General features: G+C 71.9%; 50 protein-coding genes (1 of these 50 only partly in view). 17 read left to right on the forward strand and 33 right to left on the reverse strand.

Annotated features, from left to right (window positions below; genetic code table 11):
- The first annotated feature begins 477 nt into the window (after positions 1-477).
- The gene (locus J3S20_RS21360; RefSeq protein WP_216838587.1) at positions 478-1638 is read left to right on the forward strand and encodes a M23 family metallopeptidase; all 1161 of its coding nucleotides are present in this window, start codon (positions 478-480) and stop codon (positions 1636-1638) included.
- 148 nt (positions 1639-1786) lie between these two features.
- Here J3S20_RS21360 and J3S20_RS21365 read toward each other — a convergent pair whose 3' ends face one another.
- Entirely contained in the window at positions 1787-3490 is a 1704-nt protein-coding gene (locus J3S20_RS21365) for a Na/Pi cotransporter family protein (protein WP_216838588.1), read from the reverse strand.
- 146 nt (positions 3491-3636) lie between these two features.
- Here J3S20_RS21365 and J3S20_RS21370 point away from each other — a divergent pair, with 146 nt between their 5' ends.
- Positions 3637-4155: a TspO/MBR family protein gene (locus J3S20_RS21370; RefSeq protein WP_216838589.1), complete on the forward strand. Its 519-nt coding sequence runs from the start codon at positions 3637-3639 to the stop codon at positions 4153-4155.
- 141 nt (positions 4156-4296) lie between these two features.
- The gene (locus tag J3S20_RS21375) at positions 4297-5268 is read left to right on the forward strand and encodes a collagen-binding domain-containing protein (protein WP_216838590.1); all 972 of its coding nucleotides are present in this window, start codon (positions 4297-4299) and stop codon (positions 5266-5268) included.
- 2 nt (positions 5269-5270) lie between these two features.
- Here the strand turns inward: J3S20_RS21375 and J3S20_RS21380 are convergent, their stop codons facing one another.
- The 15 genes from J3S20_RS21380 to J3S20_RS21450 all read right to left on the reverse strand — a co-directional run bounded on the left by J3S20_RS21380 (position 5271) and on the right by J3S20_RS21450 (position 21816).
- Positions 5271-5873 carry a septal ring lytic transglycosylase RlpA family protein gene (locus tag J3S20_RS21380; RefSeq protein WP_246603137.1) on the reverse strand — a complete coding sequence of 201 codons (603 nt, stop codon included), beginning with the start codon at positions 5871-5873 and terminating at the stop codon, positions 5271-5273.
- A gap of 57 nt (positions 5874-5930) precedes the next feature.
- Positions 5931-6809, reverse strand: a complete 879-nt coding sequence (locus tag J3S20_RS21385; RefSeq protein WP_216838591.1) for an amidohydrolase family protein — start codon at positions 6807-6809, stop codon at positions 5931-5933.
- The gene (locus J3S20_RS21390; protein WP_216838592.1) at positions 6806-7780 is read right to left on the reverse strand and encodes a Bug family tripartite tricarboxylate transporter substrate binding protein; all 975 of its coding nucleotides are present in this window, start codon (positions 7778-7780) and stop codon (positions 6806-6808) included. The genes J3S20_RS21385 and J3S20_RS21390 overlap by 4 nt, the downstream gene beginning before the upstream one ends.
- A gap of 7 nt (positions 7781-7787) precedes the next feature.
- Entirely contained in the window at positions 7788-8768 is a 981-nt protein-coding gene (locus J3S20_RS21395) for a Bug family tripartite tricarboxylate transporter substrate binding protein (protein WP_216838593.1), read from the reverse strand.
- Positions 8765-9973 (reverse strand): CaiB/BaiF CoA transferase family protein, encoded by a 1209-nt coding sequence (locus J3S20_RS21400; protein ID WP_216838594.1) that lies wholly within the window; start codon positions 9971-9973, stop codon positions 8765-8767. Before J3S20_RS21400 ends, J3S20_RS21395 begins: the two co-directional genes overlap by 4 nt.
- A gap of 2 nt (positions 9974-9975) precedes the next feature.
- Positions 9976-10692, reverse strand: coding sequence for a PIG-L deacetylase family protein (locus J3S20_RS21405; protein ID WP_216838595.1), 717 nt, complete (start codon positions 10690-10692; stop codon positions 9976-9978).
- A 211-nt stretch (positions 10693-10903) separates the two neighbouring features.
- On the reverse strand, positions 10904-11824 hold the full coding sequence (locus J3S20_RS21410; RefSeq protein WP_216838596.1) for a LysR family transcriptional regulator: 921 nt from the start codon (positions 11822-11824) through the stop codon (positions 10904-10906).
- A gap of 1 nt (position 11825) precedes the next feature.
- Positions 11826-12143 carry a non-heme iron oxygenase ferredoxin subunit gene (locus J3S20_RS21415; protein ID WP_216838597.1) on the reverse strand — a complete coding sequence of 106 codons (318 nt, stop codon included), beginning with the start codon at positions 12141-12143 and terminating at the stop codon, positions 11826-11828.
- A gap of 16 nt (positions 12144-12159) precedes the next feature.
- Positions 12160-13185 carry a hypothetical protein gene (locus J3S20_RS21420; protein WP_216838598.1) on the reverse strand — a complete coding sequence of 342 codons (1026 nt, stop codon included), beginning with the start codon at positions 13183-13185 and terminating at the stop codon, positions 12160-12162.
- 84 nt (positions 13186-13269) lie between these two features.
- Positions 13270-13764: a Pvc16 family protein gene (locus J3S20_RS21425; RefSeq protein ID WP_216838599.1), complete on the reverse strand. Its 495-nt coding sequence runs from the start codon at positions 13762-13764 to the stop codon at positions 13270-13272.
- A 107-nt stretch (positions 13765-13871) separates the two neighbouring features.
- The gene (locus tag J3S20_RS21430) at positions 13872-15800 is read right to left on the reverse strand and encodes a phage tail sheath C-terminal domain-containing protein (protein WP_216838600.1); all 1929 of its coding nucleotides are present in this window, start codon (positions 15798-15800) and stop codon (positions 13872-13874) included.
- Between the two features lie 155 nt (positions 15801-15955).
- On the reverse strand, positions 15956-17536 hold the full coding sequence (locus J3S20_RS21435; RefSeq protein ID WP_216838601.1) for an ABC transporter substrate-binding protein: 1581 nt from the start codon (positions 17534-17536) through the stop codon (positions 15956-15958).
- Between the two features lie 89 nt (positions 17537-17625).
- Complete coding sequence (locus J3S20_RS21440; RefSeq protein ID WP_216838602.1) at positions 17626-19452, reverse strand: CocE/NonD family hydrolase; 1827 nt, start codon at positions 19450-19452, stop codon at positions 17626-17628.
- Positions 19452-21008 (reverse strand): ABC transporter substrate-binding protein, encoded by a 1557-nt coding sequence (locus J3S20_RS21445; RefSeq protein ID WP_216838603.1) that lies wholly within the window; start codon positions 21006-21008, stop codon positions 19452-19454. Before J3S20_RS21445 ends, J3S20_RS21440 begins: the two co-directional genes overlap by 1 nt.
- A 28-nt stretch (positions 21009-21036) precedes the next feature.
- The gene (locus tag J3S20_RS21450; RefSeq protein WP_216838604.1) at positions 21037-21816 is read right to left on the reverse strand and encodes an enoyl-CoA hydratase/isomerase family protein; all 780 of its coding nucleotides are present in this window, start codon (positions 21814-21816) and stop codon (positions 21037-21039) included.
- A gap of 60 nt (positions 21817-21876) precedes the next feature.
- On the opposite strand from J3S20_RS21450, the gene J3S20_RS21455 reads away from it, so the two are divergent.
- Positions 21877-23322 carry a class I adenylate-forming enzyme family protein gene (locus tag J3S20_RS21455; protein ID WP_343215273.1) on the forward strand — a complete coding sequence of 482 codons (1446 nt, stop codon included), beginning with the start codon at positions 21877-21879 and terminating at the stop codon, positions 23320-23322.
- Here J3S20_RS21455 and J3S20_RS21460 read toward each other — a convergent pair.
- The 3 genes from J3S20_RS21460 to J3S20_RS21470 are packed head-to-tail and all read right to left on the reverse strand — an operon-like array spanning position 23319 to position 26366.
- Positions 23319-24347: a membrane dipeptidase gene (locus J3S20_RS21460; protein ID WP_246603138.1), complete on the reverse strand. Its 1029-nt coding sequence runs from the start codon at positions 24345-24347 to the stop codon at positions 23319-23321. The two genes, J3S20_RS21455 and J3S20_RS21460, sit on opposite strands and share 4 nt — an antisense overlap.
- Positions 24344-24943, reverse strand: a complete 600-nt coding sequence (locus J3S20_RS21465) for a 2-hydroxychromene-2-carboxylate isomerase (RefSeq protein WP_216838605.1) — start codon at positions 24941-24943, stop codon at positions 24344-24346. Before J3S20_RS21465 ends, J3S20_RS21460 begins: the two co-directional genes overlap by 4 nt.
- Positions 24927-26366 carry an NAD(P)-binding domain-containing protein gene (locus J3S20_RS21470; protein ID WP_216838606.1) on the reverse strand — a complete coding sequence of 480 codons (1440 nt, stop codon included), beginning with the start codon at positions 26364-26366 and terminating at the stop codon, positions 24927-24929. The genes J3S20_RS21465 and J3S20_RS21470 overlap by 17 nt, the downstream gene beginning before the upstream one ends.
- Before the next feature lie 189 nt (positions 26367-26555).
- Here J3S20_RS21470 and J3S20_RS21475 point away from each other — a divergent pair, with 189 nt between their 5' ends.
- The 5 genes from J3S20_RS21475 to J3S20_RS21495 all read left to right on the forward strand — a co-directional run bounded on the left by J3S20_RS21475 (position 26556) and on the right by J3S20_RS21495 (position 31001).
- A complete protein-coding gene (locus tag J3S20_RS21475; protein WP_216838607.1) occupies positions 26556-27953 on the forward strand; it encodes a xylulokinase in 1398 nt (465 codons plus the stop codon).
- A 46-nt stretch (positions 27954-27999) separates the two neighbouring features.
- Positions 28000-28965: an ABC transporter permease gene (locus J3S20_RS21480; RefSeq protein WP_216838608.1), complete on the forward strand. Its 966-nt coding sequence runs from the start codon at positions 28000-28002 to the stop codon at positions 28963-28965.
- 2 nt (positions 28966-28967) lie between these two features.
- Complete coding sequence (locus tag J3S20_RS21485; RefSeq protein WP_216838609.1) at positions 28968-29915, forward strand: sugar ABC transporter substrate-binding protein; 948 nt, start codon at positions 28968-28970, stop codon at positions 29913-29915.
- Positions 29916-29919: 4 nt separating this feature from the next.
- Complete coding sequence (locus J3S20_RS21490; protein WP_216838610.1) at positions 29920-30663, forward strand: ATP-binding cassette domain-containing protein; 744 nt, start codon at positions 29920-29922, stop codon at positions 30661-30663.
- A gap of 161 nt (positions 30664-30824) precedes the next feature.
- Positions 30825-31001 carry a peptide chain release factor 1 gene (locus J3S20_RS21495; RefSeq protein WP_216838611.1) on the forward strand — a complete coding sequence of 59 codons (177 nt, stop codon included), beginning with the start codon at positions 30825-30827 and terminating at the stop codon, positions 30999-31001.
- 24 nt (positions 31002-31025) lie between these two features.
- Here the strand turns inward: J3S20_RS21495 and J3S20_RS21500 are convergent, their stop codons facing one another.
- From J3S20_RS21500 to J3S20_RS21530, 7 genes are read right to left on the reverse strand one after another with little or no spacing between them, the layout of a single operon-like run.
- Positions 31026-31772 (reverse strand): TlyA family RNA methyltransferase, encoded by a 747-nt coding sequence (locus J3S20_RS21500; protein ID WP_216838612.1) that lies wholly within the window; start codon positions 31770-31772, stop codon positions 31026-31028.
- Positions 31772-32911, reverse strand: coding sequence for a mandelate racemase/muconate lactonizing enzyme family protein (locus J3S20_RS21505; RefSeq protein WP_216838613.1), 1140 nt, complete (start codon positions 32909-32911; stop codon positions 31772-31774). The genes J3S20_RS21500 and J3S20_RS21505 overlap by 1 nt, the downstream gene beginning before the upstream one ends.
- Positions 32911-34833: a 1-deoxy-D-xylulose-5-phosphate synthase gene (gene dxs / locus J3S20_RS21510; protein ID WP_216838614.1), complete on the reverse strand. Its 1923-nt coding sequence runs from the start codon at positions 34831-34833 to the stop codon at positions 32911-32913. Before dxs ends, J3S20_RS21505 begins: the two co-directional genes overlap by 1 nt.
- 5 nt (positions 34834-34838) lie before the next feature.
- Positions 34839-35750, reverse strand: a complete 912-nt coding sequence (locus J3S20_RS21515) for a polyprenyl synthetase family protein (RefSeq protein ID WP_216838615.1) — start codon at positions 35748-35750, stop codon at positions 34839-34841.
- Between the two features lie 10 nt (positions 35751-35760).
- Positions 35761-36012 (reverse strand): exodeoxyribonuclease VII small subunit, encoded by a 252-nt coding sequence (locus tag J3S20_RS21520; protein ID WP_216838616.1) that lies wholly within the window; start codon positions 36010-36012, stop codon positions 35761-35763.
- 57 nt (positions 36013-36069) lie between these two features.
- Complete coding sequence (locus J3S20_RS21525; RefSeq protein WP_216838617.1) at positions 36070-36999, reverse strand: histone deacetylase family protein; 930 nt, start codon at positions 36997-36999, stop codon at positions 36070-36072.
- The gene (locus J3S20_RS21530) at positions 36996-37247 is read right to left on the reverse strand and encodes a sulfurtransferase TusA family protein (RefSeq protein WP_216838618.1); all 252 of its coding nucleotides are present in this window, start codon (positions 37245-37247) and stop codon (positions 36996-36998) included. The genes J3S20_RS21525 and J3S20_RS21530 overlap by 4 nt, the downstream gene beginning before the upstream one ends.
- A 109-nt stretch (positions 37248-37356) precedes the next feature.
- Between J3S20_RS21530 and J3S20_RS21535 the strand changes: the two genes are divergently transcribed.
- The 4 genes from J3S20_RS21535 (at position 37357) to J3S20_RS21550 (ending at position 42788) form a co-directional block, all read left to right on the forward strand.
- Complete coding sequence (locus J3S20_RS21535) at positions 37357-38232, forward strand: ROK family protein (RefSeq protein WP_216838619.1); 876 nt, start codon at positions 37357-37359, stop codon at positions 38230-38232.
- A 19-nt stretch (positions 38233-38251) separates the two neighbouring features.
- Positions 38252-39520 (forward strand): DNA polymerase IV, encoded by a 1269-nt coding sequence (locus tag J3S20_RS21540; RefSeq protein WP_216838620.1) that lies wholly within the window; start codon positions 38252-38254, stop codon positions 39518-39520.
- Positions 39521-39821: 301 nt separating this feature from the next.
- Positions 39822-41711 carry a hypothetical protein gene (locus J3S20_RS21545; RefSeq protein WP_216838621.1) on the forward strand — a complete coding sequence of 630 codons (1890 nt, stop codon included), beginning with the start codon at positions 39822-39824 and terminating at the stop codon, positions 41709-41711.
- Positions 41712-41795: 84 nt separating this feature from the next.
- Positions 41796-42788, forward strand: a complete 993-nt coding sequence (locus J3S20_RS21550) for a TAXI family TRAP transporter solute-binding subunit (RefSeq protein ID WP_216838622.1) — start codon at positions 41796-41798, stop codon at positions 42786-42788.
- Between the two features lie 7 nt (positions 42789-42795).
- Here the strand turns inward: J3S20_RS21550 and mmsB are convergent, their stop codons facing one another.
- Positions 42796-43671 (reverse strand): 3-hydroxyisobutyrate dehydrogenase, encoded by an 876-nt coding sequence (gene mmsB, locus J3S20_RS21555; RefSeq protein ID WP_216838623.1) that lies wholly within the window; start codon positions 43669-43671, stop codon positions 42796-42798.
- A gap of 53 nt (positions 43672-43724) precedes the next feature.
- Positions 43725-45296, reverse strand: coding sequence for an alkaline phosphatase D family protein (locus tag J3S20_RS21560; RefSeq protein ID WP_216838624.1), 1572 nt, complete (start codon positions 45294-45296; stop codon positions 43725-43727).
- Between the two features lie 137 nt (positions 45297-45433).
- Here J3S20_RS21560 and J3S20_RS21565 point away from each other — a divergent pair, with 137 nt between their 5' ends.
- Together J3S20_RS21565 and J3S20_RS21570 are read left to right on the forward strand one after the other, a co-directional pair.
- Complete coding sequence (locus J3S20_RS21565; protein ID WP_216838625.1) at positions 45434-46111, forward strand: hypothetical protein; 678 nt, start codon at positions 45434-45436, stop codon at positions 46109-46111.
- A 36-nt stretch (positions 46112-46147) separates the two neighbouring features.
- Positions 46148-46912 carry a lytic transglycosylase domain-containing protein gene (locus J3S20_RS21570; protein ID WP_216838626.1) on the forward strand — a complete coding sequence of 255 codons (765 nt, stop codon included), beginning with the start codon at positions 46148-46150 and terminating at the stop codon, positions 46910-46912.
- 58 nt (positions 46913-46970) lie between these two features.
- On the opposite strand, the gene clpB is transcribed toward J3S20_RS21570, so the two are convergent.
- Entirely contained in the window at positions 46971-49577 is a 2607-nt protein-coding gene (gene clpB, locus J3S20_RS21575; RefSeq protein ID WP_216838627.1) for an ATP-dependent chaperone ClpB, read from the reverse strand.
- Positions 49578-49693: 116 nt separating this feature from the next.
- Here clpB and J3S20_RS21580 point away from each other — a divergent pair, with 116 nt between their 5' ends.
- Positions 49694-50470, forward strand: a complete 777-nt coding sequence (locus tag J3S20_RS21580) for an MOSC domain-containing protein (protein ID WP_216838628.1) — start codon at positions 49694-49696, stop codon at positions 50468-50470.
- Positions 50471-50520: 50 nt separating this feature from the next.
- On the opposite strand, the gene J3S20_RS21585 is transcribed toward J3S20_RS21580, so the two are convergent.
- The 4 genes from J3S20_RS21585 to hemC all read right to left on the reverse strand — a co-directional run bounded on the left by J3S20_RS21585 (position 50521) and on the right by hemC (position 54833).
- Positions 50521-51792 (reverse strand): heme biosynthesis HemY N-terminal domain-containing protein, encoded by a 1272-nt coding sequence (locus J3S20_RS21585; RefSeq protein ID WP_216838629.1) that lies wholly within the window; start codon positions 51790-51792, stop codon positions 50521-50523.
- Between the two features lie 10 nt (positions 51793-51802).
- On the reverse strand, positions 51803-52987 hold the full coding sequence (locus J3S20_RS21590; RefSeq protein WP_216838630.1) for a hypothetical protein: 1185 nt from the start codon (positions 52985-52987) through the stop codon (positions 51803-51805).
- Between the two features lie 64 nt (positions 52988-53051).
- Positions 53052-53804: a uroporphyrinogen-III synthase gene (locus J3S20_RS21595; protein WP_216838631.1), complete on the reverse strand. Its 753-nt coding sequence runs from the start codon at positions 53802-53804 to the stop codon at positions 53052-53054.
- The gene (gene hemC, locus J3S20_RS21600) at positions 53805-54833 is read right to left on the reverse strand and encodes a hydroxymethylbilane synthase (RefSeq protein WP_216838632.1); all 1029 of its coding nucleotides are present in this window, start codon (positions 54831-54833) and stop codon (positions 53805-53807) included.
- A 94-nt stretch (positions 54834-54927) separates the two neighbouring features.
- Between hemC and tsaD the strand changes: the two genes are divergently transcribed.
- Positions 54928-55791, forward strand: the 5' portion of a protein-coding gene (tsaD, locus tag J3S20_RS21605) for a tRNA (adenosine(37)-N6)-threonylcarbamoyltransferase complex transferase subunit TsaD (protein ID WP_216838633.1). Its footprint extends 237 nt past the window's final position; the window shows 864 of its 1101 coding nt (coding positions 1-864); its start codon is at positions 54928-54930; its stop codon lies beyond the right edge, outside the window.

The raw sequence follows: 55791 nt of genomic DNA on the forward strand, positions 1-55791 counted from the left end.
CACAACCCACTCGCGTGAGCCGCACCCGGCACAAGAGCCAAAGAGCAACCAATACTCTTCCCTCAACAGATATACAGCTTAAAAGAACAATGTCTCGTCCGAGGCCAGAACCCTGACCACCGGCACCACCGCATCGCTGCGAGGGAGGAGACTGTCACCGAAGCGACGGGGGAGAGCATCTAGCGGATCGCTCCGCGGTTTGCAACCCCGCCCTTTCCGGCGCCCCGACCAGAACCGTGTGGCTCGTCGTCGGTGGGCGGCTTCTACGGCCCAGGGCGGGGGGTGTCAACACGGGGTCATGCATTGCGTCACATGGCTGCCATAACTCCCAACCCCTTGACATTGCTGCCGACGTTACGTTGCGAAACTGCCTTTTCGGTTGACTTCATGACACCGGCCCAAGAGTTTCCTTCGCGGGACCACTTGGGACATGACATCAGCATGATATCGACTTTGCGCCTCGCCCTTTGCCTTTGCTTGGGTTTTGCCGCGCCCGCGGCGCAGGCCCAGGCATCGGATCCGCCGGACGAGGCGCAGCGAATCGTCACCGTGCGCCCCGGCGATACGCTGGGCGCGCTGCTCGATGATGCCGGGGTGGATGCCGCGGAGGCCCATGCCGCCATCGCCGCCCTCACCCCCGTCTTCGAACCGCGCCGCCTGGCCGTGGGCCAGGAGGTGGGGCTGCGGATCGATGGGGAGAATGCCCTGGTCGGCCTCGAGATCGCGCCGAAGCCTGGCCATACCGTGGCCCTGCAGCGCGCGGGCGAGGGCTGGTCGGTGCAGGAGGTCGTCACCCCCCGCCTGCGCCACCTGGCCCGGGTCGAGGCGCCGATCAGCGGTGGCGTCTTCTCCAGCCTCACCCGCGCCGGCCTGCCCGCGCCCCTGACCCATGCGCTGATCCGCGCCCTGTCGCATGAGGTGGACTTCCAACGGGACATCCAGCCGGGCGACCGCATCGCGGTGGCCTTCGAGCGGCTGCGCGGCCCGGATGGAGACCTGCTGGGCCATGGCCAGCTGCATTATGCCGCCCTCACCCTGTCCGGCCGGACGCTGGAGGTCTGGCGCCATGCCGGACCGGATGGCGATGTCGACTGGTATCGCGCCGATGGCCGGCCGCTGCGCGGCGGCTTCCTGCGCACCCCGCTGGATGGCGCCCGGGTGACCTCCGGCTTCGGCATGCGGCGCCATCCGGTGCTGGGCTATAGCCGCCGGCATGCGGGGCTCGATTTCGGCGCCCCCTCCGGCACGCCCATCTATGCCGCGGCGGATGGCACCGTGGCCTCGATCCGCTTCGAACGCGGCTATGGGCGTACCGTGCGGCTACGCCATCCGGGCGGGGTGGAGACGGTCTATGCCCATATGTCGCGCTTCACCCGCGGGCTGAAGGCCGGGGCGCGCGTGCGCCAAGGCGCGGTGATCGGCGCGGTGGGCTCCAGCGGCATGTCGACCGGCCCGCATCTGCATTACGAGATCCGCATCGCCGGCGTGGCGCAGAACCCGGCCCGGGTGGAACTGCCGGGCGGCGAGCCGCTGCGCGGGCCGGACCTGGTGGCCTTCCACCAGAGCCGGCGGGAGCTGGGCGGCCATATGGCGACCCTCACCACCGGCCGGACCGAGGTGGCGCTGGCCGCCGATTGATACCAAGCGCACAAAGGTTTCACCTTTGTGCTCCTCAAACGCCGGGCGCCGCGCATCCGCGCGGCTTGGCTTCGCCGCATAAGCGGCGGGCCGCGGTCGCGGCCTCGGCCCATCGGGCCGCAGGAGCTTCGTGCGGCGGGTGTGACGCCTATTGGCTGCCGGCCAGGCTCTCCTCCTCCAGCCGCACTTCGGGGGAGAGCCGGCTCGGCAGCAATTCGCCCCGCCGCTCCAGCAGCGGGTGGGCCACCATCGCGAAATGGGCGCCGATCCGGCGCAGGTCGCGCACCGCATCCAGCAGCAGCCCGGCTGCGGCCCCGCCCTCGGCCGCGCTGCGATCCGCGGCCTCCGCCATCCGGGCGAGGGCCAGGCGTTCCGCATCGCGCAGCGCCTCCTTCTCCCGCACCAGGCGGCGGGCGGCTTCCGCATCCTCCCGCATGAAGACCGCGACGGCCAAGCGCAGCTGCGCCTGCAGCCGCAGATGCAGCCCGGTGATCTCGGCCGCGATATCCGCCGGCAGCACCAGCCCCCGCCGCAGCCGCTTGGTGGCCAGCCCGCCGAGGTCGCGGTCCAGCACATCGCCGGCATGTTCGAGGGAGACGGCGAAGGCGCGGATTTCCGCCAGGCGGCGGGCTTCCTCCTCGCCCAGCGCCTCCTGCGGAATGCGCGCCAGGTAGAACTGCACCTGGCGGTGCAGCCGGTCCACCACATCGTCCAGCCGCTTGGCAGCCTTCGGCCCCTCCCGATTGCCCTCCTGGAAGGCGGCGGTGGAGGCGACCAGCATGGCCTCCACCGCATCGGCAATTCGCAGAACCTCCCGCGCGGCATTGGCGAGCGCCACGGGCGGCGTCTCCAGCGCCCCGGCATCCAGGTAGCGCGCGGCGCCGGCATCCTCGGCCTGGGGCCGGTCCGGCACCCAACGCTCCAGCAGGCGCGACAGCGGGCCGAGCAGCGGCCAGGCCAGCAGCGCGGTACCGAGGTTAAAGGCCAGATGCGCCTGCGCCGCCGCCAGCGCGCCCACCGGGCCGAGCAAGGCGGCGGCCTGCGGCAGCACGGCCAGCACGATCGCCGCCCCCACGGCGCGGTTCGCCAGATTGCCCAGCGCCACGCGCAGCCGCGCCCGGTCCGGCCCGACCTCCCCCGTCGCGGCCAGCAGCGGGTTCAGGGCGCTGCCGAGATTGGCGCCCAGCACCATGGCGATGCAGGCCTCCGCCCCCACGGCGCCGGAGGCGGCGAGCGCCGCGATGAACAGCATGGCGGCGACGGAGGAATGCGCCGCCCAGGCCAGCACCGCCGCCACCAGCAGGTTCGGCAGCGGCATTTCCGAAATGGCCTGCAGCACCTGGTGCAAAGCGGGGGAGGATTCGACCGGCGCCATGGCCTGGCCGAGCAGATGGAGCGAGGTCAACATCAGGCCGAGGCCGATCGCCACCCGCCCGATATCCCGCGCCCGCCCGGCCGCGCCGCGCCGGAAGGCCACCACCCCGCCCAGCACCAGCCCCGGCGCCAGCGCCCCGGTGGGGAAGGACAGCACCAGCACGATCAGCGCGGTGCCGAGATTGGCCCCCAGCATGCCGGCCAGCGCGGGCGCCAGCGCCACCCCGGCGCCGGCGGCAAAACTGCCCAGCATCAGCGCCGTGGCGGTGGAGGATTGCAAGGCGGCGGTGATCGCGAGCCCCGCCAGCACCGCCCGCGCCCGGCTGCCCAGCCCCACCCCCAGCACATGGCGCAGCCGCATGCCGAAGCCGCGCTGCACGCCGGACTGCACCATATGCAGCCCCCAGAGCAGCAGCGCGGCATGGCCGGCCAGTTCCACCAGCAGTGCTGCCTGCGACACCACCTCGATCCTTGTCATAAAACTGCAATATGGAGCCTAGACCTCTCCCGCCCGCTTGCAAACGGCGCCGGCCCGGCGCGGTTCGCCCAACACAGCTCGTGGAGCGCCCCGGCCGGGCCGCGAAGCCTGTGGACAGAGTGGACGCCCAAGTCCATCAAGCTTCCATGAACTGGACCCTCATCCTCGGCGCCGTCGGCTGCCTGGCGGCCTGCTTCGTGGCAGCCTCCACAGGCGCCATCTTCAAACCCGGCGCCTGGTATGCGGGCCTGCGCAAGCCATCCTGGAACCCGCCCAACTGGCTGTTCCCGATCGCCTGGTCGGTGCTGTACCTGATGATCGCCGCCGCCGGCTGGCTGGTCTGGCGGGAGGATGGGATCCGCCTGCCCATCCTGGTCTGGCTGCTGCAGCTGGTGCTGAATTCCGGCTGGTCCGCGGTCTTCTTCGGGCTGCGCAAGCTGGGCTGGGCGGTGGTCGAGGCGGCGGCGCTGTGGCTGTCGATCCTGGCCTGCATCCTGCTGTTCGCGCCGATTTCCACGACGGCCGCCTGGCTGATGGTGCCTTACCTCGCCTGGGTGACCTTCGCAGTCGTGCTGACCCATGCCGTCTGGCGCCGGAACCCCGGCCCGCATCCGCGGATGCGGCGGGAGGAAGCCGGCACGCTGACCCAGCGGGCACAGGGCTAGACTGTCGGCGGACCTTACAGGTCCGGCCGGCGCCCCGCGACACTCGGCGCAAGTCTCTGTAAAATTTGGACGTTCCGAAGTGGCACCAAGGTTGCATTAACCTGCGGCATGAGTCTTTTCATGCCTCAGGAAACATTTTTGATGCAGCTGCGCAGCACCCTCCTGGCCCTTGCCCTGATCGGCACCGCCAGCATCCCGGCCGCCCAGGCCGGTCCCCTCACGGCCACCGAGATCCTGCGGCAGTTCAACGTCGTCACGATCGGGAATTTCGCGACCAATTCGGATGTCGAGGGCCGCACCGTGGTCGGCGGCAGCCTCACCGGCGGCGCCACCTTCTTCAACAAGCCCGGGGCCGCGGCGGGTTCGGAGTTCCGAGCGCTGACCGTCTATGGCAGTTCCACCACCGGCGGCCCGCTGAACATCGACAATGGCGGCGGCGTGACCATCGCCGGGACGGCGGCGGGCATGACCAACACCAATGGCGGCGGTGGCCGGTCCATCGGCGGCGGACCCAACCCGCCCGCCCCGAACCCGCTGCCCGGCTTCGCCGAGACCTTCGTCGCGCCGCTCAGCGCCCTGTCGGCGGAGCTGGCGCTGATGACCGCGAACAGCACCCTGCCCGGCGCCGCCACCCCCGGCTTCCCGAACAACGTGCCGATCACGGCCAGCGCCGGCTCTGGCCTCGCCGTGTTCAACGTCACCGTCGCCCAGCTTTCGGCCTTCGCCTCCTTCAGCCTGAACCTGAACGGGCGGGAGGGCGCGGTCTTCAACGTGACCGGCGGGTCCTATGGCGGCCAGGCCAATTTCCTGAACGCGACCTCCGTCGCCCGCGACGTGATCTGGAATTTCGCCGAAGCCACCAGCCTCGACTTCCAGCGGCAATGGGGCGGCACGGTGCTGGCGCCGCATGCGGCGGTTCGCAACCACACGCCGATCGAGGGCAGCCTCTTCGCCGCCAGCTATGACGGCCGCGGCGAGATGCACAGCCAGCCGACGCGCCTGGATTTCGACGGCAACGCCCCGGTGCCGGTGCCGGAACCGGCCAGCCTGGCGCTGTTCGGGCTGGGCCTGGCCGGCCTCGGCCTGGTCCGCCGCCGCCAGCGCGCGGCCTGAACTCAGCGGCGCCCCCGGCTGCGGGGCGCCGTCCTCGGCGCGGCCGAAGCGCGGGCGGGGGACGCGGCGCGCGGCGTGGCCCTAACGGAGGCCCGTGCGGCGGCCCGCGGCGCAGCGCGCGCGCGACTGCGGGCCGCGCGCGGCACGGGGGCCGCGGTGGCCTGCCGCAGGATCAGGCTGGACCGGGTGGCCACGGCGCCGCTTGGTGCGGCGACCGCGCGCTGCGGCACCGCGATCGGCACCACCCGCACCCGCGCCGTGCCGCTGTTCCGCATGCCGAGCTGCCGTGCCGTGCGCGGGCTGACATCCAGGATGCGCCGCCGCGAATGCGGCCCGCGATCGGCGATCCGCACCTGCGCGGTCTGCCCCGTTTCCAAATTGGTGACCCGCGCGATGGTGCCGAAGGGCAGCGTTCGGCTGGCCGCGGCATCGGATTGCGCGTCGAAGCGCTCGCCATTGGCCATGCGCTGGCCGTGGAAGCGCGGGTGGTAGTAGGAGGCCTCGCCCAGCAGGACGCGCCCCGCGGGCTCATCCCCGAAGGCCGGCGCACCACCCATGCAGGCCAGGCCCAACACCGCAAAAAACCATTTTCGGTGACCGGACATCGAAACCCCCTCGCTGTCTGTCACAGGACAGGACGCGCGAGGGGCTCGATGGTTCGCTCAGTCGGCCCAGTAGAGCCGGGTGGGGTTGTCCACCGTCACCTGGCGGATCAGCGCCGGGTCGTCCGTCATCGCGCCCAGGAGGTCCACCAGGTCGCCGTCATTCGGCATGTCGCCCGCAATATTCGGATGCGGCCAGTCGGTGCCCCAGAGGCAGCGATCCGGCGCGGCGGCCAGCAGCGCCTGGGCGAAGGGCACCGCATCCAGGAAGGGCGCACCGGCCGAGGAAATCCGCTCCGACCCGCAGATCTTCACCCAGGCAAGCGGGTTCTTCATCAGCTCCAGCAGCTGCCGGAAGGCCGGCTGGCCCACCCCGTCCTTCGCCTTCACCCGCGCCATGTGGTCGATGACAAAAGGGATGCGGATCGAGGAGATGGTATCAGCCAGGGGCACGATGTCCTGCGCATCCAGGTGCAGCACCACATGCCAGCCCAGCGCCTCCGCCTGGGTCAGCACGCGCTGGAAGAAGGCCATGTCCGGCATGCCGCCCAGGTGCCGCACGAAATTGAAGCGCACGCCGCGGATGCCGCCTGCATGCAGCCGGGCGAGCTCCGCATCCGTCACGCCGGGCTCCACCACGGCCACGCCGCGCATGCTGCCGTTGGAGCGGGCGATGCCGTCCAGCGTCACCGTCATGTCGCTGCCGTGGCAGGAGGCATGGACGATGACGGCACGCGAAACGCCGAGTTTTCGGTGCAGCGCCACCAGCCCCTCGAAGGGCGCGTCGGGCGGCGTATAGGCGCGGTCCTCGGCATAGGGAAAGACGGCGCCGGGGCCGAAGACGTGGCAGTGGCTGTCGCAGGCGCCGGGCGGCAGCACCAGGCGCGGGGTGCGGGTATCGGGGTCCGGGCCCTTGCAGGTGGGGATGTCTTTCTTCACTGGCGCGGAATTCCTGCCTTCTCGATCACTTCGGTCCAGCGCGCGGTATCGGCGCGCAGCAGCTCGCCCATGGCCTGGGCCGTGCCGCCGCGGGGCTCGACGCCGACCTCGGTCAGCGTGGCGCGCAGGTCGGCGCTGGCCAGCGCCTCGTTCACCGCGGCGTTGATGGCGGCGATCGCCTCCGGCGGCGTGCCAGTGCGCGCCATCAGCGCATTCCAGGAGGCGACGTCGTAATCCGGCACGCCGGCTTCCGTCAGCGTCGGCACATTCGGCAGGTTCTGCGCCCGCGTGGCGGAGGTGACCGCCAGCACGCGCAGCGCGCCGGCCTGGATCTGGCCCATGATCGGGCCGGTGATTTCGAAGGCCGCATCGACATCGCCGCGGATCAGCGCCGTTGTCAGCGCCGGCGTGGCCGGGAAGGCGATGGTCTCGAAGCGCGTATCGCTGCGGATCTTGAACAGCTCGGCCGATAGGTTCTGGGTGCTGCCCGCGGTGATGCTGCCGATGTTCAGCTTACCGGGATTCGCCCGCAGCCGCGCCAGCAGCCCGGCGATGTCCCGGTCCGGCGAATTCGGCGCCACCACCACCGCGATGGGAAAGGCGCCCATGGTGACGACCGGCGCGAAATCTGTCAGCGGATCGAAGGGCAGCTGGCGAAACAGCGCCTTGCTGATGGCGGTGCCGTTGGAGGCGACGAGCAGCGTATGCCCATCCGCCGGCGCGGCCAGCACCTGCTGGCTGGCGACGATGCCGCCGGCGCCCGGGCGATTGTCGATCACCGCCGGCTGGCCGAGCCGTTCCGAGATGCGCTGCGCCACGGCGCGCGCTGTGAGGTCCGCGACGCCGCCAGGCCCGAAGGGCACGACGATGCGGATCGGGCGGCTCGGCGCCCAGGCCTGGGCGCGGGCGCTGCCGAGGGCCGGCAGGGCCAGCGCGGCGCCGAGGACGGCACGACGGGTGGGATGGGTCATGCGCGCCTCAGTCATTCGTCACATTGGCGCGGCGGATCACCTCGCCCCAGCGCTCGCGCTCGGCGATGATCAGGTCGCGGAACTGCTCCGGCGTGCCGGGCGCGGCATCCGCGCCTTCGGCCGCCAGGCGCGGCTTCAGCTTCTCGCTCTGCAGGGCGCGGGTGCTGGCGGCGTTGATGCGGTCGATGATCGGGCGCGGCGTGCCGGCCGGGGCCACCAGCCCGTACCACTGCACCGCATCGAAGCCGGTGACGCCCTGCTCATCCAGCGTCGGGATGTCGGCAGCGCTCGACAGGCGCGTGAGGGAGGAGACGCCGATGGCGCGCAGCAGCCCGCTGCGCACGGGCGGCAGGATCGGCGGGCCGCCGGTCATGGTCATGTCGATCTGGCCGGCGATCAGGTCGTTCATCATCGGGCCGGTGCCGCGATAGGGCACATGCGTCAGCTCGATGCCGGTGGCCAGGCAGAAGGCCACCACCGCGGTATGCGCGGCCGATCCATTGCCGCCGGAGCCATAGGTGATGGCGCCGGGATTCGCCTTGGCCCGCGCGATCAGCTCCTGCGCCGAGGTGATCGGCAGCTTGCGCGTGTTCACCGCCAGGATGTTCGCGACATTCGCCACCAGCACGATGGGCGCGAAGGAGGTGACCGTGTCGAAGGACAGGTTGCGGTACAGCGCGGGGTTCACCGCGAGCGTGCCGATATGGCCCATCATCAGCGTGTAGCCATCGGGGGCGGCGCGGGCGACGATCTCGCTGCCGAGCGTGCCGCCGGCGCCGGCGCGGTTTTCCACCACGAAGGGCTGACCGAAGGCTTCCTGCAGCTCGGCGCCCATGGCGCGGGCCAGGATGTCCGTGCTGCCGCCGGGGGTGAAGGGCACCACCAGGCGCACGGGACGCTCCGGCCAGGCGCCCTGGGCGCGCAGGATGCCGGGCGTGGCGAGAAGGGTGGCGCCGGCCAGCAGGGCGCGGCGTGGCAGGTTGTTCATGGGGTTTCCTCGGGCTGGATCAGCGCATTGTCCTGCGCCAGGTCGTCGATTTCTTGGGCCGTCAGGCCGGCTTCGGTGAGCACGTCGCGCCCCGCGGCGCCGAGGCGCTGCGCGGCGGGAAGCGTCGGCGCCATGCCGCCCGAGAGGATATTGGGCGCACCGATGGCGAAGGTGGCGCCTTCCGTCGGATGCTCCTCCTCCCGCACCATGCCGGTGGCGCGGAGGTGGGGGTCGGTCAGCAGGGATTCGATGGTGTTGTAGGGCATGGCCGGAACGTCGCACTGGGTGAACAGCTCCAGCCATTCCGCCGTGGTCCTGCCCACCAGCGCCGTGGCACGGAGGGCAAAATACTCCTTGGTATGCGCGGTGCGGGCGGCGACCTTGGCAAAGCGCGGATCCTCGATCAGCTCGGGCCGGCCGATGGCGCGAAAGAAGCCATGCGCCTGGGCGTCGGTATTGGCGGAGACGGCGATGAATCCATCAGCGGTCTTCAGCGGCCGCGCCTCCGGGCTCAGCACCCGCTGGTCGCCGGGCGGGCCGAGGGCGGGCCGGAAGGACATCGGCCCCAGATGTTCCTGCAGCACGAAGGCCGCCATGTTCTCGAACATCGGGATTTCGAGGCTCTCGCCGCGCCCCGTCTTTTCCCGCCGATACAGCGCGAAGCCGATCTGCTGGGCGGCGATCAGCCCGCAGACATGGTCCGCCACCAGCATCGGCACGTAGCGCGGCTCGCCCGTTGAAGCCTCGAAACAGCCGGCGATGCCGGAGACGCCCTGGATGACCGTGTCGTAGGCCGGCTTGCCGGCATAGGGGCCATCGGTCCGGAAGCCGACGATGGAGCAATGGATCAGCCGCGGCAGCGTCGCCGCCATGGTGGCCGCATCCACGCCGAGCCGCTTCTGCGCCTCCGGCCGGATATTGGTCACCAGGATGTCGCAGCGCGCCGCGATGCGGGCCAGCACCGCCTTGGCGCGCGGGTGCTTCAGGTCCAGGCAGATCGACCGCTTGCCCCGGTTGAAGTTCAGGAACTTCCCCGCCATGCCCGGCGTGCGACCCTTGCCGCCGAGCTTGCGCAGCAGGTCGCCTTCCGGGCTCTCCAGCTTGATGACCTCCGCCCCCTGCTCCGCCAGGACGCCGGTGCAGACCGGGCCGACGACGACGGAGGAAAGGTCGAGCACACGCAGCCCGGCGAGCGGTCCGGCCATGGTCAGACCAGCTCTTCGAGGGCCTGCGGGAAGAGGCGCATATAGGCCTCGCCATGGACCATCGGCTTGCCGGAATTGCGGCCGCCCTGCATGCCGCGGTTCAGCGCCACGCGCTCATAATAGGCCCAGAGGTGCTTCTGGGCCGGCAGGCACTGGAAGGCCTTGAACTTGGTCTCCCAGACCTCGGAGATGTTCAGCAGCACATCCGGCTTGAAGTCGCATTGCTCGGGCTGGTGCGGCTCGAACAGGAACATGGCGGGGGCGGAGTAGGTGTAGTCCGCCTGCGGCTTGTGGCCCATCGCCTGGGCGATGACGCGCGCCTGCTGGGCGAAATGCGCGGCCTCGGGGTGGTCGAAGTTGTAGGGGTCCTTCAGGGCATGGCTGAGGACGAAGCTGGGGTTCAGCTCGCGAAAGATGTCGATGGCGCGGTCGAGCATCTCCGGCGTATTGCCCAGCGGATAGTCGCCGGCATCCATGAACTCGATCTCGGCGCCGAGCACCGCAGCGGCCGCCTCGGCCTCCGCCTTGCGGCCGGCCTTCACGGATTCAAGCGTCGCGCCCTTCTCCTTCCAGGCGAACTGGCTCTCGCCGCGCTCGCCATAGGACATGCAGAGGATCTTCATGCGGTAGCCGCGCTTGGCATGCAGCGCGATGGCGCCGCCGGCGCGCCAGACGAAGTCGCCCGGATGGGCGGTGATGACGAGACCGGACTTGGACATGCGATTCCTCGGGGTGGCGTGATTGCCCCGGAAGATGGCCCCAAGCGGCGCATGCGACAAATGGAAAGAACGGCGCGATTATGCCGTTTAATGCATGCCCTCAGTTGCCGGGCGGCCGCTCCGCGGCCTTGGCTGCGCGGCACGAGCCGCGGCGGGTCACGGCAGTGCCGTGACCGGCCGCTCGCCCGCCTACGGCGGGCGCAGGTTGCGCTCAGCCGCCCCGCGCCACCCGCCCCCTCGGCCGCGCCCGGAAATGCCGGCGCAGCAGCGCCAGCAGCGCCTCCGCCGCCGGCGAAAGCGGCACGCCGCGGCGGGAGACGACGCCCAAGCGGCGCACCACCCCCGGGTCACGCAGCGGCACCGCCACCACGCCGGGCGACCCGGCCGCATCCACCGCCAGCAGCGGCACCACCGCCAGCGCCAGGCCAGCCTCGACCATGCTGATGGCGGTGGCCAGGTGCTGCACCTCGTAGCGCCATTCCATCGCATCCCGCCGCGGCCCCAGCGCCTCGTCCAGCAGCGCGCGGTTGCCGGTATGCGGCGCGACGCGCACCAGCGGCCGGCCTTCCAGATCCGCCCAGCTCAGATGCGGGCGGCCGGCGAAATCATGCGCGGAAGGGCAGGCGACGACGAAGGCCTCGGTCAGCAGCGGCACGATATCCAGGTCCCACCGATTGGCGGAGACGATGGTGATGCCGAATTCGGCATCCCCCCGCGCCACGCCATCGGCGATCTCGCTGGCCGAATTGTCGAAGACCCGCACCGTCACCGCCGGGTGGCTGCGGGCGAATTCCACCAGCAGGCGGGGGATGTGATGCACGGCGATGGTGGGCAGGCAGCCGATGGTGACGGATTGCTCGCCGCGCCCGGCGCCGGCGCGGAGTTCGGACAGCACGGCCACCAACGCCTCTACCGGCCCGCGCGCGCGGCCGGCCAGTTCCAGCCCCGCCGGCGTCAGCGTCACCTGCCTGGTGGTGCGCGCCAGCAGGCGGCAGCCCAGCGCATCCTCGAACTTGCGGATGCGGTGGGAGAGGCCGGTCTGCGACAGGTTCAGATGCGCCGCCGCCTTGCGGAAGGATCCGCGCTCCGCGATCGAGAGGAAGGCCTCCAGCCCGAGGAAATCGACCGCCATCTCAGGCCGTGCGGGGCTGGTCGAGGCGGATGCAGACCTGGCCCGCCTCGATCACAGCATCCCAGACCAGCAGCGGCTCCCAGCAGGGCTCACGCGTGGCGGCGCCGGTGCGGATGTCGAAGCGGCCGCCATGCACGTCGCACTCCACCTCCCCGTCGCAAACGCGCCCCTCGCCCAGATGGCCAGGGCCGTGGCTGCAGGCGTTCTGCGTGACGAAGAAGGCGCCGCCCAGGTTGAAGACGGCAAAATCGCCCTCCGCAGTCTCCACCTTGCGGCCCTCGCCCTCCGGCACCTGCGTCGTGGCACAAAGCCGCAGCATCAGGCCCGCATCCCCTTCAGCGCAGGCTGCGGTTCCGCCGCGGCGTCGGGCCGCGGAAGCGCGCGGTGGCCGCCTCGCCCAGGCCGAAGCGCAGGCCGAGCCGGCGCAGCCGCGCCTTGCGCCAGGCAATGGCGGCCAGCGCCAGGTCGCCGATCGCCATGCCCTGCAGCACCGCCAGCACATTCTGCCCAGGCGCGCCCCGCCCCGGCGCCAGACCGGCCGCCACCAGGCCGAGATCCGGCCCCACCTGCCGCGCCAGCGCCAGTTCCGTGGTGGCGCCGGCCGCCATCCAGGCGCCGAGATTGCCGCCGGGCCGGCTGAAATCGGCGCTGTCGACGAAGAAGGCGCCCGCCCAGCCCAGCACATCCGCCGCCACATCCGCCTGGCCCAGCGCCACCAGCGTGGCCCCCAGCGCCAGATCCCCGGCGCCGATCACCGGCGCCGCGGCGCTGCTGACGGTGATGACGAGCCCCGCCTTCGCCGCGGCTTCGGCCGGCGAGGCCGCCGCTTCCAGCTTCAGCGCCAGCCCGCCCTGCCGTGCGGCACAGAAGGCCTCCACCGCCTCCGGCTTGCGGGCCGCCACCCGCAGGCTGGTGAGCCCCGGCAGGGCCAGCGCCAGCGCCGCCGGCAGATGCGCCGCGATGCGCCCGGCGCCGATGATCGCCGCCTGCGTCACTCCCGGCGCCACCAGCAGTTTTGCGGCCAAGGCCGCCGTGCTGGCTGTGCGCAGCGACCGCAGCCAGGAGGCCTCGATCAAGGCCATCGGGCGGCCCTGGAGATCGCTGAGAAAAAACCAGTCCCGCGTCGCCTCGCCTTCCGAGAGCAGGCGGAAGCCGGCGAGGCCGGAGTCGGGCAGCACCGCGCCCTTCACCCGGAACTGCGCGCCCGGGGTCGCCAGGCGCAGGCTGGGCGGATCGGACAGAACCTGGCGGGACTGGGCATAGTCCTTCCAGGCATCCTCCACCGCCTCCAGGGCTTCCTCCGGCGTTACCAGGCCCTCGGCTTCCCCGCTGCGGAGGATGAGGAAATCGTCATTGTCCATGCGGCGCCTGGCCCAGTCTGCTGGCCGCGATGGTGCGGCGAGGGAGGTCTTAGGCCAAGCGCCCCGGCCTTGCCACCGGGGTCGCTATCGGCGTTCCGACACCACCGGGGCACCCGGCGCCGCCGGGCTGGCCACGGCCAGCTCGAGGCCGGAGATGCTGATCAGCGCGCCGCAGCGCAGCGTCTCGCGCAGCGCCGTCCAGGTCATCACCATCTCGGCCAGCGGCGCGGACAGGATGGCAAGCCGGAGCCGGGCGCCGCCCGGCGTCTGCAGCAGCGGGGTGCCATGCAGCACGCCGAGCGCGGCGCCCAGCGCCTGCTGCGCCACCAGCGCTTCCCCATGCTCGGCGGTCAGCAGATAGATCAGCTCCAGCCCCAGCTCGGCCGGCGCGGCGCGCGTGCCGGCCGGGTCGAAGCCCAGCGTCCGGTTAGCGAGCCGCCCATCCGGGCGCAGATGCAGCAGGCGCAGCGAGACACCCTCCGCCCCCTCGGCCGGGGAGAGCATGACCGGCTGGTCGGGCAGCCCCTCCCGCAGCAGCGCCACCAGCGCGGCGGAGGCCTCGGCGATCGCGCCGCTCATGCGGCGAAGTATCCGCGGATGGTCCGGCAATGGCACGTCATGGCGCGCTCTCCCTATGCGAGGGCCATGGTGGCGGGCCGGGGCGAGGCACGCAACAGCCAGTCCGGTCAGCCCTGGCCGGCGCGCAGCGTCAGCGTCAGCACCACGAATTCCGCCGGCCGCAGCGGCGCGAAGCCCACCACCAGCTGTACCAGGCCCTGGTTGATGTCCTGCTGCGTCGTCGTTGTCGCATCGCATCGGGCGAAGAAGGCCTCGCGCGGCGTGGCGCCCTGGAACGCGCCCTGGCGGAACAGGCCGTGCAGGAAGGCCTCGACGCTAGCCCGGACCTGCTGCCAGAGCCGTGCATCATTGGTCTCGAAGACCGTCCAGGCGAGGCCCTGCCGCAACGACCTTTCAAGGAACAGGGCCAGGCGGCGCACGGGCAGGTACTTGAATTCGGAACCCAGGGAATCCTCGCCCATCAGCGTGCGGCTGCCCCAGCAGACGGGACCGAGGCCCGGCATCACCCGCAACACGTTCAGCCCCAGCGGATTCAGCAGCGCGGAATCGGCATTGGTCAGCGCCACGTCGAAGCCGCTGACCTGGTGCAGCCTGGCCTCCGTGCCCGCCGGCGCTTTCCAGACGCCGCGCTGCGCATCCATGCGCGCCAGCAGCCCGGCGATGGCGCCGGAGGCAGCCAGGCTGCGCGCCCCGCCCTGCGCATCCGGCACCAGCAGGCGCGGGAAATAGGCCGCCGCATTGGGGTGGCGCAGCGCGGCATGCGCCGCCACCCAGTCCCGCACCTGCGTGGCGTTGGTGACGGCGCCGGGCAGGTCCACCAGCAGCATGGCGCGGCGCGCTTCGCAAAGGTGCGTGGCCGCGGCCAGTACGCGGCCCATCGCCGCATCGGGCAGGTCCGCGGCGCGCGGCAGGCAGAGCGTGTCGAAACCCTCCAGCGCCTGCAGCGCATGCAGGCCGGTCCTGGCCACGGCATCGCCCAGCAGCGCGGCCTCCGGCACCGGCATCTCGCCGTCCTGGCCGCCGGACAGGCGGTGGCAGGCGGGGCCGATCTCGGCCAGGCCATCGGCCAGGCGCAGCCCATCCGCATCGCCCTCCCCGGCATTTGCGCCGCCGATGACGAAGCGGGTGGCGGGATCGAGCCCGGCCTGGCCCCGACCCGGCAGCAGATGCCAGCGGAAGGGATGCTCCGCGCTGCCGGTGCCCATCAGAAGCAGCCTCGCTGCCGCATAGATCGGCCGATCCGCCTCCGCCGCCTGCGGCGCCAGGGCGCGCAGCGCCTGTTCCAGGCCGGGGCGAAGGTCGGCCCAGGCGGCGAAGGCCGGCTTCGGCAGGACGAGGTCCAGCGCCTGCCCCGCCGGGCGGCCGGCCAGGGCCAGCGTCAGCGCCAGGCGGGTGCCGGGGCCGCTGCGCGCGGCCAGCGGGGCGGAGAGATGGCCATTGGCCAGGGGCCGTGCGCCATCGCCGGAAAGCTGCACCAGGCGCGATCCGGCATTGACCAGTGCCAAGGCTTGGCGCGGATCGGCCTGGTTCATCGTCAGCCGGGCAAAGACCTCCTGCCGCAGCGGCCGGGGCCCGCCCTCGGCCGCCGCGACCTCCCGGATGGTCAGGTTGAAGTCGTCGGCGGTCTCCGTGCCCTCGAAATCCACCTCCAGTTCCAGCGCATTGCCCCAGGCGCCGGGGTCGGGCGTGCTGCGGCCCTGCAATTGCCGGCCGGCGGTGGCGCGCAGCGGCGCCGCGCCATCGGCAAGCACGACGCTGGCCGCGACGGCGCCCTGCGCCACGCGCAGCCCGAAGGCCCGCACCCCGCCATTGGCGAAGAACAGCCGCTGCGCATGGCTGGCGGGGCTGTGCGGATGCGGGGCGCCGAAATGGTCCTCGGCCTCGGCCAGGCTGGTGAGCTCCACCGGCACATCCAGCGGACCGCGCGGAAAACCATCGATGAAGGCGGCGATGGCGGTGGGTGCGCCGGCGATGGCGCGGGGGCCGGAGGCGACTTCCTGCACATAGACGCCGGGAAAGGTCGGGCGGGCGGGCATGGTGCTTTCCCCCTTCGGGCCCCCTGGGGCGGCCCGAGGGTGGGCGCCGCGCGCCACTGTCGCAAGCGGAAGATCCAGGCCGCGAAACAGGCGAAACAGGCAGCAGAAAGGCCCGCCCCTCGCGGGTGCGGGCCTTTCCCGTGGTGCGTGCCGGATCAGCGGCGCATGCGGACGTGGCGCAGTTCCAGATCCTCATTCGCCCGCAGCGGCAGTTCCGCGACGGTGTCGCGCACGGCAAAAATCTGCGGCTCCTGGTGCAGCGGGATCATCGGCAGCAGTTCCTGGAAGCGCGCCCAGTACTGGCCCGCCAGCTCCTGCCGCTTCGCCTGGTCCGTCTCCACCTGGATCTGGGTCAGCAGCGTGGCCATCCGTTCGTCCGCGAAACCTCCCCAGTTGAAGGAGCCTTCGCCCAGCAGCTCGCGACCGGGATTGGTGATGTCGAAGTTCCCGGGCGTCCAGCCCAGCATGTAGAACATGTATTCCTTGTTCGCGCCGCGCTGCAGGAAGCGGGTGAAGGGAATCGCGTCCAGCCGCGCCTGGATGCCGACGCGCTGCAGCATGCCGACGGCCGCCTGGCAGATCGCCTCGTCATTCACATAGCGGTTGTTCGGGCAGCTCAGCGTGATGGGGAAGCCGTTCGGGTAGCCGGCCTCCGCCAGCAGGCGCCGCGCGGCCGCGGCATCGAAGGGCAGGCGCTGGTTGTACTGCTCGACGAAGCCGCTGATCGCCGTGCCCACCGGCAGGCCGGCGGCGACGGTGGAATTACGCAGGATCACGCGGGTGATCGTGCCCATGTCGATCGCCTGGTACATGGCGCGGCGCACGCGCACGTCGCGCAGCGGGTTCGGCGTGCCGGGCGCATCCAGGTTCTCGGCGCGGTTCACGTCGAAGGCGAAGTAGATGCTGCGCGCGGTGGGGCCCTGGATCAGGCGGATGCCCTGGGTCTGCGACACGCGCTGCACATCCTGCAACGGCACGTGGTACATCGCATCGAGCTCGCGCGACAGGATCGCGGCGACGCGGGTCGGCGCGCTGGCGACGGGGCGGAAGACGGCGCGGGTGATGCCGTGCTGCGCGCGGTCCCACCAATCCGGGTTCGGCACCAGCACCGTGCGCTCATCCGCCAGGCGCTCCGTCACCCGGAAGGGGCCGGTGCCATTGGCGTTCAGCTGCACGAAGGTGCTGGTGGCGCCCGGCTGGCCGGCGCGCGCCACGGCCATGGCGTTGTTCGCCTCGATCCAGGCCTTCGAGGTGATGAAGAACAGCGTCAGGTCCTGCAGCAGGATCGGGTTCGGCCCGCGCGTCTCGAATTCCACCGTATGGTCGTCGATCGCGCGCACCGCGGTGACGGACTGCACGACATAGGCCATGTCGTTCTGCCGCACCCGCTCCGCCGCATGCACCACATCGGCCGCGGTGAAGGGCTCGCCGCCATGGAACTTCACGCCACGGCGCAGATGGAAGCGCCAGGTGGTGGGGGAGGTCATCTCCCAGCGCTCGGCCAGGGAGGGCGAGAGCGACCCGTCCGGCTCGCGCCGCACCAGCGGCTCATAGACGTTGGACTTCATCGTATTGGTCACGCCGTGGTTGTTGGCGTGCGGGTCCAGGCCGAGGATGTCGTTGGCGGTGGCCCAGGTGAAGGTGGTGGCCTGGGCCGGCGCCATCGGCGCCCCGGCCAGCCAGGCGCCCAGCGCCAGCGCGCCGAACAAGGCGGCGCGATTGCGGGTGAAGATCATTGTGCCTTGGTTCCCTGTCTTGGCAGGGGCGGAGGATGCCCAGGGCGCCGGCATTCTGTCCAGCGCATCGCGGCGCCCGCCGCTGGGCATCACCCGTCGTCGGGCGGCGCCAGGGGCAGCAGCAGGCGGGAGGGGTGGTCGGCATCGCAGAACAGCGTGTTCACCGCCAGCCGCATCCGCCGCGCCGCGCCCTCCTTCTCCCCGGTCTGCGGGTTCACGTCGTAATGCGGGAATTCGCTGGCGGCGATATCCAGGCGGATCCGGTGCCCGGCCAGGAAGCGGTTCGCCGTGGGAAACAGCTCCACCGTGATGGCCGTCGGTTCGCGATGCGGCATCCAGGACGGCTGGGCCGGGTCGTCGCGGTAGCGGCAGCGCAGGATGCCCTCGCAGAGGTTCATGGCAAAGCCCTGCGGATAGTCCGCGCTGGCCGGATGCACGTCGATCAGCTTGGCGGTGATGTCCGTATCCGGCGCATCGGTGGCGATCCAGAGCTCCGCGGTGACCGGGCCGATCACCTCCAAATCGTGGTCCAGCGGCGGGGTCTGGAAGACCAGCACATCGGCGCGGGAGGCGAGCGGCAGGAAGGGCGGGCGGCAGCCGAAGTGGCCCTCCCGCTCCCGCTGGTCCATCGGCCCGCCGGTGATGACGGGCTCCATCGAGGTGATGGCCCCGCCGATGGTGGGAACGGGATGGCGCGGATCGGAATCCCAGGACAGCGGCGCGGCATTCGCAGCCGGCGTCGCCTCCGCCAGGCCGCCATCGCCATGCAGGTGGTAGGGGACGATGCGCGTGCCGGGCAGCGGCCAGTCGGCCCCGTTGCGCCAGCGCCCGCCATGGTCCAGCAGCCCCTTCTCCGTGCGCCGCCCGCTGCCGCCGCCCATGACGAAGACGCGCACCGGCGGCTCCGCCTCCACCCCGTTCCGCACATCCTTCAGCCAGCGGTCGAAGACGCGCAGTCGGAAGGCGCGCCAGTCGCCGGCCCAGGAATCGATGGTGGCGTCGGAGCCGAATTCCACCTCGCCGAAAGCCGTCTGGCTGCGATTGCCATGCGTCCAGGGGCCGAGGATCAGGCTCGGCCGGCCGCGCCCCGCATCGCGCAGCCCGCAGTAGTTTTCCGTGGCCGTGCGCGGATAGGGGTCGTACCAGGAGGACATGTGGACGGTGGGCACCGGCGCGTAGCGGTCATGCCAGCCGCGCGCAAAAATGCCGAGGCGCTGCCAGAATTCGTCGCGCGCGCCGTGTTCCCATTGCTCGAACAGGTAGTCCTCGTAATCCGGCGCGTGGCGCACGGGCGAATGGCCGCGCTTCCAGGGGAAGCGGTGGAACCATTCCACCAGATCCTCCGCCGCCAGTGCCGCGGCGCGGACGGGGTCGGCCTTGGTCTCCGGCGCCAGCAGCGCCTGGTTGAAGGCCCAGCTCGCCTGCTTCAGCTCGAAGGCGCCGCCGCGTCGGATGCCGCCCTGCCAGGCATCGGAGAAGCCGCCCGAATCCAGGATCTGCACGGCCAGACCCGGCGGATCGAGGCAGCCCAGCGAGGCCTGGGTATGCGCGGCATAGCTGAGCCCCATCGTGCCGATGCGGCCATTGCACCAGGGCTGAGCCATGATCCAGGCGCAGCAGTCGTAGCCGTCCTCGCCGTCGGAAAGATATTTGACGAACTCACCCTCGCTGCCGTAGCGGCCGCGGCAGTCCTGGTAGACCACGACATAGCCGTGCTGGACGAAGTAGGCCGCGATCGCTTCACGCGGCTGCGGCTTCGGGTCCGCCGCGGTGCGTTCGGAGCGCGAAACCTCACGCTTGCCATAGGGGGTGCGCTCCAGGATGACGGGCCAGGGGCCTTCGCCGTCCGGCAGCCAGGCATCGGTGGCCAGCCGCACGCCATCGCGGCAGGGCACCATGGCTTCGATGCAGCGCATCAGCGCACCGGCGCCAGGTGATGCGCCAGCGTGCTTTCCTCGACGCCGCCGGCATAGGTGAAGGCCGCGCGATGCGCCCAGACATTGTCGGGGAAGTGCAGCGGGATGATGCCCACCTCCCGCGCCGCGATCTGCTGCGCCTGGCGCAGCAGCGCATCGCGCCGCGCGCCATCCACCACCCCGCGCGCCGCATCCATCGCCGCATCGAAGCCGGCGCTGGCATAGCGCCCACGGTTCAGCCCGCCGATGCCGCGCTGCGCATCGTAGCTTTGCAGCACCTGCGACATGCCGAGCCAGGCATCGCCCGTGGTATGGCCGAAGCCGATCAGAAACGCCGAAAATTCGCGCCGCCCGGCGCGAGTGAAGAAGACGTTGGAGGGCATTACCTCGACCCGCGCATCCAGCCCGATCCGCGCCCAGAACTGGGCCACCGCCTGCGCCGTCTTGTCATCCTCGACATAACGATTGTTGGGCGAATGCAGCGTGATGCGGAAGCCATTTGGAAAAGCCGCCTCCGCCAGCAGGCGCCGCGCCTGCGCCACGTCGAACTCCGGCACCGGCAGGTCCGGGTCGAAACCCAGCTGGCCCCGCACCGCCAACTGCCCGGTCGGCCGCGCCGCGCCGGCCAGCACGCGCTCCACGATGGCAGCGCGGTTGATGCCGAGCGACAGCGCCTGGCGCACCCGCACATCCTTCAGCGGATTGGCGGCCAGCGCGCTGCCATCCCGCGCCGTGACGAAAGGCGAGGGATCGTTCGCCTGGTCCAGCCCGATATAGATCATGCGCGAGGAGGGGGAGGCGGTGACGCGCAGCTCCGGCCGCGCCCGCAGCCGCGCGATCTCGCCGGGCGGCACAGCCTCGATCAGATCGGCATCGCCAGCCAGCAGCGCGGCCATGCGCGCCGTGTCATTCGCCACCGGGCGGAGTGTGGCGGTGGCGAAGGCCGGCTTCTCGCCCCAATAGTCGTCGTTGCGCGCCAGCCGCAGCGCCTGGCCGCGCTGCCATTCCACGAAGCGCCAGGGGCCGGAGCCGATGGTGGCGCGGCCGCTGTTGAAATCTGCCGTCGTCGCATCGGCCGCGACGCGGGCGGAGACGATCCAGGCGCTCATCGCATTCAGCGGGATGGAGGGATCGGGGCCGCGCGAGCGCAGCCGGATCGTGTGCTGGTCCACCACCTCGATCGCCGTCACGCTGCCGGCCAGGCGGATGAAGGGCGCCGGGCTGTTCGGCACGCGCGGCATGCGTTCCAGCGAGAAGCGCAGATCCTCCGCCGTCACCGGGCTGCCGTCGTGGAAGCGCGCATCGGGGCGGATGCGGAATTCCCAGACATCCGGTTCCGGGTTGGAGAATTCGGTGAGGCCGGGCACAGGCTTCAGGTCGCGGTCGGAGCCGACCAGCGCCTCGAAGATGTGGCGCGCCACGGCCTGGTTGGCGCCGACCAGCGCGAAGTGCGGATCGAGCGAGGAGGTCTCGGTCTGGATCGCGATCCGCGCCTCCTGCGCCATGGCGGGCCAGGCGAGGGCGAGGCTGGCGAGCAGCAGGGGCAGGCGGCGCATGGGCGGGCTCCCGGTCGGTCGGTGCAGCCTAGGACTGGCCCTGCGAACGGTCCAGGAAGCGCTGCATCACCTGTTGCGATTCGCCGTCGCTGAAGGCCTCCCGGTGCAGGCGGCGGGCGGCGTCAAAGGTCTCGTCGAAGCCGCGCTGCGTCACCTCGCGGAAGCGCTGCTTGTTCAGGCGGAAGGCAAGCTTCGGCTTGGCCGCCAGCTCCGCCGCGGTGCGCAGGGCCGTGGCGCGCACCTCGGTTGCCGGCACCAGGTGGTGCAGCAGGCCCAGGCGGTGGCATTCCTCCGCCGCCACCATCCGCCCCGTCAGCACCATCTCGGTGGCGCGCGACAGGCCCAGCATCTCGCGGATGATCCAGAAGCCGGTGGCGCTGACGATGCCAGAATTGATCTCCGGCTGGCCCATTCTGGACCCCGCATGGCCGACGCGGATGTCGCAGAGCAGCGCCACCTGGAAGGCGGAGCCCGCGGCCAGGCCGTTCAGCGCACAGACCAGCGGTTTTTCAAATGCACGGATCGCGCCGTAGAGCGCGCGCCACTCCGCGATCCAGCCCTCGGCGCGATCGCCGTCGAAATTCTTGCCCTCGTTCAGGTCCTGGCCGGCGCAGAAGGCGCGGTCGCCGGCGCCGGTCAGCACCACCGCCTGCACATCGGCATCCATCGCGGCGTCGGAGAGCAGTTCCAGCAGCCGCGCGCGCATCGGCGCATCCCAGGCATTCAGGCGGCGGGGACGGTTCAGGGTGATGAGGCGGATGCCATCCTCTGTCGTGGCCAGGACGTGGTCTTCGGCGGTCTCGGACATGTTGATCCCCAGGCGGCGCGGCGTTACCCCGGGGATAGCGGCAAAGGGGGCGGCATCAAAGTGGCCGAGGGTTTTTGCGAGCTGCTGCGCCGTGCGGTGGCGGTGGAGCCGGATCGCGTCTTCGCACGCACCAGCGAGGCCTCGCTGACGCTCGCGGCGCTGGATGCCGGCAGTGATGCGCTGGCGCAGGCGCTGCGGGCGCGCGGCCTGGCACGCGGGGACCGGGTGGCGGCGGTGCTGCCGAATGCGCTGGACTCGCTGGTCCTCGCCTATGCCATGGCCAAGGCCGGCCTCGTCTGGGTACCGCTGAACCCGGCCCTGGTCGGCGACGGGCTGCGCCACATCCTGGCGCTGACGCAGCCGAGGCTGATCGTGGCGGAGGGGCATGCCTCGCTCGACGAGCTGTTTGCGGAGGCGCCGGCTTCGCGCTTCGACGAGGCACCGCCCGAACCCGCCGAGGATTTCGCCATCTGCACCACCTCCGGCACCACCGGCCCGCCCAAGGGCGTGCGCGTCTCCCACCGCATGCTGCGGCTGGCGGGCGAGGGCGTGATGCGGGTGGCGGATGCGCGCGACGGCGACGTGTTCTTCATGTGGGAGCCGCTGCACCACATCGGCGGCGCGCAGATGCTGGTGGCGCCGCTGCTGAAGCGCGTCGTGCTGCACCTGGTGCCGCGCTTCAGCGCCAGCGCCTTCTGGGGCCAGGTGATCGCGGCCGGTGCGACGCATATCCACTATCTCGGCGGCATCCTGCAGATCCTGCTGAAGCAGGATCCGGCGCCGCAGGAGCGCGCGCATCGGGTCCGCATCGCCTGGGGCGGCGGCTGCCCGGCGGAGCTGTGGCCGCAGGTGCAGGCGCGCTTCGGCGTCACCTTGCGCGAATGTTATGGCATGACGGAGGCGTCTTCCTTCTCCAGCTTCAATGCCGATGGCGTGCCGGGCTCCGTCGGCCGCGCCATGCCCTGGTTCGAACTGTCCATCCAGGACGCCGAGGGCCGCGTGCTGCCGCCGGGTGCGCGCGGCGAGATCGTGGTGCACGCGCGCGAACCGCTGGCGCTGACCCAGGGCTATCTCGACAACCCGGAAGCCACCGCCAGGGCGCTGCGCGACGGCGCCCTGCACACTGGCGATTCCGGCAGCCTCGATGCCGCCGGCAATCTGTTCTTCCACGGGCGGATGACGGACAGCGTGCGGGTGCGGGGCGAGAATGTCTCGGCCTGGGAGGTGGAGGCGGTGGCCGCCCAGCATCCCGCCGTCGCGGATTGCGCCATGATCGGCGTCGCCGCCGAGATCGGCGAGCAGGAGATCAAGCTGTTCCTGCAGCCGCGGGAGGGCGCGGTGCTGGACCTCGCCGAGGTCAGCGCCTGGCTGACGCCGCGCCTCGCCCGCTACCAGCGCCCGCGCTACCTGGCGGTGGTGCCGAGCTTCCCGCGCACGCCGAGCCAACGCATCCAGAAATTCGCGCTGCCGCGCGGCGTGGAGGGCTGTTTCGACACGCAAGGCTAGCCGCCCCAGACGCGCTCCAGCAGCCGCAGCCAGTTGCCGCCGAGCAGCTTCAGGATGGTCTCCTCCGACCATCCGCGCCGCACCATCGCCGCGGTGATATGGGGCATCTCGTGGATGCGGCGGATGCCGAGCGGCTTGCTGATCTTCGCATTGGCGTATTCGGTCAGTTCCCGCGCATGGCCTTTGTCGCGGCTGGCATAGACCTGGTAGGGGCCGGGCCGCGGATGGTCCAGGCTGAAGTCGCAGCCGAGGCCGACATGATCCTCGCCCACCAGCGCGATCACATGCGCCATGGCGTCGAGATAGTCCTCGACGGTGGAGTCATTGCCGCGCGCCAGGCCTGGCGAGAACAGGCTGATCCCGATCAGCCCGCCGCGCGCGGCGCAGGCGGCCATCAGCGCATCGGTCTTGTTGCGCGCCACATCATGCAGCGCGCGCGGCAGCACATGGCTGATGCAGACCGGCTGGTGGGAGGTCTCGATAGTGTCGAAGGCCGTCTTCTCGCCGACATGCGAGAGGTCACACAGCACGCCGGCGCGGTTCATCTCATGCACCACCTCGCGCCCGAATCCGGTCAGGCCGGAATCGTTCAGCTCGAGATAGCCGGCGCCCGAGTAGTTCTGGGTGTTGTAGGTCAGCTGCATGATCCCGACGCCGAGATCCTTGAACAGACCGATATCCTGCAGCCGGTCCTCGATGGGCGAGGTGTTCTGCCAGCCGATGCTGATGCCGGTGCGGCCTTCCGCCTTCGCCGCATGAATATCCGCCACTGTCTTCACAGGCCGCAGAAGGTCGGCATTCTCCTCCAGCATCCGCCGCCAGGCGAGGATGTTGTCCAGCCCGCCGCGCAGATCCTCCCAGAGCACGGAAGCCGCATTCACCGCGGTGACGCCACCCGTCGCCATCTCGGAGAAGATGGTGCGCGACCAGTTGCAGGTCGAAAGTCCGTCGAAGACCACGGCCCGCGCATGCAGCGCCGCGGCCCGCGCCATGATCTCCGGATTTTCGTGCGCCAGCCCTGTCATGCGGAGAGCGCCCGGTCGAGGAAGTCCAGCCGGTCCTGGCCCCAGAACAGCTCATCGCGGAACACATAGGTCGGCGTCCCGAAGATCTTTCGGGATTCGGCCTCGGCGAGGTTGGCCTGCCACGCCGCGACATGCTGCGGCAGCGCCGGTTCGCGCATCAGGGCCACGCCTGCCTCGCCCAGCGTCGCGCGCGCGATCTCGCGCAGCGTGTTCAGGTCTGCAATGTCGCGATCCTCGGCCCAGAGGGCGCGCTGCACGGCGAAGCAGAAGCCCTGCGCGTCCAGCCCCGCCTCCTGCACCGCGATCACCGCCTGCGCCGCCGTCTCGATGGTCCGGCAGGGATAGAATTTTGGCGTCAGCTGCAGCGCCATGCCCAGAAACTTGCGCCAACGATCGAGCTCCAGCGCGTGATAATCCTGCCGCGCCTGCGCCCGCGTGCGCAGCGGAATGCCGCCATTCGCCTCGATCACCTTGATCGGCCGCAGCACCAGCTTCGCGCCATGTCGGCGCGCGATCTCATAGAGCCGCGGCGCGCCGAAATAGGCCCATGGCGAGGAGATGCCGAAGAAGGCGAGGATCTCAGGCGGCTGCATCATCGATCTTTCCGGCAAATGGCGTCCATTCGTCGCCGAGCAGTTCCGGCGTGTCATAGGCCGCGAACTTCGCATAGATCTTCGCGCGATCCTCGACGAAGAGGCTGCGCGCCATGGCCTCCGCCAGCCGCCGCGCACCATCGCTGACGGAGGGGATGCCGCTGGTCAGCTTGCCATGCGTCAGCACCGCCGGAAAGGCGAAGCAGGCGACCCGCTCCAGCCCAGGACAGGCGCCCGGTGTACGCTGCTGGAACTCGAAGCCGGGGCCGAGATCGGGCGAGGTGCCGAGCATGGCATCGGCCTCCTCCGCCGACGGCGTGTAGCTGTCCGACCAGCGGCGGATGTATGGCGCGATGCGGCGCAGCTCCGGCCGGCGCGCCGGGTCGATGTCGAAGCCGGTGGCGAGGATCAGGAAATCGAGCGTCAGCGCGAAGCGCGGCGTTTGGACGCGCAGCGCGCCCTCCTGCTCACGCGCGGACAGGATCGGGCTGGCGAAGTGGAAGCGCGCATTCGCGTGCCGCGACACGCGCAGCACGCTCGGCCGCGGCGCCGGCAACTGCGCGGCATTGGCCAGGCGGAAGAAGCGCCACTTGTCTTCCATCGGCAGCCCCAAAAAGCCGTGCGACATGCCCCTGCTGCCGATGCCGGTGAACTTGTCGACGCGCGGCATCTCGGCGCGGCGGATCAGCAGGTCGACGGAAGCCGCCCCGGCCTCCAGCGCGCTCGCCGCATTGTCCATGGCGGAGGCGCCGGCGCCGACCACGCCGACGCGCTTGCCGGCCAGGGCCGCCATGTCGATCTCATCCGAGGAATGCGCCCAGAACTGGCGCGGCAGGTCGCGCACCACCGCCGGCACGCCGGCGCCGCCGAGGCCATCGATGCCGGTGGCCAGCACCAGACGCCGCGCCAGCACCGCCGCGCCCTCGGCCAGGGTCAGCCGCACCAGCCCGCCATGGTCGGGCTCGATATCCACCACCTCCACGCCGTTGCGCACCGGCAGGTCCAGCACGCGGCGGTACCAGACCATGTAGTCCATCCACTGGCCGCGCGGGATGCGGCCCATGGCGGCCCAGGCCTCGGCGCCGAACTGTGCCTCGAACCAGGCCCGGAAGGTGAGGGAGGGAATGCCCAGCGCCGGCCCCGCCACCTCCTTCGCCGTGCGCAGGGTGCGCATGCGGGCCGTGGTCACCCAGGGCCCCTCCTGCCCCGCCGGCGCGCGGTCCAGCACCAGCAGGCGCTCGATGCCCAGGAGGCGCAGCGCGGCGGCGGCACAAAGCCCCGAAAGGCCGCCGCCCAGCACCACCACATCCAGCACCCCGGTTGGCGGCTCCGGCACCCAGGCTTTGGGCGGCAGGTTCAGCAGGGCGAGGTCGCGGGCCAGCTGCGCTTCCAGCGCCGCGAGGCCCGGGGGGGCAGGGTCCGTCATGGCGAAATCCTAGAGCAGCCGGGCAGTGCAGGGAACCGCACCGATCAACGGGTGGATGAAAAATCCATCTTCAAATGCGGTACATATTGGCATGATTTGGTGCACACAGCTCGTTCAGTGGGCCATTGTCCTTTCGCGCGCGCAGCCCAACTTGCGCCGCGCCCGCCCGCGGCCGAAGGTCGCGCCGCCATGCCCGACTCCTGCATCCTTGCCGTCGATCTCGGCGGTTCCTCGCTGCGCGTCGCGCTGGTGGGGCGCGACGGCAGCCTCCTCGCGCGGCATGACAAACAGCAGCGCCTGGGCGCGGAAGCCGATGCCGAGCACTGGTGGCAGGCGCTGCGCCAGGCCGCAGCCGCGCTGCGCCGGCAGGATGGCGCGGCCTTCGCCCGCACCGCCGCCATCGCCATCAGCGCCATCACCCGCAGCCTGGTGCCGGTGGATGCGGCGGGCGACCCCACCCATCCGGCGCTGCTCTTCGGCGATGGAAGGGCCGCCGAGACCCTGCCCGCACTGCTGGCGCTGCTGCCGCCGGACCATCCGGAGCTTCCGCAGGTGAATGCCTTCCACCCGCTGGCCCGGCTGGCCTGGCTGCGCCAGGTCGCGCCGTCGGCGCTGGCGCGCACCACCGCGATCCTGGAGCCGAAGGATTTTCTCAACCTGCGGCTGACCGGCCGCCTCGCCTCGGACCGGATTTCCGCGGCCCGCCTGGCCGCCGCCGCGCCGCTGCTGCCCCGGCTCGGCCTGGCGGAGAGCCTGCTGCCGCCGCTGCTGCCGCCGGGCGCCATCCTGGGCCCGCTGCGCCCCGATGCCCTGCCCGGCCTGGGGCCCATCCCGGTGATGGCCATGGCGCATGACACCTGGGCCGCCGTCGCCGGCCTCGGCGCGCTGCGGGAGGGCCACGCCTATGGCATCTCCGGCACCACGGAGGTGCTGGGCCTGCTGCACCACAGCCCCGCCGTCGCGCCGGGGCTGCTGACGGTGGATTGGGACGGGCTGTTCCAGATCGGCGGCCCCAGCCAGCACGGCGCCGATGCCCTGGCCTGGCTGGCCAGCCTGGGCGTGGAGGTCGGCCGCGGCGACCCGCCGCCCCAAGACCCCATCCCGGTGCTGTTTCTGCCGACGCTGGCCGGGGAGCGCGTGCCGCATTGGGACCCCGACCTGCGCGGCGCCTTTTTGGGGCTTCGCCGCGACCACAGCGCGGCCGACCTGGCGCGTGCCGTGATGCAGGGCATCGCCTTCAACAACCGCACGGTGCTGGAGCGCGCCGAGGCCGCGGCGGGCCGCCAGGCGGTGGCGCTGCATCTGGGCGGCGGCGGCGCCACGCCGGGCTGGGCGCAGCTGCGCGCCGATGTGCTCGGCCGGCCCGTGCTGCTCTCCGCCACGCCGGAACCCGGCCTGCTCGGCTGCGCCATCGTCGCTTTTTCCGCCATCAAGGGAACGGGTCTCATCGCCATGCAGGACCAGCTCGCTCGCCCCGCCGCACGCCTGCTGCCCGATCCGGCGCGACATGCGGAGGCCACGCGACTGCACGCCATCTTCCAGGCCGCGGAGGCCGCCGTCGCGCCCATCTCGCGCGCCCTGGCTTGACGCACGCGGCCCGCAGCCGAGGATGGCGGCGGATCCTGGGGGTGGAATGGGCGGCTTTTTCACACGCTATGGCGCGGCACTTGCCGGCGCACTGCTGTTCTGCGGCTTCGCCCTGGCCTCGCCGGTCTTCCTGACGGCTGGCAACCTGGCCGTGGTCTTCAAGGAAACCGCCTTCCTGGGCATCCTGGCCATCGGCTTCACCCTGGCGCTGGTCACCGCCGAGATCGACCTCTCGGTCGCCGAGGTGGCCTCCCTCGCCGCGGTGGTCACCGGCGCGCTCGTGCATGGCGGGCAGGCGCCCTGGATCGCCATCTGCGCCGGGCTGGCCGTGGGCACCGCCTGCGGCGCGGCCAATGGCATCGCCGTGACGGTGTTCCGGGTGCCCTCCTTGATCGCCACGCTCGGCACCGCCGCCATCGCCAAGGGCCTCGGCTTCATGCTGACCGCCGGCGTCGCCTTCGTCGGGCGCTGGCCCACCAGCTTCACCGGCCTGGCGCGCGGCAGCTGGCTCGGCCTGCCCAACCTGGTCTGGTGGCTCGCCGGCGTCGGGCTCGCCGCCTGGGTGCTGGTGAAATGGACGCGGCTCGGCGCGCATCTGGTGGCGACCGGGGAGGCCGATGAGGCGGCGCGGCTCGCCGGCATCCGCACCCTGTCCATGAAGCGCCTGGCGCTGACGCTGGCCGGCGCCTGCGCGGGGCTGACGGCGGTGCTGCTGGCCTCCTCCCTCTCCTCCGCCGCGCCGGGCATGGCGAACGACCATTTTCTCTACGCCATCGCCGCCGTGCTGCTGGGCATGTGCATGTTCGAGCCGGGGCGGCCGAATATCCCGGGCACGCTGTTTGCGGCGCTGACGCTCAAGGTGCTGGGCAATGGGCTCGTGCTGCTGGGCGCCGAATACTACTGGCAGGACATCGTACTGGGCGCGATCATCCTGGCCTCCGTGGCCCTCTCGGCCGCCGGCATGGGCCGTGCGCCCTTCGTGAAGAAGCTGAATTTCCGGACGGGGAAGTGACCATGACCGAGATCAACCGCCGCGGCCTGTTGCTGGCCGGCGCCAGCCTGGTGGCCGCGCCCGCCCTCGCCCAGGCCGGCACGGACATCGCCATCATCGGCTTCCAGATGAGCAGCGAGACCCATGCCCGCGCCGCCAATGCCGCCGCCGCCGCCGCCCGCGCCAAGGGCTGGACCGCCACCGTGCTGAACAGCGAAGGCGCCCTGCCCCGCCATGCCGAGCAGCTCGACACCCTCATCCAGCGCCGCCCCAAGGCCATCATCGTCGCCATGGGCAAGCCGGTGGAGGCGGAGGCGCAGTTCCAGCGCGCCAAGGCGGCGGGCATCCCCGTCATCACCATCATGGCCGGCGCCTCGCCGCACACCGTCTTCGACATCCAGGTGAACGAATACAAGGTGGGCGCCGATGCGGCGCTGTGGCTGCTCGGCGCGCTCGGCTACCAGGGCAATATCCTGACCCAGCGCTTCGAGGGCAATGTCGGCACCCGCATCCGCGGCAAGGTGCTGGATGCCGTGCTGTCGGAGAATACCGGCGTCCGCGTGCTCGCCACGCACACCATGGCGCGCACCGCCTCCTGGCGCGACGACGTCCGCCAGGGTTTTTCGGGGCTGCTGCTGCGCCATGCCGCCAATACCCAGGGCATCTGGGCCAGCTTCGACGGCCAGGCCTTCGTCATCGACGACCTGCTGCAGGCGCGCGGCGTGAAGAAGGGCGACATCAAGTTCGTCTCGATCGACGGCGGCGCCGAGACCTATCGCCGCATCGCCGACCCCGAGAGCACGCTGATGGCCACCGTCACCATCCCCTTCGAGGAGATGGGCAACAAGGCGGTGGAGGCGGTGGACCGCATCGTTCTGAAGGGCGAGGCCAAGGGCGCCATGGCCTCCGGCCCCTACCTCTTCCTCGATTCCCTGCTGGTGGATGGCAACAACGTCCGCCAGTTCCTGTAGCCCGATGGCACTGCTCTCCCTCCGCGGCATCGGCATGCGCTACGGCGCGGTGCAGGCGCTGTCCGGCATCGACCTCGATGTGACGGAGGGCGAGGTGCTGGCGCTCTGCGGCGACAACGGCGCCGGCAAGTCCAGCCTGGTGAAGATTCTCGCGGGCGCGCAGGCGCCCAGCGAAGGGACCATGGCGCTCGATGGCGATGCGACGCAGTTCCGCGGGCCGCAGGACGCGCTGCGGCGCGGCGTCGCCACCATCTACCAGGACCTCGCCGTCGCCCCGCGTCTGTCCATCTGGCAGAATGTTTTTCTGGGGTCGGAGCTCACCCGGCCGCCGCTCGGGCTGCTCGACAAGCGGCGCATGGCGGAGGCCAGCCGGGGCTATCTGGCGCGGCTGGCGGTCGACATCAGCGACATGGACACGCCGGTGGAGCGGCTGTCGGGCGGGCAGCGCCAGGCGGTCGCCATCTGCCGGGCGCTGCGCTGGGACGCCCGCATCATCATCATGGACGAACCCACCGCCGCGCTCGGCGTGAAGGAGACAGCCCAGGTGCTGGACCTGATCCGCCGCCTGCATGCCGAGGGTCGCACCGTCATCCTGGTCAGCCACGCCATGGGCGATGTGGTGGCGGTGGCACAGCGGGTGGTGGTGCTGAAGGGCGGAAGGAAGGTCGCGGACCGTCCCGTCGCCACCCCCGCCGGCGCCCTGCGGCCGGAGGAACTGGCGCAGATCATCATCCGCGGCACCGCCTGAGGCGGCCCGGACCCTCCTCCGCCAAGAAGAATGTTCCGCTCCGCGATCACTCTCGCGCGAACGTGATAAGATTTCATTAAGCAACTCGTGCGGGCTGATGCACGTTTCTGGTGTGATGCTGCGGTGCGATACGCCAGCAGCCCCCCGCAGGAAATGTCCCAATGACCGAGCGCGAGCTGGACCTGAAGATGGCCGAGCTGGACCGCCAGCTGAACGATCCGGAGACCCGGATGGATCCGCACAAGGTCTGGGCGCTGCTGGCCGAGATCAGCCGGCAGCACCTGCCGGCCGGCCCGACGGGCGGGCTGAAGACCACCCATTCCCCGCGCGCGGCCTGACGGCCAAGCCGGCCAGCCTTCCCCTCAACCCTCCCGCCGCGCCGCGATCAGGAATTCGCGGTTGCCCTCCGGCCCCAGCAGTGGGCTCGCCTCCACCCCCAGCACACGCCAGCCAGGCAATTCGGCCCACCAGTGACGGATGCCGGCGCAGACGCTGTCATGCACCCGCGCATCGCGCACCACGCCACCCTTGGCGACATTCGGCCCCACCTCGAATTGCGGTTTGATCAGTGCCACGGCCCATCCGCCCGGTGAGACCAGGCCCAGGGCGGAAGGCAGCACGGTGCGCAGGCCGATGAAGCTGGCGTCACACACCACGGCGCCCGGCGCCTCCGGGATCATCGTCGCATCCAGGTAGCGGGCATTGGTCCGCTCCATCACTACCACCCGCGGGTCGTTGCGCAGCTTCCAGGCCAGCTGGCCATGCCCGACATCCACGGCAAAGACCTTGGCCGCGCCGTGATGCAGCAGCACGTCGGTGAAGCCGCCGGTGGAGGCACCGACATCGAGGCCCACCACCCCGCTGCAATCCAGCCCAAAATGCGCGATCGCATGCGCCAGCTTCACCCCGCCGCGGGACACCCAGGGATGGTCCTGGCCGCGCACCTCCAGCGGCTGGCCTTCCTTGATGGCATCGCCGGCCTTGCTGACCCGCGCCTCCCCGGAAAAAACCTTGCCGGCCAGGATCAACGCCTGGGCGCGGCTGCGGCTTTCGGCCAGGCCCCGGTCCACCAGCGCCTGGTCCGCCCGCTGCTTCGGCGTGCCGCCCATCAGGCGGCGAAGCGCGTGAGGGCCGCGCGGTCCACGGTGATGCCGAGCCCCGGCCCGTGCGGCACCCGCACCACGCCACCTGCGAAGCCGACGGGCTCAGCCAGCAGCGCATCCCGCACCGGATGCGGGGAGCGGTCCAATTCCAGCAGCGGCGGGCGGGGAAACAGGCCCGGCGGATTGTCCGGGATCACCGCCAGCAGATGCAGGGAGGCCGCGAGCGCCACCCCGGTCCCCCAGACATGCGGGTTCACCCGCATGCCGAAGGCATTGGCCATGTCCGCGATCTTCTTCAGCTCCGAAATCCCGCCGCAGGCCGCCACATCGGGCTGCAGGATATCCGCCGCGCGGCGGGTGATCATGTCCCGGAATCCCCAGCGGGTGAAACTGGCCTCGCCGCCCGCCACCGGGATCGGCTGGCCGGCCTTCACCGCCAGGTAGCCGTCCAGGTCCTCGGGCTGCACCGGCTCCTCGAACCAGCCGATGTCGCATTCCGCCACGGCGCGGCCAAAGGCGATGGCGTCCGGCACGTCATAGGCATGGTTGCAGTCCACCAGCAGGCCGATATTCGGGCCGATGGCGTGGCGGAAGTCCCGGGTCAGCGCGATATCCGCGGCCAGGCCCCAGCCGGTCTTCAGCTTGAGGATGGAAAACCCCTCCTCCAGCCGCGTCTCCGCCTCCTCGGTCAGGTAGCCCAGGTGGTCGCGGCGTTCGCGGCGGTAGAAGCCGGTGGCATAGGCCTGCACCTCGGTCCGCAGCGGCCCGCCCAGCAGCCTGTGCACCGGAAGGCCGAGCGCCTGTCCGGCAATGTCCCACAGCGCGATGTCAAGCGCGCTGATCGCCTCGATCACCAGCCCCCGCTGTCCGTGGTCGCGCAGGCGGTTGTACAGGGACTGCCACAGCGCCTCCCGCGCCAGGGCGTCCTGGCCGATGAGCAGGGGCGCGAGCCAGGTGCAGATCGGCGCGGTCAGCTCCGGCGGCCCGAAGGCCTCGCCCCAGCCCACGATGCCGTCCTCCGTCACGACCTCCACCAGCATGGCGCCGCGGCGGCGGTACCAGGCCTGGGAATAGGCGAAGGGCTCCGCCAGATCCGCCATCAGCACATGCGGCGTGACGGAACGGATGCGGGTGCCTGGGCCCATCAGGCGCGCGCCGGCTGGGCCTTGGCTTGCTCCATGCCGAGCGCCGCCTGGGCGGTCGCCACGATATGCCGCGCATTCAGCCCGGCCTGGTCGTACTGCACCTTGGGCGCGGCATGGTCGATGAAGGTATCGGGCAGCACCATCGGGCGGAACTTCGTCTGCCCGTCCAGCAGCCCCTTCCACAGCAGGTGATGCGCCACCAGGCTGCCGAAGCCGCCGACGGAGCCTTCCTCGATGGTGATCAGCACCTCATGGTCCCGCGCCAGGCGTTCCACCAGCGCGGTGTCCAGCGGCTTGGCGAAGCGGGCATCGGCGACGGTGCAGGTGAGGCCCTGCGCCGCCAGCTCATCCGCCGCCTTCATGCATTCGGCCAGCCGCGCGCCATAGGACAGGATCGCCACCGAATTGCCCTCCCGCAGCACGCGCCCGCGGCCGATCTCGAGCGGCGTGCCGCGCGCCGGCAGCTTCAGGCCGAGGCCTTCGCCGCGCGGATAGCGGAAGCCGCTCGGCCGGTCGTCGATCTGCGCGGCGGTGGCGACCATGTGCATGAGTTCCAGCTCATCGGCCGCGGCCATCAGCACCATGTTCGGCAGGCAGCCGAGATAGGCGATGTCGAAGCTGCCGGCATGGGTCGCGCCATCCGCGCCGACCAGCCCGGCGCGGTCCATGGCGAAGCGCACCGGCAGGGATTGCAGCGCCACGTCATGCACCACCTGGTCATAGGCGCGCTGCAGGAAGGTGGAGTAGATCGCGACGAAGGGCTTCAGGCCTTCCGTCGCCATGCCGGCCGCGAAGGTGACGGCGTGCTGTTCCGCGATGCCCACGTCGAAGCAGCGCTTCGGATATTTCTTGGCGAAGGCATCAAGGCCCGTGCCGGCGGGCATCGCCGCATTGATGGAGACGACCCGCTCATCCGCATCGGCCTCTGCAATCAGGGCATTGGAAAACACCTTGGTATAGCTGGGCGGGCCCGGGGGGGCCTTGGCCTGTTCGCCGGTGATGACGTTGAACTTCTGGACGCCGTGATACTTGTCGGCGCTTGCTTCGGCGGGGGCATAGCCCTTGCCCTTCTGCGTCACGACATGCAGCAGGATCGGCTGGTTCTCATCCGCATCGCGCAGGTTGCGCAGCACCGGCAGCAGGTGGTCCAGGTCGTGGCCGTCGATCGGGCCGACGTAGTAGAAGCCCAGCTCCTCGAACAGCGTGCCGCCGGTCAGCAGGCCGCGCGCGAATTCCTCCGCCCGCCGCGCCGTGCGCTCGATCGGCCGGGGGAAGCGCTTGGCCAGCCGGCCCATCACGTCGCGCAGCGACAGGAAGGGGCGCGACGAGATCAGCCGCGACAGATACGCCGACATGGCGCCCACCGGGGGCGCGATCGACATGTCGTTGTCGTTCAGGATGACGATCAGCCGGGCGCGGGCCGCGCCGGCATTGTTCATCGCCTCATAGGCCATGCCGGCGGACATGGAGCCATCGCCGATCACCGCGATCACATGCCGGTCGTCGCCCTTCAGCTCCCGCGCCATGGCCATGCCGAGGCCGGCGGAGATGGACGTGGATGAGTGGGCGGCACCAAACGGGTCGTATTCGCTCTCCGCCCGCCGGGTGAAGCCGGACAGCCCACCCTCCGTCCGCAGGGTGCGGATGCGGTCGCGCCGGCCGGTCAGGATCTTGTGCGGATAGGCCTGGTGGCCGACGTCCCAGATCAGCCGGTCGCGCGGCGTGTCGAAGACCGCATGCACCGCGACCGTCAGCTCCACCACGCCGAGCGAGGCGCCGAGATGCCCGCCGGTCTGGCTGACGGCATCGATCGTCTCCGCCCGCAGCTCCTGCGCCAGCTGCTTGAGCTGCTCCCCGGAATAGTTGCGGAGATCGGCCGGAACACGGACCCGATCGAGCAGGGGAGTCACGGGGGGCGCCATGGTTGTCAGCTCTTCCTCTCGATGGTGTAGGCGGCCAGGTCGCGCAGCAGCTCGGCGCGATCGCCGAAACTGTCCAGGTGGTCGCGGGCCTGGGTCACCAGCCGCTCCGCCTGCATCCGGGCCCGCTCGATCCCGAGCAGGCCGAGCAGGGTTGCCTTGCCGGCTTCCGCATCCTTGCCGGTGCGCTTGCCGGTTTCCGCCGCGCTGGCCGTCGCGTCCAATAGATCATCCGCGATCTGGAAGGCGGCGCCGAGGTCGCGGCCATAGGCGGCCAGCGCGTTGCGCTGCGCCGAGGGCGCCTTGCCGAGGATCGCGCCCGCCTCGGCCGCGAATTCGATCAGCCGGCCGGTCTTCAGCAGTTGCAGCCGGCCGACCTGCACCTCGTCCAGCGGCTCCGCCGCCGCTTCGGCCAGCATGTCCAGCATCTGCCCGCCGCACATGCCCCGCGCGCCGGCGGCGCGCGCCAGGCAGCGCACCAGCTCCGCTCGTACGGCGGGGTCGGAATGCGTCTCCTCCTCCGCCAGGGTGCCGAAGGCGGCGGCCTGCAGCGCGTCGCCGGCGATGATGGCGGTGGCCTCGTCGAAGGCCTTGTGCACGGTGGGCTTGCCGCGGCGCAGGTCGTCGTCATCCATTGCCGGCAGGTCGTCATGCACCAGGGAATAGGCGTGCAGCATCTCGATCGCCGCTGCGACGCGCAGCGCCGCCTGGCGGGAGACGCCGAATTGCCGCGCCCCCTCCAGCACCAGGAAGCCGCGCAGCCGCTTGCCGCCGCCGATCACGGCATAGCGCATGGCCGCCAGCAGCGGCGCTTCCGGCCCTTCGGCGGGCGGCAGGATCTGGTCGAGCGTCTGGTCGATTTCGGCCGCAGCCTCGGCGAGGGCGGACTGCAGCGGCGGAGGCGTGGCGGTATCGGGCATCAGGGCCCCCTCAGGCCAGGTCGCGCAGGCCGGCGGCCTGGCCGGGGCTGGATTCGACGATGGCCTGCACCTTGGCCTCGGCCTCGGCCAGCTTCGCCTCGCAATGCCGGCGCAGGGCGGCGCCGCGTTCATAGGCCGCGACGGCTTCTTCCAGCCTGCCCTTGCCCGATTCCAGGTCCTTCACGATCCCCTCCAGCTCCGCCAGCGCATCCTCGAAGGAAAGGGAGGCGACGGGCCTTGCCGTGTCAGGCTGAGTTGACATCAGACTTGTCATCCATGGGAAGGAAAAAGATGAGGCGGTGTCCGCCGCCGCCAAGGGTCAGGCCCGCATCAGGGTGCGGACATGGGCGGCGGTGGACAGCGCGAGCGCCTCCAGGTCGTAGCCGCCTTCCAGCAGGCTCACCAGCCGGCCCTGGGCATGACGATCCGCCAGGGCGCAAAGTTCCGCAGTGAGCCAGGCGAAATCCGGCTCCCGCACCCGGAGCTGGGCCAGGGGGTCGCTGGCGTGGGCGTCAAAGCCGGCTGACACCAGGATGAGTTCGGGGACGAAACCGTCAAGCGCGGGCAACAGCTCGCGCTCCCAGACCGCCCGGAAGGCGGCGCCATCGGCGCCGGGGGGCAGCTTGGCGTTGAAGATATTGCCGACGCCGGTTTCCGAGGAATCGCCGGTGCCGGGATAGAGCGGCCATTGATGGCTGCTGGCATAGAACAGGCTGGAATCGGTGGCGAAGCAGGCCTGGGTGCCATTGCCGTGGTGCACGTCGAAATCCACCACCGCGACGCGCGCCAGGCCATGGACCGCCTGGGCGTGGCGGGCGGCCACCGCCGCATTGGCGAACAGGCAAAAGCCCATGGGGCGATTGGGCTCGGCATGGTGACCGGGGGGGCGGGTGGCGCAGAAGACGCGACGCACCTCCCCGGTGCACACCGCATCCACGCCGGCCACCGCGGCGCCGGCGGCGCGCAGCGCGGCCTCGGCGCTGCCGGCGCTCATCAGCGTATCGGCGTCGAGTGCCACGATCTCATCGCCCTCCGGCCGGATGCCGAGGATGGCGTCCACATAGCCGGCAGGATGGACACGGAGCAGCTGTTCCACGGTGGCGAGCGGCGCCTCCGCCCGGATGAGATCGACGAATTCGCCGGCATCCAGCGCCCGCAGCACGGCGCGCAGCCGGTCCGGGCATTCCGGATGGCCCTCGCCCGGGTCATGGCGCAGGCAGGCCAGGTGCGTGAAGAGCAGGACGCTCATTCCTCAGGCGCCTCGGGCCGGTCTTCGCGCTTGCGCAGCGTGAAGCGGAACAGGCCCTTTTCCTCGGAGAATCCCACCAGCGCATGGCCGGTCTCCGCCGCATAGGCCCGGAAATCCTTCACGCTGGCCGGGTCCGTCGCCAGCACCACCAGCCGCGCGCCGGCCGGCAGCGACCGCAAGGCCTTGTTCGCCTTCAGGACCGGCAGGGGGCAGGTCAGGCCTTGGACATCCAGCAGCGTCTCGCTCATGCGCCCGAGTCCACCACCCCGGCGCCGAAAGGGCAAGCGCCGCCGCTTGCGAGGCGCGGCCCTCGGCGCCCGCCTTGCGGGGCGACCCGCCGGGCGCCACCTTGCGGGCATGACCTGGCGCATCGGCATCGATCTCGGCGGCACCAAGACGGAGGTGGCGGCGCTGGACCCCGGCGGCGCCCTGCGGCTCCGCCGCCGCCTGCCCACCCCCGCAACCTACGAAGCCACCGTCGCGCAGATCGGCGCCATGGTCGAAGCCGCCGAGGCCGAGATCGGCGAGGCCGCGCGCGTCGGCTGCGGCATCCCGGGCAGCGAAAGCCCGGCCACCGGCCTGATCCGCGGTGCCAATTCCACCTTCCTGAACGGCCGCCCCCTGGGCCATGACCTCTCGGCCCGGCTCGGCCGCCCGGTGCGGCTGTCCAACGACGCCAATTGCCTGGCGATGAGCGAATTCCACGACCATCCCGGCTCCGGCTTCGCCGTCATCCTCGGCACCGGCGTGGGCGGCGGGCTGGTGGTGAACGGGCGCCTGGTGGAGGGCCGGAACCGCGTGGCCGGCGAGTGGGGCCATACCCCCCTGCCCTGGATGACCCCGGCCGAATTCCCCGGCCCCGCCTGCTGGTGCGGCCAGCACGGCTGCATCGAGACCTTCCTGTGCGGCCCCGCCCTGGCCCGCGACGCCGACGGGCCCGAGGCACGCGACGCCTCCACCCTGCCCGCCCGTGCCGCCGCCGGCGAGGTGCGCGCCCAGGCGGCGCTGGACCGGCACGTGGAGCGGCTGGCCCGCGCGCTGGCCGGGGTCATCAACCTGCTGGACCCGGAAGTCCTCGTGCTCGGCGGCGGCCTGTCCAACATGGCGCATCTGTACGAGGCGCTGCCCCGGCTGATCCCGCGCCACGTCTTCTCCGACAGTTTCGACACGCCCATCATCCAGGCCCGGCACGGCGACAGTTCCGGCGTGCTCGGCGCGGCCCGGCTGTGGTGAGCGCGATGCGCGCGCGCTGATGCCCGCGGTCTGCCGGGACTGCCTGGCCCGCGATCCGCCGGGGCCGCGCTGCCCGGCTTGCGGCGGCCGGCGCATCGTCCGGCATGAGGCGCTGTTCGCGCTCTCCATCGCCCATATCGATTGCGACGCCTTCTACGCCAGCATCGAGAAGCGCGACCGCCCCGAGCTGCTGGCCCGCCCCGTGATCGTCGGCGGCGGGCGGCGCGGCGTGGTCTCGGCCGCCTGCTACCTGGCCCGCACCCGCGGCGTGCGCAGCGCCATGCCCATGTTCAAGGCCCTCGCCGCCTGCCCGGATGCGGTGGTGATCAAGCCGGACATGGCCAAATACGTGGCCGTCGCCCGCGAGATGCGGGAGATGATGGAGGCGCTGACGCCCTTGGTGCAGCCGCTGTCGATCGACGAGGCGGTGCTGGACCTCTCGGGCACCGAGGCGCTGCACCGCGCCCCGCCGGCCGTGGTGCTGGCGCGCTTCGCCGGGGCGGTGGAACGGCAGCTCGGCATCACCGTCTCCATCGGCCTGGCGCCCAACCGGCTGCTTGCCAAACTGGCGGCGGAGCGGGACAAGCCGCGCGGCTTTGGCGTCTTCGGCGCCGAGGCCGCCGATTGGCTGGCGCAGCAGCCCGTGACCCTGCTGCCCGGCATCGGCCCGGCCTTCGCCCGCAAGCTGGGCGCCGCCGGCTTCACCCGGCTCGGCCAGCTGGCGGGGCTGGAGGCGCGGGAGGCCGCGCGCCGCTTCGGCGAGGAAGGCCCCGGCCTGGTGGCCCGCGCCCGCGGCGAGGATTCGCGGCGGGTCGACCCGGCGCGGGAGACGAAGAGCATCTCGGCCGAGACCACCTTCGATACCGACCTGCGGAGCCTGGCGGAGCTGGAAGTGCCGCTGTGGCGGCTGTGCGAGAAGCTCGGGCGGCGGCTGTCCGAGAAGGGGCTGGCGGCGGCGGGGGTGGTGCTGAAGCTGAAGACGGCGAATTTCGAGAACCGCACGCGGACGGTACGGCTCGGGCGGCCCACGAAACTGCCCGAGATGCTGTTCCGGGCGGCGCAGCCGATGCTGGCGAAGGAGGCGACGGGGACGGCCTTCCGGCTGATCGGCGTGGGGTCGCAGCCGCTGGCGCCGGGGGATACGGCGGATCTGCCGGACCTGGCGGACCCGGATTCGGCGCGCAGGGCGGACAGGTGGGCGGCGGTGGAGAAGCTCCGGGCGCGCTTCGGCGCGGATGCCGTGGTCAGCGGGCGGCTGCTGCCCGGCAAGACACGACCGCCGACGTAAGCGGCCAATCCGGAAGTCGAGAGACTGAATCTAAGATCAATCTTCTGTTTTTTTGTTTACAGAAATTCGAACCCAGAATAATAACGTCATCACAATACCAGGAACACTGCCGGTTATTCTGGCAAAATCATGGCGTTCGCTTCATCTTGCCTGGAATGGAGCGCATCCTTTCTGTCGGAAGCGTACCGGCCATAGGGCGCTTGCAGCCATGATTACCGCGTCAAGCCTTAGCGCCGAGCCTGCCGGAGGTTTCAACGCCCTGGATATTGCCTGCCATGGGCTGGCGGATCTCGGGTGGCAGGTGGTCGCGCTCCGGGCCGAGGCCGAGTTGATCCTGGCGCATCCGGCGCTGGGGCTGGCGCTGCTGGACCTGTCTGCCGGTGCGGGGCCCGACCCGGTCGCCCTGCTGCGCGCGCGCCTCACGGGCATCGGCTTCGGTGCGGCCTTTCCCGGCGTGCTGCCGATCGTCCACCGGGTGTTGAGCGAGCAGGACCTGTGGCGCCTGCCGCTGATCCTCGACCATGCCTTCGCGGCCCGGCCCACGATCGGGCAGCGCGGCCAGGGCTGGATCACCGCCCTGCAGGCCACCTACCTGCCGCCGGCGGTGGAGCCGCAGCCGGTGGCCGAGCCGGTCGCAGAGGCCAGGCCCGCGCGCGAGGCAATGCCGACGCTTCAGGACCCGTCACCGGAGATTGCGGCGCCGCCCACCGCCGCGCGAAGCCGCCGGCTGCTGGTTCCGATCTGCAGCGTCGCCGCGCTGGCGCTCGGCCTCGGGGCGGCCCTGTTGCAGGTGGCGGGCGGCGCGCAGGCGCCGTCCCCGGCCATACCGGGCGGCGCATCCCAGGTCGCGCACCAGGCGCCGCAACAGGCCATCCCGGACCCATCGGCCGAAGGCGAGACCGGATCCTCGGGCGAGGCTGACCTGGCGATGGCCGCCCTCATCGCCCCGGGTGCTGAGCCGGAAGGGGCGGCCGAAACGGGCCTTGCGGAAGCGCCGGCCTATCCGCGCCTGTCCGAGGAGCCCGACCCATCCGCCACGGCGGAGGACCGCGCCATCGACCCGCCGCCCAGTGACCCGGCACCTGCCGAGGCGGAAGCCCGCCCCGCCTTGCCGGGCCGCGCAATGGCCGCCGCCGAGACGCAGCCGGACCGCGCCGCGGAACCGCCGGCGCCTGGACCGGCGAAGGCGTCCAAGCCCGAGATGGCGCGCAGCAAATCCGCCGACATCCGGGAGTCCGAGGCCGCGCCGCCGCCGGTGCCCCCCATGGCGCACCGTGAGGCGCCGGGTGAGTCCGCGCCCCAGGCCCAGACCCCGGCGACACCGCCAGCCCCGCCCCCGGTTGTGGAAGCCGCGCCGATCCCCGTGGCCCCGGTCGAAGCTGTGCCAACGCCGAGCGCCGCATCCGCGATGACGGCGGCACCGGCGCCCGCGCGGACTCCGGCCGAGCCGGGCGACGATGCCACGGACCCGCCCGCCCCCTTGGCCGATGCCGCGCCGCCTTCGCTGATCGCGCCATGGCTGCCGCCGGCAGAGGTGCCGCCGCCCGCGGTCGCACAGGCCGCAGCGGAAGATGGCACGGAAGCGCCCGCCCCCTCGGCCGGCTCCGCTCCGGCCGCGCCCGTGCCGCCGCAGGTGGAGGCGCCGGCACCGCCGCTCGCCACAACACAGGCCCCGCCAGGCCAGGATGCCGCGGAGGTGCCCCTGCACTTGCCCGATGCCGCGCCGCCTTCGCCGGCCGCGCCCTGGCTGCCGCCGGCAGAGGCACCGGCGCAGGCGGTGCCCCAGGTCGCGCCGGGGCCGGATATCGCGGCACCTTCGCCCAGTCCAGCGCCGGCTTCGCCCGCCGCGCCCGCGGTGACACAGGCCGCGACAGGCCGCGATGCCGCGGAACCGTCCGCGCCTGCAACCGCGGCCCGGCCGCCGGTCGCCGCAACGCCCGCCATGGATCCGCGGGTGGTCGCCATGCTGGTCACGCGGGGCGAGGAGATGATGGCTCGCGGCGATATCTCCGCCGCGCGGCTGCTCTTTGCCCGCGCCGCCGCATCCGGCAGCGCCGCCGCCGCCACCGCCATGGGTCGCAGCTTCGACCCCGAGGTGCTGCGCCAGCTCAGCGTGCGCGGCATCCGGCCGGACGCGGAGCAGGCGGCCCAGTGGTATCGCCGCGCGGCCGAACTCGGTGCCCGCCCTTAGGCGCCGGCTCACCGCCAGACCGCCCGGCGCGTCCAGCCGCCGGCGGCCCACGCCGTTGCAATGCCCTCAGGCAGGAGTCCAGGGATGACCGCACGATCCGCAACCGGCGAAGCGCCCGCCGCGAAAGCCCTGCGGCGGCCCCTGCTGCTGGCCGCAGCCGCCGGCCTGCTGGCCCCCGCCGCCCGCGCCCAGCCGCTGCCCGGCAATTCCGTCGCACGCCTCAACGCGCTGGCGGCGCGGGCCAATGCCGGCACGGTGGGGCTGATCGCCGGCGGGGTGGACGGCACCTATATCCGCATCGCCACGGATCTGGCCGCGGTGCTGGACGATGGCGACCGGCTGCGGGTGATTGCCATGATCGGCCGCGGCTCTTTGCAGAACATCGCGGATATCATGGTGCTGCGCGGCGTGGACCTCGGCATCGTGCAGTCAGACGTGCTGGCCTATGCGCGCCGCGAAAGCCTGTTCCCCTCGGTCGAGCGCCTGATCCAGTACGTCTGCAAGCTGTATGACGAGGAGATCCACATCCTCGTCCGCCCCGGCATCGAGCGGGTGCAGGATCTGGCGGGGCAGCCGGTGAACGTGGATCTTCGCGGCAGCGGCACGGCGATGACCGCCTCCCTCGTCCTGGGCCTGCTCGGCGTGCAGGTGCGCGAGCAGCACGACCCCCAGGATGTGGCGCTGGAGCGGTTGCGCCGCGGGGAGATTGCGGCGCTGGTCTATGTGGCGGGCAAGCCGGCGCGGCTGTTCACCGGAATCCGCCCCGATGAGGGGCTGCGCCTGCTGCCGCTGCCGGCCGAGGCCGCGGTGCTCGAAACCTACCTGCCCGCCCGCTTCGCCGCCACCGACTATCCGGCGCTGGTGCCGGAGGGCGGCACGGAGACCCTGGCGGTGGGCGCGGTTCTGGCCGTCTATGCCTGGCCCTCCGGCACCGAGCGCCACCGCAAGGTCTCGCGCTTCATCGAGGCGCTGAACGCCAACTTCGACAAGTTCCTGCTGCCGCCGCGCCACCCAAAATGGCGTGAGGTGAACCTCTCCGCCAGCGTGCCGGGCTGGACCCGGTTCGAGGGGGGGTGAGTCGCGATCAGCCCGAATCCCTGATCGTCTCGATCGCCCCCGAGAAGTCCTTCGCCCCGCCCCCGGCCTCCACGAAGCGGCGGTAGACCGCCAGGGCCGTCTCCCCCACCGGAAGTTCCACCCCCGCCGCCTGCGCCGCCCCCAGCGCCAGCCCCAGGTCCTTCAGCATCAGATTCGCAGAAAACCCCGGCACGTAATCCCGATTGGCCGGGCTCCCCGGTACCGGCCCCGGCACCGGGCAATAGGTCGTCAGGCTCCAGCTCTGGCCTGACGACTTCGACGCCACATCGAACAGCGCCTGGTGCGAAAGCCCCAGCTTCTCGGCGAGCACAAAGGCCTCGCAGGTCACCAGCATGGTCGCCGCCAGCATCATGTTGTTGCAGGCCTTGGCCGCCTGGCCCGCCCCGGCCGCGCCGCAATGGATGGCGGCGCGGCCCATCTGCAGCAGCAGCGTCTCCACCGCAGCGAAGGCGGCGGCATCGCCGCCCACCATGAAGGTCAGCGTCCCGGCCTCCGCCCCCATCACCCCGCCGGAGACCGGCGCGTCCAGGAAGGCGCGGCCGCCGCCCTCCGCCACTTCGCGCGCCGTCGCCACGTCGATGGTGGAGCAGTCCACCAGCACCGCCTCCGCCGGGCTCGCCGCCGCGATGCCGCCGGCGCCCAGATAGGCCTCCCGCACATGGGGGCCGGCGGGCAGCATGGTGAAGACGAAGGCGGCGCCGGTCGCGGCGGCCGCGGCGCTCTCGGCCGGCGTCGCGCCAGGCACGGATTGCAGGGCGGCGGGCGAGAGGTCGAAGACCGTCACCGCATGCCCGGCCTTCACCAGGTTCCGCGCCATCGGCGCGCCCATATTGCCGAGGCCGATGAAGCCGATGCGAGCCATGGCGCCGAATCCCCCCTCCCGTGTTCTGGGCGGAAGGCTAGGGCCGAAATCGGTCAGGCGGAATGCAGAAGCGGCGCGCCGGCCTCCACCACGAAGCGGCCCCGATCCTCTACCGGGGCGCCGGGGCTGCTGACGAAGGGCACGGCGCGGAACACCGTGGCGCAGCGATCGCCGCCGAACTGGTGCAGGGCATAGCCGCGGCGGTTGTTGTGGAAGGCGATATGGGGATTGGCCGCCAGCAGCGCCGCCGTGCCGCGCCGCTGCTCGCTGCCATCGCCGTCGCTGCTGATGGAGGTCGCGGTGAATTCGGTGGCGAGCGGCGGCCCCTCCGGCTCTGCCGCGATGGTGGCGGCATAGGCGCTGTGCACATCGCCGGACAGCACCACGGTATTGGCCACGCCGCGGTCGCGCAGCCCGTGCAGCAGCCGGGCGCGGGCGGCCGGGTAGCCGTCCCACTTGTCCATGGCGATGGCGCCATTGGGAAAGGCCCGGGCGAACATCGGCACCTGCTGCGCAAGCACCTGCCAGGTGGCGCCGCTGGTCGCCGCACCATCCAGCAGCCAGGCCTCCTGCGCCGGGCCGAGCACCTGGGCGTCAGCTCGAAAAACCTCGGCGCAGGGCGGCTTGGTGCCGTCGCCACAGGGCTGGTCGTCGCGATGGCCGCGCGTGTCCAGCAGGTGCAGCGCGACGTGGCGGCCATAGGCCAGGCGGCGATGCGCGGTGATGCGCGGCCCCTCCGGCCAGGCGGTGCGGCGCACCGGCATGTGCTCGTACCAGGCCTGGAAGGCGGCGGCCTTGCGCAGGTCGAATTCGAGGCCGGCCTCGCCGCGGCCGCCGATGCCGCCGGTCCAGTTGTTCGCCACCTCATGGTCGTCGAAGGTCACGGCGAAGGCATGGGCGGCGCTGGCCGCCGCCAGGTCCGGGTCCAGCCGGTATTGCGCATGGCGGGCGCGGTATTCGGCCAGGCTGAAGGTCTCGCCGCCCGCATGGCTGCGGACGGTGCTGCGGCCGCCGGAGACGGCGCCGACCGGGCGGGCCGAGTATTCGTAGATGAAGTCGCCATAGTGGAAGACGAGGTCCACCTCCTCCTGCGCGATGTGGCGCCAGGCAGTGAACAGGCCGTGCTCGTAGTGCTGGCAGCCGGCGGTCACCAGGCGGAGGCTGGCCGCGGCCTGCGGGGCGGGGGCGGTGCGGGCCTGGCCGCCGGGGCTGGACTGGCCGCCGAGCAGGAAGCGGTAGAAATAGGGCCGCTGAGGCTGCAGCCCTTCCAGCTCCACATGCACGCTATGCGCCAGCTCCGGCCGGGCCATCGCCTGGCCCTGGGCGACGATGCGGGCGAAGCCGGGGTCCTCCGCCACCTGCCAGGCCACCTCCACCGCCAGCGGCGGCATGCCGCCATCCGGCGCCAGGGGCTCGGGCGCCAGGCGGGTCCAGATGACGAAGCCATCCGGCATGGGGTCGCCGGCCGCGACGCCCAGCGTGAAGGGGTTTCGGGGCCAGGCGCCCTGGGCCATGGCGCGCTGGCCGAGGGCGGGCCCCAGCGCCGCCAGCCCCGCCAGCCCGGTGGCCCCCCGCAACAGGCCGCGGCGCGAAAGCTCGGCCAGATGTCGCCGCACCGATGCCATCGAGGATCCACCTTTGTCGCCTGGGATCAATTCTGTGCGGCCGGGCCGCGCGGACGGCAAGGGGGCCTTCGGTGATGATCGGGATGGCTGGGCGGGCGGGTGGCAGGCGGGCGCGGGCTGGCCTATGCACAGGGGCCATGCCCACGCCCCGCATCCTCCCCCTGCTGCTGCTCGCCCCCCTGGCGCTCGCCGGCTGCCGCCCGAGCTATTCGCCGGACGATTATGCGACCGCGGCGGTGCAGCAGATGAACCGGGTGGAGCAGGCCGTGATCATCGGCCGCCGCCAGGTGACGGTGACGGCGGAAGGCACCACCGGCGCCACCACCGGCGGCGCGGCCGGCGGCATCGTGGGTTCCCAGGCGCCGGGCGGGAACATGGCGGGCGCCATCGGCGCGGTGGGCGGCGCGCTGGTCGGCGGGTTGCTGGGCTCGGCGACGGAGCGGGTGGCGGGCAATACCACCGCCTATGAATACATCGTCCGCAAGGCGAATGGCGACCTGGCCTCGGTGACGCAGCGGGACGATATCCCACTCTCGATCGGGGAAAGGGTGCTGGTGATCGCCGGCAACCAGGCGCGCATCGTGCCCGACTATACCCAGACGGTGCCGGAGGCGGAGGGCGGCGCGGCCCAGGCGCCCGCCGCAGCCCCGGCCCCCGGCCCGGCGCCGGCCGCACATCCGGAAGCCCCGCCCGCTACGCCGCCGGCGCCGCCCGCCGGCGAAGCGCCCGCCGGCCCGTCGCCCGGCAGCGCCGCGCCGGTGCCCGAGGCCCCCGCCACCGAACCGCTGGCCGCACCCCCCTCCCCCATCCTTTAGCGCGGGTCCTGGCACGCGGCTTGCGCTGCCGGGGGCATGACCCGCCCCTGCCTGATCCTCACCCTGCTCGCCCTTCTCCTCGCCGCCAGCCCCGTCTGGAGCCCAGCCTGGGCCGAGGCCGGCCTGCAATGCCGCGCCGCCATCCAGCAAGCAGAACGCGAGGCCGGCATCCCCGCGCATCTGCTGACCGCCATCGGCCGCGTCGAATCCGGCCGGCGGGACCCGGAAAGCGGCGCCTTCCACCCCTGGCCCTGGACCATCAATGCCGAGGGCCGTGGGCAATTCTTCGCCACCAAGGCGGCAGCGATTGCCGGGGTGCAGGCCCTGCAGGCCCAGGGCATGCGCTCCATCGATGTCGGCTGCATGCAGATCAACCTGCGCCACCATCCGGAGGCCTTCGCCAATCTGGAGGCCGCCTTCGACCCGCTGACCAATGCCCGCTACGCCGCCCGCTTCCTGGGCGAGTTGAACGCCAGCCGCAACGACTGGACCCGCGCCGCCGCCGCCTACCATTCCCAGACGCCGGAGCGCGCGGAGCCCTATCGGGAGCGGGTGATGGCCGCCTGGGCGCAGGAACAGGGCCGGCCGCATCCGCCGGTGGCGCTGGCCGCGGCCAGCCCGCGCGCCACGCCGCCGGCGGTGCCGCCCGGCTCCGGCGGTGCCGGCCTGTCCAATGGGGCGGAACGCGCCACCGTCATCGCCGCGCCGGCCGGCACGGCGGGGCGGGGGCTGGATGCCTATCGCAGCCTGCCGGTGCCGATCGCCGGCCGCAGCCCGGGCCTGCTGCTGACGCGCCGCTGACCAGAAATGCGTTCAGATGATGCCATCTGAACGCATATCGCTCTCGCCCTGACCCCGCTCAGGCCGCGGCCTGGGCCGGATCGGCGGCGCCAGGCGCCAGCGGCCGCAGTTCCAGCCCATCCGGGCTGGCGCTGACGCGCACCACCGTGCCGTCATGCAGCGAGCCTTCCAGCAGCAGCCCCGCCAGCTTGTCCTGCAGGCTGCGCTGGATCACGCGCTTCAGCGGGCGGGCGCCGTAGCTGGGATCGTAGCCGGCTTCCGCCAGCCATTCCCGCGCCGCCTCGTCCAGCTCCAGCGTGATCTTGCGATCCTCCAGCAGCTTCCGCAGGCCGCGCAGCTGGATGTCCACGATGGAGGCCATGTCGCTGCGCGCCAGGCGGCGGAACAGCACCACCTCGTCCAGCCGGTTCAGGAATTCCGGCCGGAAGCGTTCCCGCACCGCCCGCATCACCGCCGGCCGCGCCGCCTCGATGTCGCTGGTCTCCGGCAGTTCCGCGATGGCCTGGCTGCCGAGGTTGCTGGTCAGCACGATGATGCAGTTGCGGAAATCCACCGTGCGGCCCTGGCCATCGGTCAGGCGGCCATCGTCCAGCACCTGCAGCAGGATGTTGAAGACGTCGTCATGCGCCTTCTCCACCTCGTCGAACAGGATCACCTGGTAGGGCCGGCGGCGGATCGCCTCGGTCAGCGTGCCGCCTTCCTCGTAACCCACATAGCCGGGCGGCGCGCCGATCAGCCGGGCGACGGCGTGCTTCTCCATGAATTCGGACATGTCGATCCGGGTCATGGCGCGGTCGTCGTCGAACAGGAAAGCGGCCAGCGACTTCACCAGCTCCGTCTTGCCGACGCCGGTCGGGCCGAGGAACAGGAAGCTGCCGATCGGGCGGTTCGGGTCCTGCAATCCGGCACGCGCCCGGCGCACGGCCTTGGCCACCGCCTCCAGCGCCTCCTCCTGGCCGACCACCCGCTTGCGGAGCTGGTCTTCCATCTGCAGCAGCTTGGCGCGCTCGCCCTCCAGCATCTTCTCCACCGGGATGCCGGTCCAGCGGGAGACGACGGCGGCGATCGCCTCCTCCGTCACCGCCTCGTTCACCAGCCGCGCATCGCCATCCCCGGCCTCGGCCAGCTTCTTCTCCAACTGCGGGATGACGCCGAAGCGGAGCTCGGAGGCCTTCGCCAGGTCGCCGCGATTCTGCGCCAGGTCGAATTCCGTCCGCGCGTGGTCCAGCTGCTCCTTCAGCTTTTGGCTTTCCACGACGAGCGACTTCTCCGCCTCCCAGCGCGCGGTCATCTCGCCGGAGCGCTCCTCGAGCTCAGACAGCTCCTTCTCCAGCTTCTGCAGGCGATCCTTGCTGGCACTGTCGCTCTCCTTGCGCAGCGCCTCACGCTCGATCTTCAGCCGCATCAGGTCGCGGTCGATCGCGTCCAGCTCCTCCGGCTTGCTGTCCACCTGCATGCGCAGGCGCGAGGACGCCTCGTCCATCAGGTCGATGGCCTTGTCCGGCAGGAAACGGTCCGTGATGTACCGGTTGGACAGCGTGGCAGCCGCCACCAGCGCGCCGTCCGTGATGCGGACGCCGTGATGCAGCTCGTACTTCTCCTTGATTCCGCGCAGGATGGAGACGGTGTCCGCCACGCTGGGCTCGCCCACCATCACCGGCTGGAAGCGCCGCGCGAGCGCCGCGTCCTTCTCCACATGCTTGCGGTATTCATCGAGCGTGGTGGCGCCGACGCAATGCAGTTCGCCGCGGGCCAGCGCCGGCTTGATGAGGTTGGACGCATCCATCGCGCCATCCGCCTTGCCCGCGCCGACCAGCGTATGCATCTCGTCGATGAACAGCACGATGTCGCCGGCGGCCTCCTCGACCTCCTTCAACACGCCCTTCAGCCGTTCCTCGAATTCGCCGCGATACTTCGCGCCGGCGACCATGCTGCCGAGGTCGAGCGCCATCACCTTCTTGTTCTTCAGCGCCTCCGGCACGTCGCCGCGCACGATGCGCAGCGCCAGGCCTTCCACGATGGCGGTCTTGCCGACGCCGGGCTCGCCGATCAGCACGGGGTTGTTCTTGGTGCGGCGGGCGAGGACCTGGATGGTGCGGCGGATTTCCTCGTCGCGGCCGATCACAGGGTCGAGCTTGCCTTCCTGCGCCAGGGCGGTCAGGTCGCGCGCGTATTTCTTCAGCGCGTCGAACTGGTCCTCGGCGTTCTGGCTGTCCACGGTGCGGCCCTTGCGGAGCGTCGCGATGGCGGCCTCCAGCTTCGCTGCATCGGCATTGGCGGCGCGAAGCGCGCGGCCGGCCTGGCCCTCGCTGGCGGCCAGCGCCACCAGCAGCCGGTCCTGCGCCACGAAGCTGTCGCCGGCCTTGGTCGCGGCCTGCTGGGCCGCGTCCAACACGCGCACGATGTCCGGCGTAAATTGCGGCTGGCCGGCGCCGGCGCCCTGCACCTTCGGCTGGCGGGCGATTTCCGCATCCACCGATTGCTTGGCGAGGTTCGGATCGCCGCCTGCCGCGCGGATCAGCCCCGCGGCCGCGCCCTGCTCGTCATCGAGCAGCGCCTTCAACAGGTGTTCGGGCGTGACGCGCTGGTGGAATTCGCGAATGGCGATGGTTTGCGCGGCCTGGAGGAAACCCCGGGCGCGGTCGGTGAATTTCTCGATGTCCATTCCTGCTGTCCCTCTCCTGAGCGGACTGGCGGCGCCCCTCGCCCCCGATCGGGCAGCGCGGATCGCCTTCGGGCTGGATGTGGTAAGTCGGGTTGCAGCGCTTCAAGGGGTTTCGCATGCGGGTGGAACGGATCTTTCGCTTCCCGGTCAAGGGCCTCTCACCCGAGGCGATGGAGGAGGTGGCGCTGACCCCGGGCGAGGGCCTGCCCGACGACCGCCGCTTCGCCTTCGCCCAGGGCGACAGCCCCTTCGACCCGGCCGCGCCCGTCTGGCTGCAGAAGCGCCATTTTGCGTGTTTGATGGCGAATGCGCGGGTGGCGGCGATCCGCTCCGCCTATGATCCCGCCAGCAACACCCTGCTGCTGCGGGCGGAGGGCGTGGCGCCGCTGCAGGCGGACCTCTCCAGCCAGGCCGGGCGCGACGCCGCCGCCGCCTGGATGACCGCCTATCTCGGGCCGGAGGCGCGCGGCGCGCTGCGCTTCGCCGAGGCGCCGGGCCATGCCTTCACCGATATCGCGGCCAAGGCGGTGTCCCTGGTCGGGCTAGCCTCGGTCCAGGCGCTCGGCGCGCGCTTCGGCATGGAGCTGGACCCGCTGCGCTTCCGGGCGAATATCCTGTTCTCCGGCGCCGCGCCTTTCGCCGAATTCGACTGGATCGGGCGGGAGATCCTTCTGGGCGGCGCCCGGCTGCGCGTCTTCAAGCGCACCCAGCGCTGCGCCGCGACCGAGGTGAACCCGGCCACGGCGGAGCGCGACGCGAAGCCGCCGAAGTGGTTGCGGGAGGCCTATGGCCATGCCGATCTCGGCGTCTATGCGGAGGTGCTGGAAGGCGGCCGGGTCGCCACGGGCGATGCGCTGGAGCCGGTGCAGGGCGAGCTGCTGGGCCGCGCCTGAGAGGCTGGAAGCCCTCTCCCCAGTGCGGGGGAGAGGGCTTTTCGACAAGCCTACCCCACCGTCGCCGGCAGGGTCTGCGGGCTGGCCCAGTTGATGGTTCCCACCGCCTGGCACTTCGGGCAGACCGGGTCCCAGGCCTCGTGGTCCGTGCCGCAGGCGGCGCAGCGCCAGCGGGGCTCGGGGGCGGCGGTGGCGGCCTGGCGCAGCCAGCGGGCCTGGGCGGCGCGGCCCTCCGGCGTCTCGCCATGCTCCACCTCCTCCAAATCGCTCAGCGCCAGGAAGGCGCGGCGATCGGCCTGGTTGGCGGCGACCAGCGTATCCAGCTCCTGCCGCGCCCGGCCGGTCAGCCCGGCCTCCAGCGCCGCGCGGCCAACCAACAGCCGGCTTTCGGGATGGCGCGGGCTGCCCTTGGCCAGCGTCTCCGCCGATTTCATGCGGGCCAGCGGGTCCACATCCTCGGCCAGGTAGTCCCGCGCCAGGTCCGGATGCGGCCGCGCCGCCCAGGCCTGCTCCAGCACGGTCCGCGCCCGGCGCGGGCTGCCATTCTCCTTCAGCCGGCGGGCATGGGCCAGCGCGGCCGGGGCGAAGCCCGGATCGGCGGCGAAGCCCTGGCGTTCCAGCTCCGCAGCACGGGTCGGGTCCGGCTCCTGCCCCGCGGCGGCGAGTGCCAGCGCGGCCTGGCCGGCGCCGGGCGGGGCGAGGGTCAGCGCCTCGCGCCAGTCGCGCATCCGCAGGGCCAGCGTCTCCCGTTCCTGGCGCAGCCAGGCGGCGCCGGGCTGGGCGGCCTCGGCCTCCCGCGCCAGGCGCTGCGCGGCGGGCCAGTCCTCGCGCTGGATCGCCTGCCGCAGCAGCCCGCGCAGGCCGAGGAAGCGCGCATCCGGTGTGGCGGCGAGCTGGCGGAAAATCTCGGTCGCGGCCTCCTCGCGGCCGGCCAGGCGCTCGGCCTCGGCGGCCAGCAGCAGGGTCTGCGGCGTATCGCCCAGACCCTTGCGGGCGCGCTTCACCTCGATGCGCGCGGCGTCCGGCGTGCCGGCGGCCAGGGCCACCAAGGCGCGGGTCAGCGCCGCATCACCCTCACCCCGGCGGCGAGCGGCGCGGCGGTCGCGGATCCGGCCGGGCAGGCGCCGCAGGGCGGAGACGGCCACCAGCAGCAGGTGCAGCAGCAGGAACAGCACCGCCAGCAGCAGCAGCGCCACCGGCAGGCTGACCAGCACCTCGGCATCGGCCACGCGGATTTCCACCGCGCCGCCGACCTGGGCGATCCACAGGATGCCGGCGATGCCGGCGGCGAGAAGAACGAGATAGATCAGCGCGCTGCGCATGGTCCGGTCCTCAGCCCGCGGCCAGGCCGCGGAGCGCGGCGCGGGCGGCGACCAGCGCCTCCGCCTGCTCGACCCAAGGGCGCATCGCCTCCTGCGCCGGGGGCGACAGGCGGCGCAGCGGCGCCAGACTGCCTTCCAGGTCGCCGGCCTCCAGCGCGCGGCGGGACTTTTCGATCTCGGCTGCCGCGGCATCGCCCCACAGCACTTCCTCGCCCCGGCGCACGGTGACCAGGCTGGAGAGGCGGGAGACGGCGGAATCCAGCACGCCCTGGCCCTCGCGGGCCGGGTCGCTGGCCGCGCGGGCGGCGCGGGCGGCGTCCTCGAAGGTGAGGCGCAGCTGCGCCTCGGTGGGAGGCGCGGCCGCCGCGAAGCGGGTCAGCGCGGCGGGCGGGTCGCGCAGCGTGCCCAGCGCGCCGCCGAGCGGCCGGCCGGCCTCCAGCGCCGCGCGCAGCTGGTCGAGCGTCGCCAGACGTCCGGCGCGGCCTTCCAGCGCGGCCAGGCGCTGCGCCTGGCCTTCCAGTTCCTGGATGCGGGCAGCCTGCGCCTCCGCCTGCGCACGGCGCTCGGCCAGCGCCGATTCCAGGGCGGCGATGCGCGAGGTCAGCTGCGATTCGACGGTGCCGATGCGCTGCGCCGCCTGGGCCTGGGCCTGCTCGGCGGTGCCGAGGCGGGTGGCCAGTTCGCGCGCCACGCCTTCGATGCGGGCGGAGCTGGCGGTGGCGCGGGCTTCCTCCTGCCGGATCGCGGCCTCGGCGCGCTGCGCCAGGCCATCGACGCGCTGGCCCAGCGCCTCCACCGCCGCGCGCGGGGCGAGAGTCTCGAGCGCGCTCCGCGGCGCGAGAGTCTCGAGCGCGCTCCGCGGCGCGAGACCTTCCAGCGCGCCCCGCGGCGCGAATTGCGCGGTGTCCACCGCGGGGCGATCCGCGGCCGCCCGCGCCGCGCGCTCGGCGGCGGCGATGCGGGTCTCCAGCGGCGCCAGGTCGGGCCCGGCGCGCCCCTCCAGCGACGCCAGCCGGGCCTCCAGCGCCTGGACCCGCTCCGCCGAGGCGGCCGGATCGCCGGAGGCCTGCGGCAGGGGGCGGGAGAGCAGCCAGGCGACGGCGCCCACCAGCACGATGGCCGCGACCAGGATCGGCAGGGCGGCGGGATCCAGGCGGAGCCGCGCGGCGAGGGAGGGGGGAGGGTTGGTGCTCATGGGTCTCCTGGCGCAGCGAAAGGGTCCAGGTCTCGCGGACAGGCCGCGGGACCTGGAGGATGCGTCATAGCAAAGGCCGGCCGCCCTGCCCCGCCGGGGCGGGGCCGAGCAGCGCCAGCAAGGCTTCCTCGGTCGGCCGTGCAGCCACGCACAGCGCGCGCCAGTGCAACGGATCAAGCGCCCGCCGGGCTGCTTCCGCAACCCGAGGGCTGATCACCAACGCGGACATCCGCGCGATCGTCGCCGCATGCCCGGCCTCCCGGAACAAAGTGATGGCACAGCCGGCCGAGCGAGGCGAGTGGAACAGGATTTTTGAGACGCCTTCCGCGCCGACCCTCCGCAACACGTCATCCGGCAGGCGGGTGGCGGGGCGGGCGGCATAGGCGATGCGGCGCAGCACCCGGAAGCCGCGGGCGCGCAGATCCGCCGCCAGGTCCAGCGAATAGCCCTGGCCGACCGCCAGCAGCAGCGGTCCGCCTTCGGGGTTCAACCGCGCCGTTGCCAGCCGGGCAAGGTCCGCGGCGGTGCCCTCCGCCGCCTCGGCCTGATACCAGCCGGCCTCCCGCGCCGCCTCGGCCGTCGCCGCGCCCACTGCCAGCAGCGCCAGGCCCGGGCGGGGCGGCGGCAGGGCGCGGGCGGCGGCGCGGCTGGTCACCAGCACGGCCTGGCAGGGCGGCAGGGCGACGGGGCGTGGCGCCAGCACCAGGGCCGGGGCTAGCAGCGGCTGCCAGCCGAGTGCCGCGAGCCGCGCGGCCGTCTCCGCCCCGCCCGGCTCCGGGCGGGTCACCAGGACGGTGCGGGAGGCGTCAGCCGGCAATCAGGCAAACAGGTCGGCGGGGCTGTCCCGGCGCAGGCTGTCGCCGAGCTCGCGCCCCAGCGCCGCGGCCTGCGCCACCTCGCCCAGCGCACTGCGCTTCAGGAGGAAGGAGCCGTCGGCGCGGGCCACCAGCCCGGTCAGGTGCAGCCGGCCGTCGCTCAGCAGCCGGGCATGGCCGCCGATCGGGGTGCGGCAGGATCCGTCCAGCGCGGCCAGCAGGCTGCGCTCCGCCTGGCTGACCGCCGCGGCCTCCCGGTCCTCGATGGCGGAGAGCAGCTCGTGCAGCTCCACATCGTCGGCCCGGACGGTGACGCCGACGATCCCCTGGCCGGCGGCGGGCACCATGGCATCCGGGTCCAGCACGACCGAAGCGCGGTCCTCCATCTCCAGCCGGCGCAGGCCGGCCAGCGCAAGAAGGGTGGCCGCCGGGCCGCCCTCGGCCTGCAGCTTGGACAGGCGGGTCTGCACATTGCCGCGGATCATCTCGATGCGCAGATCGGGCCGGGCATGCAGGATCTGCGCCTGGCGGCGGACGGAGGCGGTGCCGATCACGGCGCCGGCGGGCAGCGCCGCGAAGGGGTCGGAAGGGTCCGGCGCGCCGCAGGACGGGCCGAGGATCAGCGCATCCCGCGCATCCTCGCGCCGCAGGGTGCAGGCGAGCACGATGCCGGGCGGCAGCTCCGTCTCCAGGTCCTTTAGGCTGTGGACGGCGAAGTCGATCCGGCCATCCAGCAGCGCCTCATGGATCTCCTTGGCGAACAGGCCCTTGCCGCCGATATCGGCCAGCCGCCGGTCTTGGATGCGATCGCCGGAGGTGGCGATGGCATGTTCCTCGAAGGCTTTCGCGTCGCGCAGCACCGGGCAGAAGCGGGTGATGATCGACAGGAAGTGCCGCGTCTGCCACAGCGCCAGCGGCGAGCCGCGCGTGCCGACGCGCAGCGGCAGGCTGCGGAAATGCGGCCGGATGGGATTGGCTGCCTGGCGGGCCTGGGCCCCGTGATAGGGCCTGGGGGGATGTACGGCGGACATGCCGCCTATTAGGCCCCGCAAGGCGCGGTTGAAAGTGGCGCGCGTGAAACTGGCGTCGTCGATTGATGCCGTCGATGAAAGGACGAAAATTCGGATGCGGGAGCTGCGTGACGAGGATCTGGTGCTGGGCCTCGAATCCTCCTGCGACGAGACCGCCGCCGCCATCCTGCGCGCCGATGGCACCATCCTGGCCGAGGCCGTGCTCTCCCAGCTCGCCGAGCACACGCCCTATGGCGGCGTGGTGCCGGAGATCGCGGCGCGGTCGCACCTGGCGCATCTGCCGGCGCTGGTCCGCCGGGTGCTGGACCAGGCGGGCACCACCCCGGCCGGCCTCGCGGCGGTGGCGGCGACGGCCGGGCCGGGCCTGATCGGCGGGCTGATCGTGGGGGCGACGCTCGGCAAGGGGATCGCGATCGCCCAGGGCCTGCCCTACCTCGCCATCAACCACCTGGAGGGCCATGCGCTGACGCCGCGGCTGCCGGGGGTGCATCCGGGTGGCGTCGCGCCGGAGGCGCGCGGCGCCTTGGCCTTTCCCTACCTGCTGCTGCTGCTCTCGGGCGGGCATTGCCAATGCGTGCTGGTGGAGGGGGTGGGCCGGCACCGGCGCCTGGGCACCACGCTGGACGACGCCGTGGGCGAGGCTTTTGACAAATCCGCCAAGCTTCTGGGCCTGCCCTGGCCGGGCGGGCCGCATCTCGAAAGGCTGGCCGGCGCAGGGGACGCGAAGCGATTCAGCCTGCCGCGGCCGCTGTATGGGCGGGAGGGCTGTGATTTCTCCTTCAGCGGGCTGAAGACGGCGGTGGCGAATATCGTGGCCAAAGGGCTGGACGACCAGGGCCGCGCCGACCTCGCCGCCGGCTTCCAGGCCGCCGTCTCCGCCACGCTCGCCAATCGCGCGGCGCATGCCTTGGCCATGGCGCCGGGGGCGACGGCGCTGGTGGTCTCGGGCGGGGTCGCG

It is taken from the genome of Falsiroseomonas tokyonensis (genome assembly GCF_019024325.1).
In the GTDB taxonomy this organism is placed as follows: Bacteria; Pseudomonadota; Alphaproteobacteria; order Acetobacterales; family Acetobacteraceae; genus Falsiroseomonas; species Falsiroseomonas tokyonensis.

Bases quoted from the DNA above. Each gene is read 5' to 3' on its own strand.
- J3S20_RS21535 (WP_216838619.1), top strand. From the start codon at position 37,357: ATGACCTGGCGCATCGGCATCGATCTCGGCGGCACCAAGACGGAGGTG.
- J3S20_RS21395 (WP_216838593.1), bottom strand. From the start codon at position 8,768: ATGAACAACCTGCCACGCCGCGCCCTGCTGGCCGGCGCCACCCTTCTC.
- J3S20_RS21430 (WP_216838600.1), bottom strand. From the start codon at position 15,800: ATGCCCGCCCGCCCGACCTTTCCCGGCGTCTATGTGCAGGAAGTCGCC.
- dxs (WP_216838614.1), bottom strand. From the start codon at position 34,833: ATGGCGCCCCCCGTGACTCCCCTGCTCGATCGGGTCCGTGTTCCGGCC.
- J3S20_RS21410 (WP_216838596.1), bottom strand. From the start codon at position 11,824: ATGGCGGTCGATTTCCTCGGGCTGGAGGCCTTCCTCTCGATCGCGGAG.
- J3S20_RS21485 (WP_216838609.1), top strand. From the start codon at position 28,968: ATGACCGAGATCAACCGCCGCGGCCTGTTGCTGGCCGGCGCCAGCCTG.
- J3S20_RS21440 (WP_216838602.1), bottom strand. From the start codon at position 19,452: ATGCGCTGCATCGAAGCCATGGTGCCCTGCCGCGATGGCGTGCGGCTG.
- J3S20_RS21565 (WP_216838625.1), top strand. From the start codon at position 45,434: ATGCCCACGCCCCGCATCCTCCCCCTGCTGCTGCTCGCCCCCCTGGCG.
- J3S20_RS21460 (WP_246603138.1), bottom strand. From the start codon at position 24,347: ATGACAGGGCTGGCGCACGAAAATCCGGAGATCATGGCGCGGGCCGCG.
- J3S20_RS21390 (WP_216838592.1), bottom strand. From the start codon at position 7,780: ATGACCCATCCCACCCGTCGTGCCGTCCTCGGCGCCGCGCTGGCCCTG.
- J3S20_RS21530 (WP_216838618.1), bottom strand. From the start codon at position 37,247: ATGAGCGAGACGCTGCTGGATGTCCAAGGCCTGACCTGCCCCCTGCCG.
- J3S20_RS21560 (WP_216838624.1), bottom strand. From the start codon at position 45,296: ATGGCATCGGTGCGGCGACATCTGGCCGAGCTTTCGCGCCGCGGCCTG.
- J3S20_RS21580 (WP_216838628.1), top strand. From the start codon at position 49,694: ATGCGGGTGGAACGGATCTTTCGCTTCCCGGTCAAGGGCCTCTCACCC.
- J3S20_RS21425 (WP_216838599.1), bottom strand. From the start codon at position 13,764: ATGAGCGGCGCGATCGCCGAGGCCTCCGCCGCGCTGGTGGCGCTGCTG.
- J3S20_RS21585 (WP_216838629.1), bottom strand. From the start codon at position 51,792: ATGCGCAGCGCGCTGATCTATCTCGTTCTTCTCGCCGCCGGCATCGCC.
- J3S20_RS21500 (WP_216838612.1), bottom strand. From the start codon at position 31,772: ATGGGCGGCACGCCGAAGCAGCGGGCGGACCAGGCGCTGGTGGACCGG.
- J3S20_RS21475 (WP_216838607.1), top strand. From the start codon at position 26,556: ATGCCCGACTCCTGCATCCTTGCCGTCGATCTCGGCGGTTCCTCGCTG.
- J3S20_RS21375 (WP_216838590.1), top strand. From the start codon at position 4,297: ATGCAGCTGCGCAGCACCCTCCTGGCCCTTGCCCTGATCGGCACCGCC.
- J3S20_RS21515 (WP_216838615.1), bottom strand. From the start codon at position 35,750: ATGCCCGATACCGCCACGCCTCCGCCGCTGCAGTCCGCCCTCGCCGAG.
- J3S20_RS21415 (WP_216838597.1), bottom strand. From the start codon at position 12,143: ATGCTGCGGCTTTGTGCCACGACGCAGGTGCCGGAGGGCGAGGGCCGC.
- J3S20_RS21370 (WP_216838589.1), top strand. From the start codon at position 3,637: ATGAACTGGACCCTCATCCTCGGCGCCGTCGGCTGCCTGGCGGCCTGC.
- J3S20_RS21520 (WP_216838616.1), bottom strand. From the start codon at position 36,012: ATGTCAACTCAGCCTGACACGGCAAGGCCCGTCGCCTCCCTTTCCTTC.
- J3S20_RS21470 (WP_216838606.1), bottom strand. From the start codon at position 26,366: ATGACGGACCCTGCCCCCCCGGGCCTCGCGGCGCTGGAAGCGCAGCTG.
- hemC (WP_216838632.1), bottom strand. From the start codon at position 54,833: ATGTCCGCCGTACATCCCCCCAGGCCCTATCACGGGGCCCAGGCCCGC.
- J3S20_RS21465 (WP_216838605.1), bottom strand. From the start codon at position 24,943: ATGATGCAGCCGCCTGAGATCCTCGCCTTCTTCGGCATCTCCTCGCCA.
- J3S20_RS21420 (WP_216838598.1), bottom strand. From the start codon at position 13,185: ATGGACAATGACGATTTCCTCATCCTCCGCAGCGGGGAAGCCGAGGGC.
- J3S20_RS21590 (WP_216838630.1), bottom strand. From the start codon at position 52,987: ATGAGCACCAACCCTCCCCCCTCCCTCGCCGCGCGGCTCCGCCTGGAT.
- J3S20_RS21405 (WP_216838595.1), bottom strand. From the start codon at position 10,692: ATGTCCAAGTCCGGTCTCGTCATCACCGCCCATCCGGGCGACTTCGTC.
- J3S20_RS21450 (WP_216838604.1), bottom strand. From the start codon at position 21,816: ATGTCCGAGACCGCCGAAGACCACGTCCTGGCCACGACAGAGGATGGC.
- J3S20_RS21525 (WP_216838617.1), bottom strand. From the start codon at position 36,999: ATGAGCGTCCTGCTCTTCACGCACCTGGCCTGCCTGCGCCATGACCCG.
- J3S20_RS21365 (WP_216838588.1), bottom strand. From the start codon at position 3,490: ATGACAAGGATCGAGGTGGTGTCGCAGGCAGCACTGCTGGTGGAACTG.
- J3S20_RS21480 (WP_216838608.1), top strand. From the start codon at position 28,000: ATGGGCGGCTTTTTCACACGCTATGGCGCGGCACTTGCCGGCGCACTG.
- J3S20_RS21495 (WP_216838611.1), top strand. From the start codon at position 30,825: ATGACCGAGCGCGAGCTGGACCTGAAGATGGCCGAGCTGGACCGCCAG.
- J3S20_RS21540 (WP_216838620.1), top strand. From the start codon at position 38,252: ATGCCCGCGGTCTGCCGGGACTGCCTGGCCCGCGATCCGCCGGGGCCG.
- mmsB (WP_216838623.1), bottom strand. From the start codon at position 43,671: ATGGCTCGCATCGGCTTCATCGGCCTCGGCAATATGGGCGCGCCGATG.
- J3S20_RS21505 (WP_216838613.1), bottom strand. From the start codon at position 32,911: ATGGGCCCAGGCACCCGCATCCGTTCCGTCACGCCGCATGTGCTGATG.
- J3S20_RS21550 (WP_216838622.1), top strand. From the start codon at position 41,796: ATGACCGCACGATCCGCAACCGGCGAAGCGCCCGCCGCGAAAGCCCTG.
- clpB (WP_216838627.1), bottom strand. From the start codon at position 49,577: ATGGACATCGAGAAATTCACCGACCGCGCCCGGGGTTTCCTCCAGGCC.
- J3S20_RS21400 (WP_216838594.1), bottom strand. From the start codon at position 9,973: ATGGCCGGACCGCTCGCCGGGCTGCGTGTGCTCGACCTTTCCTCCGTC.
- J3S20_RS21570 (WP_216838626.1), top strand. From the start codon at position 46,148: ATGACCCGCCCCTGCCTGATCCTCACCCTGCTCGCCCTTCTCCTCGCC.
- J3S20_RS21380 (WP_246603137.1), bottom strand. From the start codon at position 5,873: ATGTCCGGTCACCGAAAATGGTTTTTTGCGGTGTTGGGCCTGGCCTGC.
- J3S20_RS21435 (WP_216838601.1), bottom strand. From the start codon at position 17,536: ATGATCTTCACCCGCAATCGCGCCGCCTTGTTCGGCGCGCTGGCGCTG.
- J3S20_RS21445 (WP_216838603.1), bottom strand. From the start codon at position 21,008: ATGCGCCGCCTGCCCCTGCTGCTCGCCAGCCTCGCCCTCGCCTGGCCC.
- J3S20_RS21490 (WP_216838610.1), top strand. From the start codon at position 29,920: ATGGCACTGCTCTCCCTCCGCGGCATCGGCATGCGCTACGGCGCGGTG.